The sequence below is a fragment of the Pseudomonas sp. LARHCG127 genome, from assembly GCF_052871455.1.
This window is the reverse complement of the sequence record NZ_JBIXJT010000003.1, coordinates 295,843-353,513: the sequence shown is the minus strand read 5'-3', so window position 1 is coordinate 353,513 and position 57,671 is coordinate 295,843. Positions and strand designations below refer to the sequence as shown.

Here is a 57,671-nt window from a genome sequence, read left to right as displayed (position 1 = left end):
CAGCGGTCGGTTCGTCGAGGATCAACAGCCAGGGCGCCGGGCTGATCGCCTGGGCCAGCAGCACGCGCTGGCGCTGGCCACCGGACAGGCTGCCAAAGGGCTTGGCGCCCATGCCTGCCACGCCGGTACGCGCCAAGGCCTCGGCATGGGTCGCCTTGGCGGATCGGTTCGAGCCCAGGAAGGCCGGCCGGCGTTGGCCGAGCAGGGCCATGAGATCGCTGACCGTCATCGGCACGTTGCGGTCGAGGTCCGGCAATTGCGGGACATAGCCCATGGGTGTCGTCACCTCCCCCTCGAAGCGGACCGTTCCCGTATGCGGCATCTGGCCCAGCAGCGTGCGCACCAGTGACGTCTTGCCGCCGCCGTTGGGGCCGACGAGGCAGTGCAGGGCACCGGCTTCCACCCGAAAACTGACGTCGTCGAGCACTTGCGTACCGCCCAGTTGCAGGCAGATGTTATCGAACACGATGGCGGGACCGCGCATGACCTGTTCCTCTTTCATCGCTGCGTAAACTCAATGGCTTCGGCCAAGGTCTCGAGGTTTTCGCGCATCGCCACCTCGAACTCGTCCGCGCTGTAGGTATCGCCGGTTATGTGCGACAGCGCGAAGACCTTCACGCCGGTCGCGGCTTCAATAGGTTTGGCGAGGTCGAGCGAGAAGTTTTTCTCGGCAAACAGCACCCGCACATTGGCCTTCTTGATCGCATCGACGGTGTTGGCCAACTGGCGCGCGGTCGGCGCGACGCCGTGACGAGGCTCGATCACGGCGCTCACGAACAGGCCGAACTCCTGCATCATGTAGTCGTAGCCGGCATGGGTGGTCGCGCAGCGGAACGCTGACAGATCCAGAGCGGCGAAGCGGGTCATGAAACCGGCCCGTAATGCTCGGATGCGTGCGGCATAGGCGAGGGCGTTGTGTCGATACGTCGCAGCGTTGCCCGGGTCCAGCTCCCCCAACCGGCGAGCGATTTCGAAGACCTGCTGTATCGCTGCGGTGGTGGAGACGAACGTGTGCGGATTGACCACCTTGGCACCGCCCTGGTCACCGCCGATGGGAATCAGGGCCACCGAGGCATTGGCCTGGATGATCGGCAGCGTCGTTCCCCGACCGGCCGCCTTGACGATCTGAGAGGCCCATTCATCGTGGCCGATGCCGTTGACGACCAGAGCATCGAGCGTCATCGCCCGGGTGATGTCGTCCGGCTGCGGCTGATAGTTGTGCGGATTCGCTTGCGCCGGGATGAGCGCCACGACCTCGGCCCGATCACCGACGATATTCGCCACGAAGCTGTAGTAGGGGTGCAAGGTGACGCCGATCTTGAGCTTTTTGCCCAGGGGCACAGTCGGGCTGGCGAGTGCGATGGCGGGGATCAGCATCAGCAGCGCAAGGCAACGGCGCCATATCGCGCGGTGCTTCGGAGAAACGGTCATGGCTGGTTTCCTTTTACGCGTTCGACTTCACTGGCGCCGTCATAAGGGATGACTTGGCGCCAACCTTTGCCGACCAGCGATTCGGGCTTGACGATGCCGGGGTAGGGCGCGTTCGGGTCGGGGTGGACCCAGATCGTCGCCTGGTTGGCCCACATGACGCCGGCATGGGCGTGGCCAATGACGAGCAAGTAGGCGCTCTGGCCGGGCATGCGGCCGGCGGCACCGTAGTAGACCGTGGCGCCCTGGCCCTGGGTGGCTTGCGACACCTCGCTGGTGGCCGGGGCCGGCGCGTCGTCCTCGTGCCCGTCGTCGGAACCGGCATGGGGCAGATGGCCGCCAGGCAGGATCAACTGCCAATGGACTTGGCCGTTGGTCTTCCAGAAGGCGTCGCGGTAGAAGGGGGGCAGCCAAATTTCCTGGGCACGTTCCAGGGTGATCCAACCGCCGGTGTCGTTGTTGTTCCAGATGATTTCTTCCCCGGCAGGTAGCAGGGCGCTGTGGATGGCCTGGTCGACCGCACCCAGCCCATCGAAGGAACGCACTTGCCAGCCCAAGGGTATCGGCGGGCCGGGGTGCTTTGGGCGCAGCAGCACATAGCCTGTCACGCTGGCGATGATTGCCAGGGCCGCCAGCAGCAGGGCCAGCGATTCCCAGCGGCCGGAAGCCGGGCGCACGACCTTGGTCGCGCCGTTGGCGTCAGCGCCGGGCCAGGTTCGCGACAGGCGAGCCATCAGACAAACCCGATCCAGCGCCCGAGGCCGATCACGCACGCCCACAGCGCCAACGAGCAGAAACCTGCCACGCGGGCCTGGCCGGGGGGCGGCAGGATCGTGTCCCATTCGTCGATCCGCCGATAGGCGCCCAGGTGGAAGATTGCCATGTTGAGGCCCGCCAGCAGCAACAGGCCCATCTTCCACCAGAACACGCTGTTCTGCGCATAGGTGGTGGCATTGGAGGCAAACATGAGCAGGCCGGTGATCACACAGGCTGCGAAGGCAACCCAGGTGTAGGGCAACAATTCCTGGATCAGCCGGAGCGCGCTTCGACGATGGGAGGCGATGCCGAGCAGGCGCAAGTCGACGACGGCGATGGTCCCGAACACAAGGGCGATGCCGATCACATGCACCGACTCCAGGTTTGGAAAAATCGAGCCCGACTCTCTGATCCGGGCCGCGACCGTGGTGTCCTCGAGGGCTTGCAATATCGATTGGATGTCCATGGCGAATACCTGAAAAAAACATTGAAAACGCTGGGATCAGTAGGCAATCCAGCGACCGCAGAAGATCACGACGCACCACAGGACAATCGACAGCCAGGCCAAAACCCTGATGGGCGGCTTTTCGTCGTCGCTTGGTGCGGGGTCGACAGTGCGCAGCAACGGACGCCGGACCAACCAGGTCAGCGTGAACACGGCGATGACCAGAAACATCTTCAGCCAGAACGTTGTGTTGACTAGCACGCGGTCGGGCTCGCCAATGACCATGACCAATCCGCTGAGGAGCAGGACGATGAGGGCGGCGCGCATCCACGGGTAGTAGCGGCGCACAACGCCACCCATGGGCTCATCGGTGGCGAATACGCCGGCGAGCCTGAGGTCGGAGATGACCGCGGCGCCGAAGATCACCGCGATGGCGACGATATGAACGCTCTGGACAGTGGGCACGACCCAGAACATGTCCCTGATGGCTGTGCTTAGCGGTGACGCGTAGATCCAGGCGATGATGAGTTCTGATGACATCTGCTTTGCTTCCGCGTTGGGTTAGAAGTCTTGAGGTTTCGCGATCGGACGCAGGCCCGTTGCATCTTCCGGAAGGAGAAAGCCTTGCTTGATCGAGAGATCCTTGGCGTCTTCGAACGCCTGTTCGTAGCGGCTGAAACTTCCATAGCGCTGGCCAAGCACGTCCTTGGAATAGGGCACCTTGGTGTCGTAGATCAGGCCGCAGCCGGTCTCCTGGTCCGTGAGGTAGGTCGCACTGGGCACCTGGACCCACGGCGGGCGCACACCCCCTTGCAGGTTGCCGGTGGCGGGGTCGCGTACGGCGACGTTGCCCTCGCGCACGACTCGCGGGGCCTTCGGCATGGCTTTGCCTTCGCGCACCCATTGGTCCATGCCATCGAGGAGGGCCGAGACGACCAGTTCCGCCGGCTCGTCGTACAGCGTCCGGCACCGTGGATCGTCGCCTTTGCCGACGTCGGCAGCGAACAGTTCGGTATGTTCCGTGCCGAGGTCGGCCAGCCGCAGATGGGGCATGCCGGTCACTTCGTAATAGCGAAGCTGCGGACTGTCGGTGTCCGGCGGCAGGTCGATGCCTTCGATGACGTCATGCATCAGTTCGGATTGGCTGTAGACGGTCACGAACGGCACGCCATCGGGCATTTGCCGAGGCAGCCGGATGACGTCGCCGCCCACCTCGCCATAGGCCATGCGTCCCGTCATGTAGGCATCGATCAACGGCCGAGCGTCGGGCATGCGCCATTGCTGGTGCCGGCCCTGGTCGAGGTAGTCCATCCAGACCTGCGCGGTCACCGCCCAGCTGTTGACGTAGACGCGTTGCACATTCAGGCCTGCCAACGGGCCCTGCGCGGCATTGGTTTTGAGCAGCAACGCCAGCTGCGCCGCGATCCCTTGTGACTGGGGCACGAACGGGTCGGGGCCTTCGCCACGGGTGAACCGCTGCGGGTCGTAGTAGGTACCCAGCGGCGCATAGCGGGCATAGTCGAAGCGGCGCATGAACTCGAAGTTCACGATCTGTCCGTACTGGGCAATTTGCTCCGCTTCGGCGGCCGGGGTGTCCGAGATGAACTTGGGATCGACGGCCGGCTTGTTCATGTTCAACGTGTAGCCCACGTACGCGTAGCCACGTCGCAGCAAGTAGTCGCGGGTCAGGATCCATCCGGCGCCACGTTCGCCAAACCAACTGAACGGCTCGATCACCACGGTGCCGTTGAACCGCGCCGGGTCCGCCGGTTTACGTACCAGGATGCGCGTGGTGTAGGGCGCCTCGAAGAGGGTTTTGCCTGCGGCGGTAATCGCCGGGGCGACGCCTTGCAGGTAAAACTCCTCCTCGACGTAGCCGTACTTGTCGAGATCGCTGTGTTCCGTGCCTGGCCGTTTCGCCGACGACAGCGGTGGCTCGCTGGAAGGTGGCATGGCAATGGCCGTGGGCATGCGCGGCACCTCGGCAAACGCGTTCGAGCCAAGGATCAGCGACAGCAGGACGCCGGGCAGCGTCGGCCGCAGGAGGCTGGTGGTCATCGGTCGTTCCATCCGGTCATCTCCAAAGGAGCAAAATCAGTCTGGTTTGGGGGCGCTGCGCACCCCAGCGGGAGCAAGCTCCCTCGCCACGGTTTTGTGTGTGGCTGGGCGGTGTGGAGCAATCCGATTCCATGATGTTGCCCTCTCACTGGTGGTAAACATCGCCTCTTGTGGCTGGGCGGTGTGGAGTAATCAGTTCCATGATGTTGCCCACTCATTCGTGGCAAACACCGCCCTTTGTGGTGAGGGAGCTTGCTCCCGCTGGGCTGCGCAGCAGCCCCAACACTGGCCTCGCGGCAGGGCTTCACTCACGGCTGAGGGACGCCTTGCCCTCGCTGTCGATCACGATCTGGTTGTTCTCGCAAACGTATTCTTGAATGGCGTAGTTGGAGCGCTTGTAGTCGAAGGTGAAGCGATACGGGGTGTTGAGCATTTGCGGATCCTCGATCATCACCTGGTTTTCCAGGTGGTCCGGGCCCTTTAGCCTGATGCGCTCGGTGATCGTCATCGCCTCACTGTGGGGAACGTCATAAAACGTCACGTCGGTTCGCACACGTTGCGTCTCCACCACGAGGGTGTCGCCCTCCCAATGGCCGCGGGAATGACCCTGGTACTTGGGGTCGAGCTTCTCTTTGGGCGGCATGGCTTGGTCCAGGAGAATCCGGCGCACCTGCTGGAGGTACTCGCCGAGGACAATCACCTGCTTGTCATCGTGAATGATCTGGATCGGAAACAGCGCCGCCATCATCGTCGGCATGCCTTCGGGCAGGCACCGGGAACTTGTCGTGGCCAAGGGCGTGCCGGCTTCGTTCGCGGCGGCTTGTTTCTTTTTCAGCGCGGCGTATTCGCGGGCATAGGGTTCCTTCAGGTCCATCGGGCCGCCTGGGTGCACCGGATCGTCCGGGTTCTCACCGAACCAGTCGTCCGGGGTTCTTTCCCAGGTGCCACTGATGTCCGGGCGAGTGTTGTTCTGGGTTTTCGAGGTGGCTGCGTTGCACACCCCGGCGACCGTCACGAGGACGACGCCGAGGAAGATCGTTGTTGCGCTCAAGGTTCGTGTCGGTTTCATTGAAACGTCTCCACGCTGCTGGCTGGCTTGTTCGGTTTGGTTCCGTGGTCATCAGGCGAGGGAGTTCCCCTATCCGCCGCCCGTGAGCACGACGTCACCGATCCTGATCTCCACGAGCAGTCCGCCCGGGTCACCGTTTTTCAGCGGCCTGAAGGACACCTCGGCGCTCTCGCCGGCCTTGATCGAGTCTGCGCTCCAGCCCGCACGCTGCAACGCGTTGACGCTGCCCGTCTCGATCTTGAAACGCTGGGCCGGTGGGCCGGGCGTATCGAGGTAAATCGTGATGTGCGGATTGGTCCAGGCAAAGCGCTCGACCACGCCCTTGACCGTGACCGTCTTGGTCTGGTCGAACAGCGCGAATGAATGGTGGGCAGTGGCCAGGGACGGCAGGGCACTGCAGGCGACGATGGTCAGCAGGCAAAGCCCCTGACGTAACAGCGGTATTGGGGTCATGACGGGTGCCTCGTTCTTATGCGTTCTTATGGCCCCAGCATAGGGCGCACGCACGGGCAGGCCGTAGCCCAAAACGGCAACCGTTCAAGCCTCTGGACATGTTTTTCAGCGGGGAGAAATAGCGCCAAGGAAATGGGTGGCCAACCCCGTGCACATGCTGATTTGGGCTACCGCATGGGCGAGCCGAATCGGAACACTCATGACTCGCCTCATAAATATAAAAACAGGAGAGACGTCATGCGCACCCCCCGTTACGCTCCATTGCTTTCGCTGGTTGCCGTCTGCGCGTTCGAGCCGCAGGCACAGGGCTACGAGTTGTACAACGACAACGAAGGTGGGACCGTCCTTAACGCCGAGTTTTGGGCGGGATTTGGCTGGTTCGGCAGTAGCAAGAACTACCTCGGCGACCCGCAGCGGGAGCCCGGCACCATGCGATGGCAGGAAGGGTTCGCCAAATATGGTCTCAGCGGCACGACGGATCAGATCGCCGCCGGCTCGATCTACGGCGGGTTCAGCCTGATCAGTACGGGGTCATGGGGCGACGGCGACGCAGGAGCGATCACCGCCGGAAACGAAAGAGAAACCGCAGTGGAAGATGCCTACCTGGGCTGGAAGTCAGGTGACCTGATTCCGGCGTTGGGCACGGACGGCGTTGATTTTTCTTTTGGCCGACAGATCGTGACGGTGGACGGCTTTCTGATCACCGATGATGGGTTCGCCCCGGGGAACGCTTTCAACCCCATCGAGGGCGTAGCGGATGGCCGGTTCAATCGCGGCGGTGCCTTTTACCTCGGCCCGCGGTTGGCGTTCGGGAATACGGCAGTCTTGAAGCTGGGCGGCACGCAGGGCCTGCATGGCAGCTTGATCTGGTTGAAGTCGGATAATCCCGGGCAGTCCAAGACCGAAGTGGCGGCCGCCACCGTCGACTACACGACGCCCATCGGCTCGATCGGTTCAACGTACGTGCGTGGCCTGGATGTCGAAGAGCGATACGTCTTTGGCGATCGGGGTGAACGCAAGGGCATGGACATCTACAGCATTCGTGGCCAGGGCAATGCCGGCATCGAGAACGCCGATTTCGCGTTCGAAGTGGCGCGCCAGGAAAAACGCTCGGGGTCGCAGCGGGCGATGTTCTTCGACGCGGGCTACACCTTCGCCGATGCCAAATGGCAACCGACGGTGAGCTATCGCTATACCCGCTATTCCGAGGGCTGGGACTTCCTGTTCCAAGGCGGTTTTCGCAAACGCTACCAAGGTGAAGTCGCGGTGAATTACGCCGGTTCAGTGACTTCGAACATGCAGATCCATGATGTGTTGCTCTCGGTCATGCCGACCGACAAGTTGACGCTTAACGCGATGGCCTTCGACTACCACCAGCTTTCCCGGCGTGGGGAGCAGGACTTCAGCGCACGTGAGGTCGACTTCTTCCTGGACTGGATGGTGACGGACAACATCACGCTCTCGCCCCTCATCGGCTTCTACAAGCCCGAGAAGTGGCTCGGCAACGGTGGCAACCAGAGTGGGAGCGCATCGACGAATACCTACTTCCAGCTCATCGCCTGGGTGAGCTTCTGAGCGGCCATCCACGCCGCCAAACATCCTCAGCACTACCAACGTGTAGAAAAAGACGCAGGTCATGCCTATGAAAACGCTCCCCCTTGTTCACGCAGTAATCGCGCTGCTGGCTATCCTGGCCGCATCCGCGAATCCCTTGTTCGCCATCGCCGCAACGCCCCCCGCAACGTCCAGCGCGGCCAAGCCGAAAGCCGGACTGCCCGACCTCAGCGGTCTGTGGATGCCAGTGGGGAGCTCCGTAGACCCCCTCGTCAACAGCACCGGTGCCGATAACCCCGATACCAATGTCGGCCCTCCGTTCGGCACCACGCCGGAACTCAAGGGGGTCTATCTCGAGAGCGCCAGGAAACGCGCTGAAGCGCTCGCCAAAGTGGGCAGTGAATTCAAGACGTCGTGCAAGGTGCTGGGCATGCCAACGAACATGGTCGGGCCTTACGCCGTAGAGATCATACAGACGCCGACACAAATAAATTGGGCGCAAGAGTTCCTGCGCGAGACGCGGCGCATTTACCTCGATGGGCGCGCCCACCCCAATCCCGAGGAAGCGCCCTCGACGTTCGAGGGCCATTCGGTCGCACGCTGGGAGGAAAATGTGTTGGTCGTCGAGACGACCCATATCCGGCAGGAGACCACGTTGGGTGAGTATGGGCATGCCGACGACGCGCTCGGCCACGGTCCGCGCATGATTATCAAAGAGCGGATCTTCATCAATGACGAAGGCTTGCTGCAGGTGGACGGCAGGGTCGAAGACCCGGATGCGCTGGTCAAGCCATGGCAGTGGGCGCCGCTGACTTTCCGCCGTGCGCCCAAGGGGGTCGAGTTCATGGAGTTTGTCTGCGAGGACAGCAATAACGAGTCGATCGATCCGGTGACGGGCGCGGAAATCACGACGATTCCCGAGCGTCGCAACCTGAACCAAGCGAACAACAAAAATCAAGGAGACACGAAGTGAATCTCAAATCCATGCTGTTCGGCTTGGCGCTCCTGGGTTCGGCAGCACCGGCTGCGCTTGCCCACCACTCCTACTCAGCCTTCGACATGTCGAAGCTCGTCGCGATTGCCGGCACAGTCAGTGAGGTGCAGTTTAGAAATCCTCACGTTTGGTTATTCATCGATGTACTGGCCGGGGACAAGACTGAGACCTGGGCGATCGAGGCCGGCGGCCCGAATATCCTGATGCGTCAGGGCTGGATGGCCAATACGCTCAAGCCGGGCGATAAGGTCGACCTGCAACTCGCGCCGATGAGGGACGAGACGAAGACAGGTGGCGCCCTCCAGGCGCTACGGTTGCCCAATGGGAAAACCATCGGGACGTGGAAATGAAGCCCATGGGCGAGGTTTGGTCGCCCAGGCTGTCCGTGGCGGCGTCGCTTGTGCTGACGATGGCCGCGCCCGTCGGCGCGCAAACGCCCTCCATGCCGCAATTCTCTTTGGTGCCGCCCAGCGGCCGGTTGCCTCTCGCGTCTGCGTCAAGGCACGGCACGGAGTATGTCGACCTCGAGGGGGGCGGGTATGTGGAGGAGGAATACTACTTGCTGGGGCTCGCGCCGGCGATCACCGCTTCTGGCGAACAGGTGTTCGACGCGCCCTACGTGACGCGCTTCCTTATCAGCAAACCCAAGGACCCTGGACGCTTCAACGGCACGGTTGTGCTGGAGCCGTTCAGTTGGATGGGCGAGCGCGGCGCGGGCTGGATCTTCACCCGCAACTACCTGATGCGCAAGGGCTACGCATTTGTCGGCTATACGCTCAGCATCAATCGACCGGCTAACGATCCCAAGACGCTGGATTGGGATCCTGAGCCCCGCAACCTGAATCTGGACTTCATGCGACGCTACGACTACAAGCGCTACGCACCGCTCGGCAGCTACTACGACAGCGATCGGTTTCGACGCGGCAGCGGTCCCGATCAGTACCCGCCCCAGGCGCAGGGCATTGCGGCGCAATTGGCCTTGCTGCTCAAGTCAAACCACGGTCCCACCCAGGGGCTCGACGTCAAGCGTATCTATGTCAACACCTGGGCAATCAATGGGCAGCTCTGGCTCGATTACCTCGATCAGGGCCGGCATCAGCAGTGGCGCATGCCGGACGGTAAACCGCTGATCGACGCCTATATGACCGGGCACATTGTGTATGGCGACCTGGGTGGCGAGGTGCTCAGGGTTCCGCGCAAGCTCCCTGAGGATGCGCCTTTCGTGACGGTCTACAGCCAGGCCGAGGTGGTCCACGATGCCCGCCAGGAGATCGCGCTCCCGCCAGATACCGACCAACCGAAGTTGCGTTATTACGAGGTCACGGGCATGCCCCATCTGCGCCTCGCCGATCAGGGTACCGAGGGGACAGAGCCGCACCCGGCCGACGGCGACAAGCGCAACGATCCGCGCTGCCAGTTTCTGTATGACGAGCCGGTGGAGACGGTTGTGTCCGCGATCCTTGACGCGATGGATCGCTGGGTGCGTGGCGGCACGCCGATGCCCAAGGCCGAGCGGGTCGCTCGTGAGGGGAAGGGCGTTGCCCGCGACCCGCAGACGGGCAACATGCTGGGCGGTGTGCGTCCGCCGTGGATCAAGGTGCCAAGCGCCACCTACCTGACCGACCAGGAGACCGGCTGCGGTTCGGCCTACGACACGAAGGTGCCCTATTCCGCGCAGCAGATGAAGGCGTTGTATGGCAGTCATGCCAATTATGCGAGTCGTTTCGAAGCCGCCAAACAACAGGCGATCAAGGAGGGCTATTTGCTGCCGGAGGATGCGGTGCTCGTCAAGCCAGTCGCTTCACCGGCGGACTTTACCGGACCTCTGCGGTCCGAGCCATAAGTGAAGGCGTTGGCGTTTTTCGCCAACGCCTCAATCAAGTCACAGCATGCGGCGCAGGACATCGTTTCGAGGGTCGCGGTCATAAAACCGGTGCTTGAGGGCGCCGGCGACGTGCACCAGGATCAGGCCGAGCAGGGTATAGGCGAGCACTTTGTGCAGCCACTGGAAGACGACGAACCAGTCGTCATTCTTGCCCAGCAGCTCCGGAAGGTTCACCCCAAAGAAAAACACGCCGTCGCTCATCGTGTAGGTGCTCGACATCGAGTAGCCCATCAACGGCACGATCACCAGTAGTGCGTACAGCGTGCGGTGCGCAAGTCGCGAGGAAACCCGCTCATAGCGCGCCAGCGTCTCCGGCGGTTGCGGCAGCCTGGCCGTTTTCACCCTCAGGGCGATCTGGACCAGGACCACCAGGAATGCCAGCACCCCAAAGGATTTGTGCCACGGGTAGTAGAGCTCATATTTGCTCGCCACTTCGTCATCGAGCCCCGTCATGTGCCAGCCCGCCCAGAGGAGGCCGGCGATGAGCACGGCGCGCACCCAGTGCAAAATCCGCAGGGACGTCGGATACCGATCAATTATTGTTTGATTTGCCGGATTCATCGCGGTCTCTCCATCCATCATCAAGGCATCGAAATGCGCAGTTGAACGGCCACCCTCTACGGCACAGCGGCTTGGAAGGTGGCCGGGTCAATGCGGGTTATTTTGAGCTGGGCAGCAGTACGGTAATGACCTTTTCCTCGGTGTAGGCCAGCGCGCCGCTGAATCCGCCTTCTCGGCCGATGCCGCTGGCCTTGACGCCGCCCCAGGGCAGGTTGGCGTCCAGTGGGCTCCAGCAGTTGATGCCTACGGCACCGGCCTTGATTGCCGCCGCGACGCGGTGCGCTCGCGCCAGGTCGCTGGTCCAGACCGTGGCCGCGAGGCCGTAGGAGGAGTCGTTGGCCAAGGCAATCGCCTCATCCTCGCTGTCGAACGTGATCACCGTGCCGACGGGGCCGAAGATCTCATCCCGGGCGATCGCCATGTCATTGCGGGCGTTGGCGAAGATTGTCGGCCGGACAAACCAGCCTTGTTCAGGGGTCGATACACCGCCGGCCAGCAGGGTCGCACCTTGGTCGATGCCCAATTGGATGTAACGGTTGACGCGATCCAATTGCGCTTTCTTGGCCACCGGCCCCATCTGCACGCCCGGTTGGCGAGGGTCGCCCACCTTGACGGCGCGCGCGGCATCGGCCAGCGCGGCGGCGAAGCGATCGGCGAGATTGCGTTGGACCAGGATGCGTGAGCCGGCCGCGCAGACCTGGCCCTGGTTGGCGAACAGGCCGAGGGTGCAGCCGAACAGCGCATCGTCGAAGGAGGCATCGTCGAAGACGATCTGCGGGCTCTTGCCGCCCAGCTCCAGGGCCACGCGCTTGAACAGCACGCCGGCGGTGCGCTGGATCTCGCGGCCGGCTTCAGGGCTGCCGGTGAAGCTGATCTTGTCGACATGTGGGTGTTCGCACAGGGCACGACCCACCTCGTTGCCGTAGCCGGTCACGACGTTGATCACGCCGTCAGGGAAACCCGCTTCCTGGGCCAGCGTCGCCAGGTGCAAGGCCGACTGGGGTGTCTCTTCCGACGGTTTGATGACCACGGTGCAGCCCGCCGCCAGCAGAGCGGCGAGCTTCCAGACGGTGATCATCAGCGGTGAATTCCAGGGAACGATGGCGCCGACCACCCCCACGGGTTCCCGCACCGTGTATGAAAGGGACTGGGTGCCGAAGTAGCCGCCGGAGGGAATGGTCCGTCCCTCGAGCTGGTTGGCCCAGCCGGCGGAGGCGCGCAGGTTGGCGACCGCATTGGGCACGTCCAGCCGGCGTGGCTCGATCGGCGAGCGACCGATGGCGTCGGCGTCCATATCGGCCAGCACGTCGGTGTCGCGCTCCACCAGATCCGCCAGTTTCGATAGCAGTCGAGCGCGCTGGGCGCCGTCAAGCTGGCTCCAGGCGCCACGTTCGAGCTGGTTGCGTGCGGCCGCCACGGCACGGTCGACGTCTTCAGCGGTGCCTTGGGCGCAGCTGCCGTAGACTTGTTCTGTGACCGGGTTGACCAGGTTGATGCGGCGCCCGTCGGAGGCTTCGAAGGACGTACCGGCGATGAAGTGTTTTAAGTGCTTAGTCATTTTTGGAGTCCATGGGGTGATGGGCAGCGTCGAGACATCTCACGCCTCGAGGGCGTCCAGGGCGTCGCCGAAGATGTCCAGTGCCTTGAAGAACAGCGCCCGTGAAATCGTCAGCGAAGGCATGACCCGCATCACGTTGCTGTAGCGCCCGCAGGGAATCATCAGCACGCCGTGGCTGAGCAGGTAACCCATGAGCTGGCCGATCTTTTCCGGTGCCAGTGGCGCCTTGGTGGTCGGGTCCGAGACCAGCTCGATGCCGATCATCAGGCCGCGACCGCGTACCTCGCCGACCAGCGGGCTGCCGAAGCCACGGATACGTTCCTGCGCTTCCAGCCCCAGTGTGTGGGCGCGGTTGAGCAGATCGAGCTCCGGGTCCTGGAGGATGCTGATGTTGGTCAATGCCACTGCCGCGGACAACGAGTTGGCGGCGAAGGTGTTGGGCATCGATCCGTCAGGAATCGCCGCCGCCAGGTCCGAACGCATGATCAGGCCGGCCATGGGCAAGTCGCTGCCGATGCCCTTGCCGAACGTGAGCATGTCGGGCTTCACGCCGGAATGCTCGACCGCCCACATCTTGCCGGTACGCCCCGCACCGGACTGCACTTCATCGACGATCAGCAGTGCGCCGCTGCGGTCGCAGGCCTTGCGCAGCAGTTGCAGGAATTCTGGCGAGGGGGGCACGTAGCCACCTTCGCCTTGCACCGGCTCCACGATCACGGCAGCCACGTCGTCGGCGGCGGTGTAGGGGGTGTTCAGCAGGTAATCCACGTACTCACCGGCGATCTGCTCGGCGCTTTTGTGGGTGGTGTCGAAGGGGAAGCGATAGGCATAAGGGTAGGGCGCGTGAATGACGCCACCCATCTGGGCACCGTAGCCCTTGCGGTAAGCCGTGCCTGTGGTGAGCGCGCCGGACGCGTTCCACACACCGTGGTAGCCACCGTGGAAGGCGATGATCTGGTGCCGCCCGGTGACGCGCTTGGCGAACTTGATGGCCGCCTCCAGCGCATCGCTACCGCTTTGGGTGAAAAACGTGATGCAGTCGCCGCGCAAGCCGTCGGGTGCGATCTCGGAGAGCTTGGCGGCCAATTCGGTGCGCCGGGTGCTGTTGACTTCCAGGGCGTGCATCAGCACTTCGGACTGTTCGCGAATGGCCTGCACCACCTTCGGATGGCAGCGACCCACGCTGCTGACGCCCACGCCTGCGGACAGGTCGATGTAGGTATTGCCGTCGGCGTCCTTGAAGGTCGCGCCGAACGCCCGGTCCATGGCCACCGGCATGCGTCCGCCGCCGCGGGCCATCGACTCGGTACGCGCCGACAGCGCCAGGGCCTCGGTGGTCTTGGGGCCGGGGATGGTAGAGGTTATCCGCGGGGCATCCGCGAAATGGAGGGATTCAAGTTTGGCTTCACTCATGACGGTCTCTCAGGATGTCGGTTTCAGTGTCTCGATCATCCTCGTGGCCCGATCCTGGCCGGTAGCCCGAATCGGCACATTGGGAGGCTGCGGCGTACCTTCCTTTCGAAGATCTGGCGTTCCTGAAAGAAAATTTGCAGAATTCTCTTAATGTGAGAATATCGATCGTGAAGGCGATCTAAAAACAAGAATATTGGCCGAGGCTTTCGTCATCATGAAAAACCTGAACATCAGCCACTTCCACGACATCCATGTCCACGCCGCCACCGTCCAGGAGTGGAGCCAGGACTACAATCAGCTGACCGCTGGTTCGGCTGAGAGCTCACTGATCCAGTTGACGACGCCGCGTTGCCACGTCTTTCGCGAGCAGATCAACCAGCGTGTCGTGCAGCACGGCGTGGCTCCTCGGGGCAAGATGTGCTTCGCCGTACCGATCACCGTCCCGGGTACGATCCGGATGCAGGGGCGGGAAGTGGACGACAGCAGCCTGTTCTTTCTTCATGGTGGCGAGGAATTCATGTTCCACATGCCGATGGGCATGGAGCTGCTGGCGATCACCTTCGAGCGTGAGTTGTTCGAGCAAGCGTTGGCGCAAACCGCGTCGGCCAAGGAAATCGCTCAGTTGCTACGCCAGCCGGTGATCAGGCTTTCCACCCAACGCTACGCCGAGGCTCGCCGTCGAATGCTGGCGGCGTTCTCCCAGGCGCTCTTGAGCGAAGAACTCGACAACGCACAAGACCGGGAAATGGCACTGGAGCAGACCATGCTCGACGAATTGCTCCAGTTGATGACCGACCCCGCCTGCGACAAGCACCAGCGCGCGCCCAGCTCCACGCGCAGTTACATTGTCGAAAAATGTCACCGCCTGGCGACCGCGCAATCGAACAACGTGCCCAGCGTGGATGAGTTGTGCCAGCGACTCCAGGTGAGTCGCCGTACCGTGCAGAACAGCTTCCGTTCGGTGACCGAGACGACGCCGGTCAATTACCTGCGCTCCGTAAGGCTCAACGGCGTGCGCCGAACCTTGATGTCCACCCCAGCGGCGCATCTCTCCATTGGCGATGCCGCGGCCCAGTGGGGCTTCTTTCACCTCAGCCATTTTGCGGCCGAGTACCAGGCGCTGTTCGCGGAGTTGCCCTCCCAGACCACGCGCGCTGCCATCGGCGGTTGTGCGCTTGCTTGAGCATTGGCCTGCACAAGGACGTAGAAAAGATGAATAGCCTTCGCCGCCTGCTCAGGGTCTTCGACTTGTTTCGCCCTGAGCGGCCGGTCATCGATGTGGACGTCATTTGCCGGGAGCTCGGATACACGCCTGCCACCGCCTATCGTTATCTGCGCGAACTCGGCGACGCGGGTTTCTTGAAGCGATTACCGCGGGGCTATGCGCTCGGCCCACGTATCGTCACGCTGGAGCATCAGATGACCCACTACGATCCATTGCTGGCCTGCAGCCGGGGCCTGGTCGACAAACTGGTGGCCGACACCGGCCTGGATGCGCTGGTCAGTGAATGGCATGGTGACTCGGTGGTCAATGTGCTGATCCAGCGGGGCTCCGACGCCGGCCCGGAGGGGGGCGACCGGGGACGGCCGATCGATCTTTTTCACAGCGCGACCGCTCGGGTCGTATTGGCCTATTTGCTGCCGCGCCAGATTCGCCGCATCTACGACTTCCACGCCAATCCCGCGCAAGTGCTGCATCAGGAACTGGAGTGGAAGCCGTTCACCAAAGGGCTGCTCGCCATCCGCAAACAGGGCTATTGCATCAGCGAAAGCGAGCTGCACCCGGGACGCAGTGGCGTCGCGGCACCGATCTTCGACGAAAAACGCCGAGTCCTCGGGAGCATGACCCTGGTGGGGCGCAGCGAGCGGTTCCGAGCGTTTCAGCAGGACTACCTGTGCGACTTGGTCACCGGCGCGGCGTCGCAACTGACGGCGCGTATTGCCCAGCAGTGAAGTGAGAGGGGCCACACGCCCTCATGTCTGTCAGTTAAGCGAAACAAAGGCGGGCAATAACCCTGTGGCGAGGGAGCTTGCTCCCGCTGGGTCGCGAAGCGTCCCTGTTTCTGGGGCTGCTACGCAGCCCCGCGGGAGCAAGCGCCCGCGCCACGGTTTGTGTTTGTGGGCGGGGGGGGTCGCCCCGGGGGGGGCCCCTCGGCCCGTTTTGTGGGGGCCCCCCCCCCCCCCCCGGGCCCCCACCCCCCCCCGCCACGGTTTGTGTGTCTGTCCGTGGTATCCACTTAACTAACTGGCATTAGCCCCACGCCAGGCTTTTTTGAGGCGAGCGCGGCGATTACCGATTTGGGCTAATGGGGCGTCAGGGAGAGGCATAGGATCGAATCCAGCGTGCAACAAGAACAATAACGCTATCGGGTGACGGTGAGCATTTGACAGCACCGATCCTACAGCGCCTGCCTCATACAATAAGGTCAAGAAAACATGAGTGTACCTCTCCCGGTCAATAGCTCCACGGAGCTCAAGCGTGGGGCCTTGGGTGTCGGCTTCATCATCTTCTTCGTGGTGTCGGCGGCGAGCCCCTTGAGTGTCATCGCCGGCGGCTTCCCCATTGGCATCATGCTGGGCAACGGCGCCGGCACACCGGCGTTGCTGATCCTGGCCTTGCTGGTGTTGCTGGCATTTTCGGTGGGCTACACCACCATGTCCCGGCATGTGACCAACGCCGGCGGTTTCTACGCGTTCACCTCCCGCGGTTTGGGTGGCTTGGCCGGTGGCGCAGCGGGAGTGTTGGCGATGTTTGCCTACAACATTCTCCAGGTCGGCCTGTACGGCATGTTCGGGGGCGTGGTCAGCGGCACGATGGCCAGCGTCTTTGGCCTGGATTTGCCATGGTGGACCTATTCACTCCTGGCGATGGCGAGCATCGCGATCCTCGGCTATCGCAAGATCGACCTGTCGGCCCGGGTGCTGTCGGTGATCGTGATCGCCGAATACCTGGCGATCCTGCTCCTGGATTTTGCGATCCTGAGGACCGGTGGCGACAGCGGCATCAACCTCGACGCGTTCGATCGCAGTCACGTGTTCAGCGGTACGCCGTCCATCGGCTTGCTGTTCTGCTTCGCGGCGTTCATCGGCTTCGAGGCCACCACCATCTACGGTGAAGAAGCCAAGAACCCGGAGCGGACGATCCCGATTGCCACCTATTGTTCGGTATTGTTGATCGGTGGTTTCTACGCGCTGTCGGTCTGGTCGATGGTCATCGGTGTTGGGGCGGACAAGATCGTGTCCACGCTCCAGGCCTTGCAGGACCCGACGACGTTTATCTATGGCATGTCCGACCACTTTGTCGGTCCGCACCTGACCCAGGTCATCCGCGTGCTGTTCATGGTCAGCATCTACGCCGGGCTGCTGGCGTTCCACAACGCCGCGGCCCGTTACTTCTACGCCATCGGACGTGACGGTTTGCTGCCCAGCCGCTTGGGCACTACCCACCGCGTCCACCAGAGCCCGCACATGGGCTCGGCGTTGCAGAGCCTGATCTCCGCCGTGGTGGTACTGATTTTCGCCGCCATGGATGCCGACCCGATCCTGCAACTGTTCGCCTGGCTGTCCAACCTGGCGACGTTGTGCGTGATTCTGCTGATGGCGCTGACTTCCGCCGCGGTCTGGGTCTTTGCCCAGCGCCACCCCGAACTCAAGCTGGGAATATGGCGTGGGCGGATTTTTCCTGGTTTCTCTTGCGTGGCCCTGTTGGCGGTCCTGTTTATCGCGGTGGTGCATTTCGATGTGCTGACAGGTGCGAGCAAGGCTTTGTCATATGGCCTCTGCGCGATCATTCCGGCGGCGTTGCTGGTGGGTGTGTTCCTGGCGGCGCGACTGCGCAAGGTGGAGCCGCAGCGGTATTGGGTGTTGGGGAGCCATAAGCTCTAGGCGTCTGCACCGTATCGATGGCGCAAGCTCCGCTGAGCACTTACGGATGCATCTCCGTCACGGACATGGTGAATACCAACTTGGATCTGCCAGCGTTGGAGTAGGAATGGGGAACATCGGTCTTGGCCACTGCCGAGCTCCCCGCAGGGATGACCAACTCCGTTTCCCCAACCACGCATTTGAGCGTGCCTTTCTCCACATGAAAAAGTTCAAGCGTGCCTTGAGGGTGCCCAGGTGACGCGAAGGCCTCGCCTGGATGCATTTCCCAGCGCCACAGCTCGATCATATTGGGGCCGGACGTTCCTGCCAGAAGTCGCGCCGTCCCCCCCTGGTCCCCGGTCCAGAGCGTGGGAATGTCCTGGCTGTCGATGATATGGGCAGAGGGGGCTTCGGTCACATTGACGATGTCTGCAACGGACAAACCCAGCGCGGCTGCGATTTTGCACAGGATGCCAATGCTGGGGTTCGCCGTACATTTTTCAATTTCGACGACCATTCCTTTGCTCACCCCTGAACGCCGGGATAGCTCATCCAAGGTGATCTTCTGTGCCTTGCGTGCCTGTTTGAGCGTGCGCGCGACGGCCAGGCTGACGGCTTGAGCATCAGCACCCGGGGTCGTCGACAGGCTGGTATTCATGGTCATTGATGAGGGTCATGCCGAGAAGAAAATGTGCCGGGATTCTCGGTCTATACCGATAGGCCCGTCAATCGACCCATTCGTTATAGTGGGTGATGCTGGTCATTATATTGACTTTGTTGGTCGGCGCTGGATAGCATGAAATGACATTTGGATTCCTGGAGGTTCTTGATGCTGTCCGTACTGCCGTTAATCGATCGAGCCGTTGCAGAGCTGGTCCCGGGATTCAGGGCTCTGAGTATTGTGGTGCAAGCTGCGCCGCTGACCCATCCTGAGGTCGCTCAGGCCGCGCTGGACCGGGCTTGCAAGGCAGTGCGGGAGGGTGGGCCAGGCTGGGGCGAAGCACATTTGGCCGCATGGGCCGATACATTCCGAAAGTTTGGAGCCAAGCCGCAGCGCACGCCTTGTTCAGCCGAGGCGTTGCGTAAACGGGTGTTGCGCGACGGCAGCTTGCCCAGCCTGGATCCCATCGTCGATCTCTATAACGCCATCAGTCTTGAGTACGCCATCCCTGTTGGCGGGGAAAACATCGAAGCCTATGTGGGCTCCCCACGGTTGGTAGTCGCCGATGGCACCGAGCCCTTCGACACCCTGAAAGAAGGGGCTCCTGCTGTCGAATATCCAGACGCCGGCGAAGTGGTCTGGCGCGACGACAAAGGTGTGACCTGCCGTCGCTGGAACTGGCGGCAAGGTGTCAGGACCCGTCTCGATGCGGATGCGAAGTGCATGTGGTTCATTCTGGAAAGTTTGCCGGCGATGCCGCTTGAAGCCTTGACGGAAGCGGGGGACAAACTGATCGAAGGTCTGCAACGAATGATGCCTGGCGTCCAGATCGAGAGTTCGTTGATAGGGACTGGGGCTAAATAGTCGACAGATAATCCTGGGCAAGTGAGCAGGCAAGTAAGCTAGGCTGTTCGCACGACAGGCCGTCGGTATTCGACGGCCTGAAAACAAAGGCGCTATCAATGTCGAAGCATTTGCTGTTGGGCTGGACCCGTTCCTTGTGCGTGCTTGCTGCCTTGAGCGGCGCGGCCACCATGGCAGTTGCTGCCTCGCCTGAACAAACCGCTACGGCGGCATCGGACACGCAATCGGTGTCCCTGGCAGGCGGCAAGCTGAAGTTCGTGCTCAACGGCGTCGAGACCCGTATCTTGAACAGCGAGAACGGCGGCACGATGTACTTCGATCCGAAAAGCGAGCGGGCCATCATCGTTACCGAAGGTCTGGCACCGACTGCGGGTACCACCCCGGACGCTGCGTTTCGCCTTGCCGTGGATACCGTGAAGGAAAAGCAGCAGGCCGCGTCATCCAACTTTCGCATGACTAGCGAGAAAATCATTCAGGTGAACGGCTTGAAGATGCACCGCCTGGACGGCACCGACGATTTCAACGGCCTGCAACTACTGATGGCTTCGTTGATGACGATGAACGATCAGAAGATCACCATCATCGAAGTGATGTCCAGCGTAAACGACCCGGCCGGCCATACCGCTGCGTTGAAGAACATTCTGGGCGAGTGAACCCCATCTCCTGATTCCTTGCGCTGCATTCTAAATCTGAGGCTACGTGCGCAGCGTTTTGCGAGGGGGCGCGAAAGCCGTGGGCTTTGATGTACTGGAACTCTATTGCAGGCTATCGGGATCGCCGAAAACATTTTGACTGGCTTTAGGACGGTGGTTTCAGGTCGCGAAATTTTTAGCGTGCCCCCATTTTTGCCCCCAACGCTAACCAGGCTCGGGCGGAAGGCAAGATTTCACCAAGCATACGGTTCTTAACTGCCCCAATAGTTCTCTCTGCTTTTGGCTTTTATGGATGATAAATCCATTAAATTGTGGCTGGACCTAGAAATTAATCGATAAGACACAGGTTTGGGGAATTAAGTCCCTTGATAGGGGGGGGCGTTAATTCTATAATTTTGGGGGTTAACTGGCACAGAATGGTCTTGGTGCACACTATGTTGGATTTAAGCTTCAGCAAGCCGAGCGAGGTCGTCAAGCGCCTCTGCGATCGCTTGCGTACAGAGCGCTTGGCGCTGGACATGACACAGGCCGACTTGGCCGGACGTGCCGGCATCGGCACAAACACAGTGTCCAACCTTGAAGCAGGGCGCAATGTCGGATTCGAGAACGTCGTTCGTGTGGCGATGGCTCTTGGTCGAACCAAGGAACTTGAAGGCCTGTTCCTGCCAAAGCTGGACAGCATCGAGGATATTCGGCGCTACGAAAACAGCGCCAATCGTCTTCGTACAAAGAGGAAGTCCGGCAATGCTTGAGGAGGTGAACGTCTTCTACGAGGGCTGGGGTGAGCGATGGCAATGGGGCACGCTCGTCTCCACGACTGCCCTGACCGGTCGCCCGCTGATCGTATTCCAGTACAGCAATGAAGCCAGGCAAAGGGGCTTGGAACTGTCCTCCTACACGCTCCCGTTGGAGGGGGCTCAGTTGCGCCAAGATTTTCCAGACCACCAACTGTACTTGCCAGGGCCTGTTTACGACTCCTTGCCCGATGGGTGGGGCATGTTGCTGATGGACCGTATGTTCAGGCGGCGCGGGCTCACCACGGCGCGCATCGGCTCACTGGAGCGGCTGGCCTACATCGGTTGCAATGCAATGGGGGCCATGACGTTTGAGCCCGTGGCACCAGAAGGGCAGGAGTCTGAAGTCCATATCCCCCTGGAGCAGCTTGCCGCCGAAGTGCAGGAAGTGCTCCATGGAGACGGTGGCGAGTTCCTGCAGACGTTGCTGCTGGTGGGTGGCTCGCCTCAAGGTGCAAGGCCTAAGGCCCTCGTCTATCGCGATCCAGAAACTGGCCGTTTTACCACTGCCGTTACGGCGGGCTTTGAAGCTTGGATGGTCAAGTTCCCGGCGAAAGAAGAGCATGCCGAGGTGTGTGCTATCGAAATGGTCTACGCCGAGTGCCTGCGCATGTGCGGCATCAAGACCCCTGAGACGCAGTACTTCAGTCTGCCTAATGGGTTGGCTGCGTTTGCCAGTAAGCGATTTGACCGTCGGGATGGTCTGCGCGTACCCATGCAAAGCCTCGCGGCCTTTACGGGGGCAAATTACCGGTCTCCGGGGGTGTTGGACTACGTCAACTTCTTGCGGGCAACACAGATGTGTACTAACGACGTGCGAGAGATGGCGGTGGCCTTCGAACGTGCCGTCTTCAATGTTGCGTTCAACAACCGAGACGATCATCCCAAAAACTTTGCCTACATCATGTCGCAAGACGGCCAGTGGAGATTGTCGCCGGCTTACGACGTGACCTTCTGCGAGGGGCCGAGTGGATATCACCAGATGGATGTGATGGGGGAAGCGCTGTCGATTTCTCGCACGCAAATGCTTCGGCTTGCCGAGGAAGCCGAGGTCCCCCCGGACGTTGCCGGCAGAATGATTGACGGCATTTGCGATGTGGCGAGCCGGTTTGCAAGCATCGCCGAAAACCTATACCCACAGGTTATTACTCGAGACACCTTGCGCACGATCCAAGGCCGCATCGATCAGAACGTAGCTCGGTTACACCGCGGTCATGCGGGCAGCGGTCGCCGTTGAAGATCGGGAGGAGCGGGCGACTCTCATGATCGATGCTGCCGTGTGCTTTAAGCACTTAGGGCCCTGTGCCGCCGAAGACGTGGGTGTTGCCGGGCAACCTTTTTAACCATCCAAAGCATGCCCTCAGATGCCCCCAATGTAGAAATCCACTGGAAGTGAATGGATCTCCATGGTCTATGAAAAGGCATAAATGAGCAGCTAAACAGCCTGCCCGACGAAACCTAAAGACTCTCAGGGTCGCCGAAAAACATCTGAATCCGCGACCGCAACCAGCGCTCCCCCGGATCGTTGTCCTGGGACCCGCGCCAGGCCATGTGCAGTTCGAAGCTGCGTACTGGTATGGGCGGGTCTTCGGCGCGTACGCCACCGGCGGCGGTCAGTGCGTCGGCGGTGTAGTCGGGCACGGTGGCGATGATGTCGGTGCCCGACAGCAGCGTGCTCAAGCCGTTGAACTGCGGCACGGCCAACACGACATGGCGCTTGCGGTCGAGTTTCGCCAATTCCTCATCAATGAAACCGCTCAAGTCCCCTGCGAAGGAGACCAGGGCGTGGGGGCGGGCGCAGAATTCGTCCAGGGTCAGTCGCCCCGGTGCGGTGTCGGCCCGCAGCACTTTGGGCATGCTGCGCCGCAAGACCTTGCGCTTGGCGTTGGCCGGCAGGTCGTCGGTGTAGCTGACGCCGATGGAAATTTCACCGGATGCCAGCAAGCCTGGCATCAGGATGTAGTTGACCCGGCGCACCACCAGCACAATGCCTGGCGCTTCGGCCCGCAGGCGCTTGAGCAGCATCGGCAGCAGGGCGAATTCGGCGTCGTCCGACAGGCCGATGCGAAACACCGAGGTGCTGGTGGCCGGGTCGAACTCCGCAGCGCGGCTCACCGCCGTGGAAATCGAATCCAGGGCTGGGGAGAGCAGGGCGAAGATCTCGACCGCCCGGGCCGAAGGCTCCATGCTGCGGCCGGTGCGCACGAACAGCGGGTCATCGAACAGGCTGCGCAGGCGCGACAGCGCTGCGCTGATGGCCGGCTGGCCGAGAAACAGCTTCTCGGCCGCGCGGGTCACGCTGCGTTCATGCATCAGTGTTTCGAACACGATCAACAGGTTCAGGTCGACACGCCGCAGGTCATTACGATTCATCTGGGGTCCTGGCAGGTTCAGCAAGCTTGACGTCGGCGGCCATATGGGAACAATGGCCGGCATGAATCTTACGGGGAAAGGCTGGTACTCTGCATCGGGTAAATGCATTTTCTTAGGGATAAGTCTTACAGGACTGGTTCGGTTTTCTTGCTGCGGAATCAATGACAGGCATGTCGACTATTAATAGCCACTGATGGTCTTGGCTACAAAGCCCGGATAGAGTTCATGGCATTAGAGGTTACTTTGACGAGGTTTGCGATGTCCCGCACGATCCGTTTTCACAAGTTTGGTGGTGCCGAGGTGCTCAAATGCGAAGAGCATGCGGCGGCTCTTCCTGCGCCAGGAGAAGTGCAGGTCCGCGTCGAAGCGATCGGCATCAGTTGGTATGACACCTTGTGGCGCCAGAACCTGGCGTCGTCCCAGGCACGCCTGCCTTCAGGCCTGGGCCATGAGATGGCCGGCGTGGTCACGGCCGTCGGCGACGGCATCGATGACTTGGCCGTGGGCGATAAGGTCGCCAGTTTCCCGGCCGAGAGCCCGAATGATTATCCGGTGTACGGCGAAGTGATCGTGCTGCCGCGCACCGCTCTGACCCGTTATCCCGACGTGCTCAGCCCGATCGAAGCCGCCGTGCATTACACGCCGCTGCTGATCGCCTATTTCGCCTACATGGACCTGGCGCGGGTCAAGCCGGGGCAATTCGCCCTGGTCACCGATGCCAGCCATTGTGCCGGCCCGTCCTTTGTCCAACTGGGCAAGGCCCTGGGGGTGCGGGTGATTGCGGCGACCAAGACGGCGGACGAACGTGAATACCTGCTGTCGCTGGGTGCCGAGAAAGTCATCGTCACCGAAGAGCAGGACTTGCTGATGCAAATCAACAAGCTCACCGACAATCGTGGCGTCGATGTCGTGTTCGATGGCCTTGGCGGGCCGCAGATGTCGCTGTTGGGCGATGTGCTGGCACCCCGTGGCAGCCTGGTGTTGTACGGCTTGCAGGGTGGCAACCAGACACCGTTCCCGGCCTGCGCGGCGTTCCAGAAGAACATTCAGTTCTTCGTGCACTGCATCGGCAATTTCACCGGCAAACCGGAACTGGGCATCCTCCAGGACCAGGTGGCGTTGCAACGCGCATTGCGTGATATCAATCAACTGACCGCCGATCGCGTGCTGTTGCCCCTCAAGACGCGGGTCTTCCCGTTCTCCGAGTTTGTCGAAGCTCACCGGTACATGGGCGAATGCCCTTGCCGCGAGCGCGTTGCCCTTCAGGTCGTCGACCCCGCCTGATACCTGTCTTGCGCAAGAGTCATCGCCCGGGCTCTTGCGCTGCCTTCGGCTTGATCCCCGTCCTTCCTTTCTCCCCCCTGCATCCGCTGGCTGGCGGCGGTGTGTACGTGTCTTGCAGCACCCATCAGTGGCCTGTCCCGGTTCGTCCAGGATCGAAACGGCCGGCAGGTCAACATCTGAACTGGTTTTTGCCCCCAATCTGTATCTTCTAATCGTTATTTAAGTCCTGATAATTGAACGCTTGATTTCCATATCAAGGAAGAAGTCGTGGTGCGGTATAACTTTTTCGAAGGCCTTCATCCTTCAAGGCACATTCAAGGTGCAACGAGCGTTTATTGGAGCGGGGCTATCTATCAAGCCTTTGGAAAACGAGGCGGGGTAGAGGGTCTATTCAAGTTCGGCAAGTTCCTTATTTCGCGTACTCATTATCTGTGGGACGTTGTCGGAAATCTCCTAGGACGTGCCCCTGGCTTGGCGAGGCCCCGTATTTACGCGGTCCGCGGCGGGGGAACCAAGGAGTGTCGGGTGGCTCTCTGCGTATGTATCAAATAATTACGGCAAGCACTGCTTGAGCGTATTGCTAATACTCTTTGAGTACTAGAACGATCCATTCAGATCAACACGTCGCGCGGTCACGTTGGTGCGGGTGCGGCGCCGATAGTTGAATTTCAGGTAAATAGCTATGAGTGCAATTCATGAGCAGGCAATGACTCACGTGTATCAACAGATACTGCAACGCTTGTTGGGTTTTTATTCGCGGGCCGAACGGACTGCGTTGCAGCTTTTGATCCAACGATTGATTGTCGCCGCCGGAGGCATTGACCGGATTGGTGATTATCGGGTGTTGACGGTCCAGAACGGAAGCCGGGAGGGCTTTTACGTGCTGACCGCTTTGCGAGCCGCGCAGCTCAGCATCGCGGGCCGGCATCCGGTGACCTTCGCTTTGCGCGTCGCCACGCCGCGCTTGAGCGAGACCACCCAGGCGACGCTGGAGAACATCCATCGCTGCTACAGCGCGCTGTTTGTCTATGACGATCCCCGGGTCGAATTGCTGATGGCGGATAACCGCGAGGTGTTGCCGTTCAACCACCGGCAGCCCTTGTCGGTGGCGGGGCACGAGGCCAATCGCATGGATCTGCTGGCGTTGGGGCACCTTCGCTCGGTCGACAGCCCCCTTGAAATCGGGGGGGAAGGCTACCTGGCGATGACCGAGTTCTATCGGCACATGGCCCGCTGGGAGCCTGGCGTGGATTCGATGGTCAGCAGCGATACACCGCGCCAGCAAAAACTGTTTATTTCAGGCCTGCGCCGCGCGGCCCGCAAGATCGGCCTGCCGATCGACAACATTGGCTGTTTCGACAGTCTCTTTGCGCACCTCGATACCTTGAACAACGATCTCTACGAACATTTCTACGGTCCCGAGCGCCTCGGCGCATGGAAACCCGAGGGGCATTACGAGGCCTGTCGACGGATGAGCCACATTGGCATCGACGACCTGATCGTCGATCGCCAGGAAGGTACCAATTGGCCGCTGTTCAACGAATTCCTGCGAGTACGGACCGACCACCTCATGCCCTCGGCGATCGAAAACGAATACCTCAGCCCGCTGCTGTCGGCTCATCTGCATGGGCTGCAGGCCTGCTACGTGCAGGGGCGCAGCTACGAAACGGGGTACAGCGACTACGTGCAGCGGGCGATCATGATCATGCATCGCAAGCAGTTGCCGGAACATGCCTGCGAGCAGGCTCGGGCGCTGTTTGGCTCACCTTCGTCGGTTCCCGAACGCCGCGCCTACGCCGCCCTCGAAGCGCAGAAAATCCTCGGGCTCAGTGAAACGCAACTGGTGTGCATGCTGTTCGCCCCGTTCGTGGGGCAGGGCGCGGGCCTGGAACATTTCCTGCGTTGTTGCCACCCTGGCATGCTGGTGGCACTGCCGGACCTGCACAAGGCCATGCAGGGCGCGCCCGTTGCCGATCAGATCGCCCAATGGATGGTCGACGTCAGTGGCCTGCCCGTCGGTGTCCTTGGCAAACTGTACCAAGCGAGCGTGGCATCGTCGGACCAACCGGAAACGGTTCCGGGCGGCGATCTGCAACAGGCCCTCGACGACATCGACACGGCAGAAGCCGGGCAGGCCGCCGATGAGCCGCACGAACACTCGGCAAGGCACTGAGGAACGCGGTTTGATTGACTCGTCTACCTCCCGCCCGATCATGATGCCCGGCGTTGCGACCTGGCCGGCTGCAATCCGCTCTCCTGGCCTGATCCGATGAAAGGTTGCCGGGAGACAGACTTCGCCTACCAGGCGGTTTATCGCTACCTGACCACGCTGATCAACGAAATGGAGGTCGATGCGCGGGTGCGCCTGCCCTCGTTGCGGCAATTGGCCGAGCGTCTGAATGTGTCGATATCCACTATTCAGTACGCGTATTCATTGCTGGAGAAGGAAGGGCGGGTCTATTCGATCGCCAAATCCGGTTATTACGCAATGCCGGCGCCCAGCACGACTACCCTGGACGGCGGCGGCGATCTACTCGAAACCTTGTATGTCAACGCCCGACGGCCAGGCATGCTGGTGCTCAGCGCGGATGAGCCGGCGTCGATGCAGCCATTGGACAGTCCGATGTTGTTGCTCGAGCGCGAGCTGCTGCGCCAGTATCCACGCTCCTCGCAGATGCCTTCGCAACCCTGGGGCGAGCTGGAACTGCGCACCGCGCTGGCGGCCCGCTACACGTCTTCGCCGGCCCGTTGTTGGAATGCCGATGACGTCTACATCGGTGCCGACCTGCGGGGTGTCCTGGAGATCCTGATTGGCGTACTGGCACTTCGGGGCGCCACCGTGCTGATCGAATCGCCTTGTGACTGGGTCGTGTTGCGCCTGCTCCAGGCCGCTGACATCAACCTCATCGAGTTGCCACTGCTGGCCGGCGGGGAAATCGATATCGAGCAGTTGGAACAACTGTTGGAAAGCGAAACGGTACGCCTGGTGATGTTGTCGTCGGTCCTGAACATGCCAACGGGGTCGTTCGTTCCCGAGGAAAACCGTCGTGCCATCGCGCAGTTGCTGGAACGGTACGGCACGTGGGTGCTGGAGAACGACAGTCATACAGACTTGGCGTTCGAGGCCGGGGCGACGCCTTTTCGGGACTTGCTCGACCCGGATCGGCTGATCGTCTATTCCACGTTCGAGAAGACCATCGGCCCAGAGGCGCCGTACGGCTACGTGTTGTCGCGCCAGTTGACCCTGCAACTACAGCGACATTTCCTGCTACGTGCGTTTCGCCTGTCGCCGATTCGCCAGAAAGCCATCGCCCGGCTGTACAGCAACGGTCGGATTGACCAGCATTTGCTGGTGTTGCGGCGCCTGCTGCGCGAAAGCGCGGTTTCGACCACACAACTGCTGCGCGAGCGGCTGGGGGATAGCGTGCAATGGGTGGAACCCCAAGGTGGCGCGACGATCTGGATGCGCTCGACGCGAAGGGTCGACTTGCGGCGGGTGTTTCGTCGGCTCCTGGCCCAGCGAATCGTCATCGCGCCCGGAGAACTGTTCAGCCTTCATGGCCTGTATGGGCAACATATGCGCCTGACCCATACGCTCAATGGGCCACAGGACCTGGACGCGGCACTCTGCGCGTTGACCGACGCCCTGAGGCTCGAGCAATCGTAATCGGCGGCGATGGATCGAACCCGTCGCGCCATGGTCGAACTGTCAGTAAACTGCACCCTATTTCCCGAGCCATTCCACTCAGAGGTTTTGCATGACAGTCAGTCCATTTGCGGGCAAGCCGGCACCGGCAGAGTTGTTGATCGATATCCCGCGACTGGTGACGGCCTACTACACCGGCCGACCCGATGCCTCGGTTGCAACCCAGCGCGTGGCGTTCGGCACCTCCGGCCACCGCGGCAGCTCCTTTGACCTGGGCTTCAACGAGTGGCACGTATTGGCAATCAGCCAGGCGATCTGCCTGTACCGCGAAGCCCAGGGTATCAACGGACCGTTGTTCGTCGGTATCGACACTCACGCGCTGTCGACCCCGGCGGGCGCCAGCGCATTGGAAGTGTTCGCGGCCAACGGTGTGACCGTCATGATCGCCGAGGGGGATGAATACACCCCGACGCCAGCGGTTTCCCACGCCATTCTTTGCTACAACCGTGGCCGCTCGGCGGGCCTGGCGGACGGTATCGTCATCACGCCGTCCCACAACCCGCCGCAAAGCGGTGGCTACAAGTACAACCCTACTAACGGTGGCCCGGCCGATACCCACATCACCAAGTGGATCGAAGCCAAGGCCAACGAACTGCTGGCCAACCAACTCGCCGGCGTCAAGCGCGTCAGTTACGAGCAGGCCCTGAAGGCCGATACCACCCACCGCCATGACTACGTCAACACTTACGTGGCGGACCTGATCAATGTCATCGATTTCGATGCCATCCGCACCGCCGGGCTGCACCTGGGTGTCGACCCGTTGGGTGGCGCGGGCGTGCGCTACTGGCCAGCCATTGCCGAGCATTACCGCCTGGACCTTGAGGTGGTGAATACCCACGTGGATTCCACCTTTCGTTTCATGACCGTCGACTGGGACGGGCAGATCCGCATGGACCCATCCTCCAGCCATGCCATGCAAGGGTTGATTGGCCTGAAGGAGCGTTTCGACGTGGCCTTCGCCTGCGACCCGGACCATGACCGCCATGGCATCGTGACGCCGTCCGGCGGCCTGTTGGCGCCGAACAATTACCTGGCAGTGTCGATCGACTATTTGTTCCAGAATCGCCCGCAATGGCGCGCCGATGCTGGCGTGGGCAAGACGGTGGTCAGCAGCGGCCTGATCGATCGCGTCGCCAAGCGCCTGGGGCGCCGTCTCTATGAAGTGCCGGTGGGCTTCAAATGGTTTGCCGATGGCCTGTTCGATGGCTCCCTGGGCTTTGGCGGTGAAGAAAGTGCCGGTGCTTCGTTCCTGCGCAAGGATGGCGGCGTCTGGAGTACCGACAAGGATGGCCTGATTCCGGCGTTGCTGGCGGCGGAGATGACGGCCCGCACCGGTCGCGATCCGAGCCAGGCCTACCGCGCCTTGACCGACGCGCTGGGCGAACCGTTCTCGGTACGCGTCGATGCCAAGGCCAACCCGCAGCAGAAGGCGCTGTTGAGCAAGCTGTCGCCGGATCAGGTAACGTCTACCGAACTGGCAGGGGAGAAGATCCAGAGCATCCTCAGCCATGCGCCGGGCAATGACCAGGCCATCGGCGGCCTGAAGGTCATGACCGAAAACGGCTGGTTCGCGGCGCGTCCGTCCGGTACTGAAGATATCTACAAGATCTACGCTGAAAGCTTCATTGGCGATGCGCACCTCAAGCAGTTGGTGGCTGAGGCGCAAACGTTGGTGGATGGGGCTATCACTAGCAAGTAATGCCTGTGCAAGTGATGCCTGTGATGTGAACGTGTGGCGAGGGAGCTTGCTCCCGCTCGGTTGCGCAGCGACCGCCAAAAAAGCGGGCCCGCTGCGCCCGAGGCGTCGGACCGGCCCAGCGGGAGCAAGCTCCCTCGCCACAAGAGCAAGAGGCGCAGTGCTGCTAGTGGCGCAGGGGTCAAGCCAGGTCTACGAGCACGATTTCGCTGTCTTCGATCGCGGTCACTCGCAATACCTGTTCAGCTTCGATCGCAACACCGTCTCGAGCTTGTGCGCGTAACCCATTGATTTCTATTAGTCCTGTGGCTGGCACAAGATAAGCTCGTCGCCCGGCGTCCAGCCGATACTCCGCATTTTCACCCGCCTTGAGGTTGGCCGCTACCAACCGCGCGTTGGCGCGAATACGCAGGCTCTGGTCATCGCCGGCCTTGCCACTGGCCAGGGTCACGAAACCTTCGCGCGAGTCCTTGGGAAACGGTTTGGCGCCCCATGACGGTGCCAGGCCTTCTTCGTTGGGAATGATCCATATCTGGAAAATGCGCGTGGCCGTCGATTCCAGGTTGTACTCGCTGTGGGCAATCCCGGTGCCCGCGCTCATGACCTGTACGTCGCCAGCCTCCGTACGGCCCTTGTTGCCCAGGTTGTCCTGATGACTGATGGCGCCTTCGCGAACATAGGTGATGATTTCCATGTCCCGGTGCGGATGTTGAGGAAAACCACTGCCGGGGGAAATGACGTCATCGTTCCAGACGCGCAGATTGCCCCAATGCATGCGTTGCGGGTCGTAGTACTCGGCGAACGAAAAATGGTGGTGGGCATCCAGCCAGCCGTGGTTGGCGGCACCCAAGGTGGCGAAGGGCCTGAGTTCGAGCATGTTCGTGTCCTTTTCGCTGAAAAGCGAAAGCGAGGGTTGATGGCGCTATTTTCGCGAAGGAAATCATCGATAAAAAGCGTAAAAAACGTTTCAATCCTATCGTTTATTTAGATATGAAATCACGAGCCAACGTTCACTTCATCACCTAAACCCATGACTTAAAAGCTTTTGGGTGGAACCTGGCGGCAAATACAGACACCATAGCCGTCATGGTTCTTGAACACCGGAGTCCCACGTGTCGCAACACACTCCCGATCTTCCCCCCGAGCTGTTACCCCTGGCCCAGATGCCGTTGCTCAAGCGCCTGGCCGCTCGATTCTTCGGCCATGGCCTGACGCGCCTGCGTGCCCAGCACCGGGCGTCCTGGTTGCACGGCCAGGCCGATGGCTTTCGCAGCGGCCATACCGCCGGTTTCGACTATGGCTATAAGGAAGGCAGGGCCGAAGGGCTCGAAGAGGGCCGTCAGGTGCTGTTGATCCGCGATTCGCGTAGCACGGAGCACCCGGCCCCCCAGGTGGATGATTTGTTGTTCGACGACTGGCGTCTGCCACTGACCGCCGAGTTGAAGAAACGCATCAAAGCGGACGTTGCTCGATTGCTGCCGGCGCATGCACAACCCAGTGCAGCGCAATGGAAGATGATTTTCAGCGACACACCGTCCACGTCGGTGGTCGCCGGGGCCGGCGCGGGCAAGTCCACGACCCTGGTGCTGCGCATCGTGCTGCTGTCCCACTACTTGGGCTTCGAACTGGATTCGATGACCGTGGTGACGTTTACCCGGGAGTCGCGCAAGAATTTCATTCGAAAGCTGATCGAGGTGTTCGGCCTGTGGGGGCGAACTGTCAGCCTCAAGGAAGCTCGCGATCTGGTTCGAACCTTCCATTCGCGTATCTTGCCCATGGTGCGCAGCTTGCCTGGGTTCGAGCGCCTCCAGGCCTTCGAGACCCTGAGTCATCGCGCCGAAGCGGACGACGCCCAAGACAATCCTTTTGACCTGCGCATCAATGATGTCCAGCGCCAGCAACTCAACGCCTGTTATTACAGCCTTTACCAGCGGGACGCGCGTTTCCGTGAGCTGATCCAGCCGTTGTCCCGCCATGCCCTGCAGCTCAAGGAACTGGAGCGCGATCACCCGGATGTGCAAAAACGGGTGGCCGTCACCGAGCTGGCGGCCCAGCGCGACGAAGAATTGTGCGACGCCGTCGAAGATCTATGGTTTCGCGCCGGTGCCTGGCCAATCAAGGGAATCGAGCCAAAGCGACAGACTTTTGAAATCAACGGTTCTCGATTCCATTGTCACGGCTACGCACCGTCACTCGATGCCTGGGTGATGCTGGGCTTCGATCCGCGGGAAGACGCCCGGCTCAGTCGTCCGGGGGCCAAGTTGAGTATCCGCGCGGAGTGGGCGGTAAAGCGTACCTTGTTTCAAGCTTTCTGCCGTAAGCCACTGATTTGGCTGGAAAGTTATGAGGCAACAAAGCGCGTGGTGGCCACAATGGCCGGCGATGCCAGCGCCGGGCCCGGGTTCGACTATAAGGTCAAGGGCGAGCTGGGTTCGGCGCCATTGCTGGACTGTTTTGTCGCGGCGGCAGGCTTTATCGAGAACCTGGGGCTTGACGTCCCGGATGCCGTGGGCCGGATGTCCTTCGCCCAAGATGACCCTGATCGGTATTTTTTCGAGGCGTTGAGTCGCTATTGGCGAGCCTTCGAAGACCATTTACTCGATCAATCGCCACCGATCATGACCTACAACCGCATGTTCGCGTTGTTCAGCGAACATTCGCCGGAAAACTTCAAGTTGCTGGGGGATGCCTTGCTCAGGCCGCTTTCGCATCTGATGATCGACGAATTCCAGGACGTGTCGCCGCAGATCGTCTCCTGGCTTCGCGCCAGTCTCCGTGAGGTCCGTAGCCGTGGCCCAGCGCTGCATGTGGGGCGCGGCGCCCAGCGCTCTTCCTTGTTGTGTGTCGGGGACGATTGGCAATCGATCTATGGCTGGCGCGGCAGTTCGCCGAGCTATTTCATGGCGTTCAACAAGCAATTCCCGTCACCGGCGACAACTCGGGTCATGCTCACCGACAACTATCGCAGCCACCAGCACATCATCGACGCGGCCGAGCACATCGTGCGCGCCGCTGCGGCGATCCCTGGTAAAAAGGCCAAGGCCAGCGGCATGCCTCGTTCGCTGAGTCCGGTCAATGTACTGGATCGAGACGATGAAGGACTGGCCCTGCGATTGGAGGAGCATTATCGCAAGGGTGACTCCATCTTGATGCTGTATCGAAAAAGTAGCGATAAGCTATTGATAGAAAAGAATATTCAGTCAGTAGTTAATGTTGATTCTAGCTTGCCTTACGAGGCTCGGCGGCTCAGGCAAATGACTTACCACAGTGCCAAGGGGCTCCAGGCTGATGCAGTGTTCTTGTTGGGTGACTGTCAGCACTTGAGCAGTTCGCCCTACAAAAATCAGGTTTATCGAATGGCTGGGCTGGGGCAGGACGGGGATGCCGAGCCTTACGACACGGCGCAAAAAGATGAAATCTTGCGTTTGGCGTATGTGGGGATTACTCGTGCGGTGCAGCATTGCTACTGGTATGTCGATGGGCAGGATGGGCAAGCGGCCAACGGGCCTAAGGCTTCGGATCGTGTTGCTGCGGATAAGCCTTTTTTTGTTGACCATCGGCGTGTTCGTAAAGGATAGAGTTTGGTGTGTATATCCGTTGCTGCGGTAACGGCTGCTGGCGGTTCCGCTCTTACAGCGGGTCACTTTTGAATAGCCCGGAAGCCGGCCCAGTCAAAAGTAACCAAAACGCTCTTGCCCCACCACTCGGCACCTCGCTAAGGCTCGGTGTGCCCTCACTCCGGCATTGCTCCGTGGGTCGCCGCGAAGGGCCATCCATGGCCCAGCGCGGCTATCCCGGCATCCATGCCGAGGTGCCCACTGCGCAATGCCTGCGTTCGGCCAGCGTGGTTTAACGGGGCGTTCAGATCAAGATCAAGATCAAAAGCAAAGCAAAAGCGGTCGGGGCTGGCATTTATGTGTGCCGCACCACTGCTATCGCGAGCAAGCTCGCTCCCACAAAGGGCCGGGCGGTGAACACAAAACTCATGAACAGCCAATATCCCCTGTGGGAGCGAGCTTGCTCGCGATGAGGCCAGCACATCCAACCTCTTCATTGACTGAGCCACCGCTATCGCGAGCAAGCTTTGCCCCTACAGATCTGATGGGTGTACGACCTGAAGAGCCAGGTCGGCTCTCAGGCCGCCTCGCAATAGTGACCCGCTGTAAAGCGGAACCATAAGCCGCCGTTACCGCAGCAACGGTTATGTACCTCAAAAAAAACGGCGCCTTCCCAAAAAGGGAGGGGCCGCTTGTCTAGCATTAAAAAGAACCAACCCGATCAGGAAGCAAACCGCCGCAACCCAACCGGTGGCACAAAGGCTTCCAGCTCGGCCTCAACCGCCTCGATTATTCGTTCCACATCCGGCGCATTCATCACCGTCGCACAAGGGATCCCTGCAATGGCGATCATCGTCTCGCCACTGGCACGGTCAAACAACCGGGCAACCATGCTGCCCGGCGCATCCATGCTCGCTTCGAATCCCATGGGATGGAAGTGCCAGCGCATCAACTGGCAAGCGTTGGGGAACGTAACCTTGCTGAAAGATCCTTTATTCATGTGTTGCCCGCCTTCTTCAATCGAGCGCTTCCTTTTGCTCATGTCAGGAAGGAAGAGCCATCTTGGCTCTACCAGTGAGAACTAAAAATAGCACCTGAAAATGAAGCTCATGTGGATTTTTTCAGTCCGTTTTGCGATTGGTTCACTTTTTTTGATCTGGATCACGACTTAAACGGCAATGCTCAGAATGCCATCACGCTTGACCGGGGGTCTCCTCAGGTTCGCCCAACCGCTCTGGCACGCGGTATTTCAGGGCGATGATCAGGGCCAGGATCGCCATGCCCAGGGCAACGGCGAAGGTCATGTGCAGACCGTTCGTCACCGCCTCGCGGCTGGCGCGGGTGATGTCATTCGTCGCCGCGGCGGCCGCAAACACCGCACCGAGTACGGAGGCTCCGGTGAAGAAACCCAGGTTGCGTGACAGGTTGAGCAGCCCCGCGACGACGCCCCGCCTTTGGGCCGCTACATCAGCCATGACCGCCGTGTTGTTGGCCGTCTGGAAAAACGCGTAGCCCAGGGTCGTTACTACAATGGCCGGGAGGTAGCCGGCGATGCCAAGGGCGGGGGGGACCAATGACAGCATCAGACAGCCGAGGATCATGGTCGCCAGGCCGGTGAGCCGCATGGGTTGCACGCCGAACCGATCAGCCAGGCGTCCGGCAGGCACCCCGGCCAGCGCCGCGACGCATGGCCCAGCCGCCAGCACGAGCCCGACGAGGGCCGCCGGCAGTCCGAGGGCGATGGACAGGTAAAAAGGCCCGACCAGCAGCGTTGCCATCATGATCGTCGCGACCAGGGCGCTCGTCGCCAGGCCCGAGACCAATGACCTGTCGCGAAATAAAGTCAGCGGAATCAGCGGCGACACGGCCCGGGATTGGGCACGAATGAACAATCCGCCGCCCACGAGCGCGACCAGCAGCAGCGCAATATTCGACTCGCCAAAGGTCCCGCGCCCGGAAGTCATGGCCAAGGCATAGGCGGCGAGCGTCAACGCCAACAACACGGTGCCGGTGATGTCGAAGCGGGCCGTTCCGGCCTTTGGCGGCACCTGCCGCACCGGCAGCGCGTACCAGGCCAGCCCCAAGGTCAACAGGCCAAGGGGGAGGTTGACCAGAAACAAGGCCTGCCAGCCGAACCCGCTGATCAGCAGACCGCCGACGGAGGGACCCAGGGCCGTGCCCACCGCCGACAGCGTGGCCAGCAGGCCCATGGCACTGCCGGTTTTTTCCTGGGCGACCGTTTCGCCAACCAGGGCCAAGGTCAGCGTCATCATGATGGCGGCCCCCAGGCCTTGCAGCGCCCGACCTGCAATCAGCAACCAAAGCGAAGGCGCCAGGCCGCAAAGTACCGAGGCCAAGGTGAACAAGGCGATGCCGACCAAGAGCAGTTTGCGCCGGCCCATCAGGTCGCCCAGGCGGCCGACGCTGACGATCAGCGTGGTCATGGCGAGCAGATAGGCGAGCACCACCCATTGGACGTGCTGGAAAGAGGCATCGAGGGCCTGGGCCAGTGTCGGTAACGCCACCGCGGCCACACTGGCGCCCAGGGAGGCCAGCAGCGTCGAGAGCGCAAGGCTCGCCAAGGCCCAGCGAGGTGAAAAGGACCGGCTCGCGGGTGCGGTTGCCGGCTGGTTTGGTTGCGTGTTGATGGGGTTCATCGTGCCACCTGTCTCCGCGCGCTCAATACGGCGCTGTCACAACGTTACCGCTGGGCATAATATGGCGGAAGACGCAGCACTTGCAGGTTATAGCTGCACAGAGCGCCCTATATCCAATTCGAGATTGCGCCATGTCTTCGCCTGACCTCAATCTGCTTGTCACCCTCGATGTACTGCTCTGCGAAGGCAGCGTGGCCCGGGCCGCCCGGCGGCTGCGGCTCAGCCCGTCGGCCATGAGCCGGGCACTGGCGCGGTTGCGAGAAACCACTGGAGATCCGTTGTTGGTAAGGGCCGGGCGAGGGCTGGTGCCGACACCCCGAGCGCTGGAGTTGCGCGAACAGGTCAGTCTCTTGGTGCAACAGGCCCAGGCGGTGCTGCGTCCAGTGGCGATCCCCGACCTTGGGCGCTTGAATCGGACTTTCACGCTGCGCACCCGTGAGGGCTTCGTGGAAAACTTCGCCATCGACCTGATCGCCCGCATTCACGAACAAGCGCCCGGCGTGCGGCTGCGTTTCGTGGAAAAGACCGACCGGGACAGCACAGCGCTGCGCGAAGGGACCGTGGACCTGGAAACGGCCGTAGTGGACAAGGACACCAGCCCGGAACTGCGAACCCAGGCGTTGTTCAGCGACCGCCTGATCGGGGTGACGCGTGCCGGACACCCGTTGAGCCAGGTGGCGATGAGCGCTACCGGTTATGCAGCGGGCGGGCATATCGGGGTCTCGATGCGCGGCTTGGATCACGGCCTCATCGACCAGGCCCTGGCAGCGTTGGGCCTGTCCCGGGAAATCGTCACCAGCGTGCCAGGTTTTTCCTCGGCGTTGGGGCTGGCCCGGTCCAGCGACTTGATCGCCAGCGTGCCTGAGCGCTACACCACCAGCCTGCGGATCGGCCTGCACAGTTTTACGCTGCCGTTTCCGTTGCCGGAATTCACGATCGCCATGCTCTGGCATCCGCGAATGGACGCCGACCCGGTGCATCGCTGGCTTCGGGGCTGTCTGCGGGAAGTGTGTGCACGTAAACCTTGAGGTGACTTGGTAGGTATTAATTAATAGCACTTCGCTGGCACTTAGTTTGAAAAGTGCGATGCCGTTCGCAAATAGCGAGTTATCGATATTTAATATTTAAATATAGTTTTGTCCGACAATCCGCAGTTTCGGCAGTTGCACACGGAGACTGGCGAGGCCGAAGTCTATTGTTTAGGGGCGTTAAGGGGCAGGGCGTGAAATTGAACGAAAAAAATTGCTAGACGTTTGATTTCCAATTGTGTCAGGTTTCTTACGTCCTCATTGGGCGAGTGATAGGACGATCTCGCCAGAGATCGTCTGTCTGACTAAAACTGTTCCATTTGCAAACAAGGAAGTGTGTTTATGTCGAAAGTCAAAAACAGCGCTATCGATTCTGCCGAGCAACTGTTCTGGGCGCCGCAACTGGCCGCTCCCAGTAATGCGTTCAACCAGATCAATAGTTTCAGTCATCAATACGACCGCGGCGGTAACCTGACCGTCAACGGCAAACCGTCGTACTCCGTCGACGAGGCGGCCACCCAGTTGCTGCGCGACGGCGCGGCTTACCAGGACCGGGACGGCAGCGGCAAGATCGAGCTGACCTACACCTTCCTGACGTCAGCCTCGTCCAGCACCATGAACAAGCATGGAATCAGTGGCTTCAGCCAGTTCAGCGCCCAGCAGAAGGGCCAAGCCGCCCTGGCCATGCAATCCTGGGCGGACGTGGCCAATGTCACCTTCACCGAAAAGGCCAGCGGTGGCGATGGTCACATGACCTTCGGTAACTACAGCGGCGGCCAGGATGGCGCCGCGGCGTTCGCTTATCTGCCGGGGACTGGCGCCGGTTATGACGGGACGTCCTGGTACCTGATCAACAGCAGCTACACCCAGAACAAGAACCCGGACCTGAACAACTACGGCCGCCAGACCCTGACCCACGAAATCGGTCATACCCTCGGCCTGGCCCACCCAGGTGACTACAACGCCGGCGAAGGCAGCCCGACCTACGATGACGCCACCTATGGCCAGGACACCCGTGGCTACAGCCTCATGAGCTACTGGAGCGAAAGCAATACCGACCAGAACTTCAGCAAGGGCGGCGTCGAAGCCTACGCCTCGGGTCCCCTGATGGATGACATCGCAGCTATCCAGAAACTCTACGGTGCCAACACCACGACTCGTACCGGCGATTCGACCTACGGCTTCAATTCCAACACCGGTCGCGATTTCCTCAGTGCGTCTTCGTCGTCGGACAAAGTCGTGTTTTCGGTATGGGATGCGGGCGGCCGTGACACCCTGGATTTCTCTGGCTTTACCCAAAACCAGAAGATCAATCTCAATGACGCCTCGTTCTCCGATGTTGGCGGCATGGTCGGCAACGTGTCCATCGCCCAGGGGGCAACCATCGAGAATGCCATCGGTGGCTCGGGCAGTGACTTGTTGATCGGCAACGCGGTGGCCAACGAGCTCAAGGGCAGCGCCGGCAACGATATCCTTTGGGGCGCCGGTGGTGCGGACAAGCTCTGGGGCGGCTCGGGTTCGGACACCTTCGTGTTCGCTGCCAGTTCCGATTCGCGGCCGGGGGCAACCGACCAGATCCTCGATTTCGTCAGTGGCCTGGACAAGATCGACCTGACCGGTATCACCCAGGGCGCGGGCCTGCATTTCGTCAGCGCCTTCACCGGTGCGGCGGGGGATGCGGTGCTGTCGACATCGGGTGGCAACAGCCTGCTGTCGGTGGACTTCTCCGGGCACGGCGTGGCTGACTTCCTGGTCAGCACCGTTGGCCAGGCGGCGGCCTCGGATATCGTGGCCTGATGTCCCTGTCCCGTGGGGGCCCTGGCTCCTGCGGGACTTCGGCCAGGATCAAGCCAATGCATAGAAAATCGATGCCCTGTAGTGCTCAGGCGACCGCCGGGTTGCTCGCTACGCTGATGATGTTTTGTGGAGAAGTCGCCATGGCGCGCAGCCTGTTGTTAGCAGAACCCTCGCAGTTAGCCGGCCAGTGGCAGGCCGTTTTGTCGAGCCCGCAGGACACCACGCAAAGCCAGGCAATGCAGGACAAACCGTCCAACACCTGCTTGGTCGAACTCAAGGCGGACCAGACCCTCGGAGGGCAAACCGAGTGCCTGGGGCACTGGCTGGGAGATGAACCGGTTCGTTGGTTCACCGAACCCGACGGTCTATCCCTGATTGGCAGGCAAGACTCCAGGACTCACTTGGGGCTGCGCCGGGAACATCATTACCAAATGACCTTGAAGTCCGGTTTGATACTTAGGCTTGAACGAAATAAGTCTCAGAAAGCGGATTAACGAATTTGTACGGTTGGGCAATCAGCGAATCACGCTTGTTCGAACAGGTGTGGATGTCGGTGTGCACTGAATGAACATTTAAAGATTGGTAAGTTGAACTAACGGCCGGTTCGCCGGCAAAGCCAACAGCAAGGAAGATCATGAATAGGGCAAGGAGCGCTGCCGCAGTGCCGCTGTTTAAAGCGCTGGGCGATTATAAAAATATTCTGATCAGTGTCGGTTGTTTTACCGCGCTGATTAACGTCCTGATGCTCGCGCCTTCGATTTATATGCTGCAAGTGTATGACCGCGGGCTGTCATCCCAGAACGAAACCACCCTGGTGATGCTGTCGCTGATGGTGGTGGGCTTCTTCGTGTTCATCGGGCTGCTGGAAATGGTCCGTAGCTTCGTGGTCATCCGCATCGGCAGCCAGTTGGAACGGCGCTTCAACCTCCAGGTGTACCGGGCCGCGTTCGAGCGCAATCTGCGCCAGGGTGAAGGCAACGCCGGGCAATCCCTGGGCGACCTTACGCATATTCGTCAATTTCTTACCGGGCCGGCGTTGTTCGCCTTCTTCGATGCGCCGTGGTTTCCCATTTACTTGCTGGTCATCTACCTGTTCAACGTGTGGCTCGGCGTGTTCGCTTCCGTCGGTACGCTGCTGCTGATCGGCTTGGCGTGCCTGAACGAGGCCATGACCAAAAAAGCCTTGGGGCAGGCCAGCGTCTACTCGCAACAGTCCAGCCAATTGGCCACCAGCCACTTGCATAACGCCGAGACGATCCAGGCCATGGGCATGCTCGGGGCGCTGCGCAGCCGCTGGTTTGCGGTGCATTCGCGCTTTCTCGGCCTGCAAAACCAGGCCAGCGACACCGGTGCGGTGATCAGTTCGCTGAGCAAGACCTTGCGCCTGTGCCTGCAATCCTTGGTGCTGGGCTTGGGCGCGCTGCTGGTGATCAAGGGTGACATGACCGCCGGGATGATGATTGCCGGGTCGATCCTGATGGGACGGGTGCTGAGCCCCATCGACCAGTTGATTGCTGTCTGGAAGCAGTGGAGCGGCGCCAAGCTGGCTTATCGCCGTCTCGATGCGCTGTTGCAGGCGTTTGCGCCCCGGGATGACGGCATGACGCTGCCAGCGCCCAAGGGCCAGGTGAGCTTCGAGCAAGTGAGCGCAGGACCGCCAGGACAACGCAACGCGACGTTGCAGCAGGTCAGCTTCAGCCTGGCCGCCGGTGAGGTGCTCGGCGTGCTGGGGGCGTCCGGTTCCGGCAAGTCGACCCTGGCCCGGGTCTTGGTCGGCGTGTGGCCAACCCTCGCCGGGACGGTGCGCCTCGACGGGGCTGACATCCATCGCTGGAATCGCGAGCAACTCGGCCCGCACATCGGCTATCTGCCCCAGGACATCGAGCTGTTCAGCGGCAGCATCGCCGAGAACATCGCTCGGTTTCGCCAAGCCGATCCGCAGAAAGTCGTCGCTGCCGCGCAACAGGCCGGGGTTCATGAACTGATCCTGCGCCTGCCCCAGGGCTACGACACGGTGCTGGGGGAGGATGGCGGTGGTTTGTCCGGCGGGCAGAAGCAACGGGTCGCCCTGGCGCGGGCGATGTACGACCGGCCGAGCCTGGTGGTGCTCGACGAGCCCAACTCCAACCTCGACACAGTGGGTGAAGCGGCGCTCGCCAGCGCCATTGTGCAGATGAAGGCCCAAGGCACCAGCGTCGTGCTGGTCACCCATCGCTCGTCGGCACTGGCCCAGGCCGACAAGTTGCTGGTGCTCGATGACGGCCGGCTACAAGCCTTCGGCCCGAGCCAGCAAGTGCTGCGGGTCCTGTCCGGCCAGCCGGAGCCACAACGCAGTGCACAAGCCGGCGCGCCCCAGGCGCCCAACGGACTGAGCCTGAGTCGCCAGTACCCAGCCGCCAGCAAACCGAGCGGCGCATGAGCAAGGATCGCGAGATGAATCTCGAACATTCACAGGACGTTGAACGCCCGGAGCGCGATGCCCGTTTCTTCACCCGCATGGGCTGGGCACTGGCGCTCGTGGGCGCGGGCAGTTTTTTCACCTGGGCCAGCCTGGCGCCGTTGGACCAAGGGATTCCCGTACAAGGCACCGTGGTGGTTTCAGGCAAGCGCAAGGCCGTGCAATCGATGAGCAGCGGTGTGGTCAGCCGGATCCTGGTGCGCGAAGGCGAAGCGGTGAAGCAGGGCCAGCCGCTGTTCCGCCTGGACCAGACCCAGGCCGCCGCCGACGTGAAATCGCTGCAGGCGCAGTACCGGATGACCTGGGCCAGCCTGGCGCGCTGGCAAAGCGAGCGGGACAACCTGTTGCAAGTGAGTTTCCCGACCGAACTGAGCCGCGATCCCGATCCACGCCTGGCCCTGGTGCTCGAAGGCCAGCGGCAACTATTCAGCAGTCGCCGTGAAGCGTTCGCCCGGGAACAGGCGGCGTTGCGCGCCAGCATCGAGGGCGCCACGGCGCAACTGGCGGGCATGCGCCGGGCCCGCAGCGACCTGACTGCCCAGGCCGAATCCCTGCGCCTGCAACTGGGCAACCTGCAACCCTTGGCCGACAACGGCTACATCCCGCGCAACCGCCTGCTGGACTATCAGCGCCAGTTGTCGCAAGTGCAGCAGGAACTGGCGCAGAACAGCGGCGAAAGCGGGCGGGTGGAGCAGGGGATCGTCGAGTCGCGGCTGAAGCTGCAGCAGCACAACGAGGAATACCAGAAAGAAGTGCGCAGCCAGTTGGCTGACGCCCAACTCAAGAGCGAAACCCTGCAACAGCAACTGAAGTCCGCCGGGTTCGAGTTGCAACACAGCGAAATCCTCGCCACCGCCGATGGCATCGCCGTGAACCTGGGGGTGCACACCGAAGGCGCGGTGGTGCGCCAGGGCGACACTTTGTTGGAAATCGTGCCCCAGGGCACGCGGCTGGAGGTGGAAGGGCACCTGCCGGTGCACCTGATCGACAAGGTCGGCCCGCATTTACCGGTGGACATCCTGTTTACCGCCTTCAACCAGAACCGCACGCCGCGAGTGCCGGGGGAAGTCAGCCTGATTTCCGCAGACCAGATGCTCGATGAAAAAACCGGCGCGCCGTATTACGTGCTGCGCAGCAGCGTCAGCGACGTGGCCATGGACAAGCTCAACGGCCTGGTGATCAAGCCCGGCATGCCGGCTGAGATGTTCGTGCGCACCGGCGAGCGCTCGTTGCTCAACTACCTGTTCAAACCGCTGCTCGACCGAGCCGGCTCTGCGTTGACCGAAGAATAAGGATGTCCGGCGGTATGAAGCGTTTTTATTGGATGGCCCTGGTGGCCGTTTCCGTGGGCAACAACGCCTGGGCCATGGGGCCGTTCGAATTCTACGAGCAGGCCTTGCGCAATGACCCCGTCTACCTGGGCGCGATCAAGGAGCGCGATGCGGGCCTGGAGAACCGCGCTATTGGCCGTGCCGGGCTGTTGCCGCATTTGGGTTACAGCTACAACAAGGGTCGCAACCAATCCAAGGTCACGTACCTCAATGACCGTGGTGCCAGCCAGCACGACGATCGCAACTACAGCAGCTACGGCTCCAGCCTGACGCTGCAACAACCCTTGCTGGACTATGAGGCGTACGCGGCTTACCGAAAGGGCGTGGCCCAGGCGCTGTTCGCCGACGAAAGCTTTCGGGAAAAGAGCCAGGCGCTGTTGGTGCGGGTACTGAGCCAGTACACCCAGGCTTTGTTCGCCCAGGACCAGATCGACATCGCCCAGGCCAAGAAAAAGGCATTCGAGCAACAGTTCCAGCAGAACGAACAACTGTTTCGCCAGGGTGAAGGCACCCGCACCGACATCCTTGAGGCGCAGGCGCGCTATGAACTGGCAATCGCCGAGGAAATCGAGGCGCGGGACGAGCAGGATGCCGCCTTGCGTGAACTCGGCTCGTTGATTGGCGTCCCGTCCCTGGACATCGGCGACCTGGCGCCCTTGCACGACACCTTCCAGGTCTTTGCCTTGCAACCGGCCAGTTTCGACACTTGGCATGAGCTGGCGGTGAGCAATAACCCCAGCCTGGCGTCCCAACGCCAGGCGGTGGACGTGGCGCGCTTCGAGGTGGAACGCAACCGTGCCGGGCACCTGCCCAAGGTCAATGCCTACGCGACGATGCGCCAGAATGAATCGGAAAGCGGCAACACCTATAACCAGCGCTACGACACCAACACCATCGGCCTGGAAGTCAGCGTGCCGTTGTATGCCGGCGGCGGGGTCTCGGCGTCGACCCGCCAGGCCAGCCGCAACATGGAACAAGCCGAATATGAGCTGGAGGCCAAGACCCGCGAAACGCTGATCGAGCTGCGCCGGCAGTTCAGCGCCTGCGTGTCGGGGGTGAACAAACTGCGGGCCTACCAGAAAGCCCTGAGCTCTGCCGAAGCGCTGGTGGTCTCGACCCGGCAAAGCATCCTTGGCGGCGAGCGGGTCAACCTCGACGCGCTCAACGCCGAGCAGCAGCTCTACACCACCCGCCGCGACCTGACCCAGGCCCGCTACGACTACCTCATGGCCTGGACCAAGCTGCATTACTACGCCGGCACCCTCGGTGCGCAGGATTTGGCGAAGGTGGACGAGGCGTTTGTGTCCCCCGTGGACGCTCGATGACAGCGAGGACGCCTTTGTGGCGAGGGAGCTTGCTCCCGCTCGAGTGCGAAGCGCTCGCAGGCATTTAGGGGCTGCTGCGCAGCCCAGCGGGAGCAAGCTCCCTCGCCACAAAAGCTGGGCAAGCCACAGAAGCTGGGGCAAGCCACAAAAGCCATGGCAGCCACAAAAGCCATGGCAAGCCACAAAGCCAGGAACACCACAGGATTTTTGCAACAACTAAGGATGGTTCGTGATGAAAATCGAAAACAAAAAACAACCCAGACCGACAGGTCGCGTGTATCTGCTCAAGACCCTCAACCGCGCCATGCTCTGCGCACTGGCGACCTTGGGCACGGCCCAGGCGGCGCCTTATGTCGAGGGCGGCAGGGCGGGTGAGCCGGACAGCTGGCGCAGCAGCGAGTTCGACGCCGAATGGGGCCTGGGTGCGATCAACGCGCAGCAGGCCTACGCCGCCGGGTACACCGGCAAGGGCGTCAAGCTGGGGATCTTTGACCAGCCGGTCTATGCGGCGCACCCCGAGTTCTCCGGTACTGACAAGGTCGTGACCTTGGTCACCAGCGGCATCCGCGAATACACCGATCCCTACATCCCGGTGAAAGCCGGCGATTCGTTCCGCTACGACGGCTCGCCGACCGTCGGCTCCGACGGCAAGCTGGGCTCCCATGGCACCCACGTCGGTGGGATCGCCGCCGGCAGTCGCGATGGCGGCCCGATGCACGGCGTGGCGTTCGATGCGCAGATCATCAGCGCCGACAACGGCGACCCGGGCCCCGAGGATGGCATCATCCGGGGCAATGATGGCGCGGTGTACAAGGCGGGCTGGGACGCGTTGATCGCCAGCGGCGCACGGATCATCAACAACAGCTGGGGCATTGGTATCACCGATGGCTTCGACCAGGGCGGTCGCGATCCGGCGTTCCCGCACTTCACCGTGCAGGATGCGCAACTGCAATTCGATCAGATCCAGCCGTTGTTGGGCACCAAGCCCGGCGGTGCCTACGAAGGGGCCATCGCCGCGGCTCGCAGCGGGATCGTGACGATTTTCGCCGCCGGCAACGACTACAACCTCAATAACCCCGATGCCATCGCAGGCCTGGCGTATTTCGTCCCGGACATCGCGCCGAACTGGCTCACCGTGGCGGCGCTGCAAGTCAACCCGGACACCGCCAGCCCCGATCCGTACACCATCAGTACCTTCTCGTCGCGCTGCGGCTACACCGCCAGTTTCTGCGTGTCGGCACCGGGCACCCGGGTCTACAGCGCGGTGATCGGCGGCACCCGTGCCGACGACCTGACCGTGGGCTACGCCAACAAGAGTGGCACCTCCATGGCCGCGCCCCATGTCGCCGGCAGCGTGGCGGTGTTGATGGAGCGTTTCCCCTACATGACCGGTGCCCAGGTCGCCAGCGTGCTGCGCACCACCGCCACCGACATGGGCGCGCCGGGCGTCGATTCGTTGTATGGCTGGGGCATGATCAACCTGGGCAAGGCCATCGACGGCCCATCGATGCTGGTGACCGAACAGGACATTCCCGAGGAGTTTCGCATCGACGGCGCCTACGGTTCAGCTCAGTTCGTGGCGGACCTGCCGGGCATCGGCGCGATCATCGATGCCGGAAAACCCACGGAGCGGGTGTGCAGCGGCATCCAATGTGGCCTGGACGTTTGGCGCAACGACATCGCCGGTCACGGCGGGTTGACCAAGGAAGGCATCGGCACCCTGGTGCTCACCGGTGAAAACACCTACAGCGGGCCGACCCTGGTCAATCAAGGACGATTGGCGATCAATGGTTCTCTGGCATCGGCCGTGACGGTCAACGACGGCGGCATCCTCGGCGGCAACGGCCGCATCGCCAGCCTGACCGCCAACCGCGGCGGCAGCGTGGCGCCGGGCAACTCCATCGGCACCTTGCAGGTGGCCGGCGACGTGACGTTCCAACCCGGTTCGAACTACGCGGTGGAAGTCTCACCCAGTTCCAGCGACCTGATCGTGGCTGGCGGCAAGGCGTCCATTGACGGGGCGACGGTGTCGCTGTCCCTGGAAAACAGCCCGACGCTGCTCACGGCCGGCGAAGTGAAAAGTCTGCTGGGTAGACAGTTCAACATCCTGCAGGCTGCCGGTGGCATTGATGGGCGTTTTGCCGAAGTGTTACCCAACTACGCTTTCCTGGGGGGCGACCTGGCGTACGGCGCCAGCGGGATTCAATTGGCGGTCCAGCGTAACGACGCGTCATTTGCCAGCCTCGGCCTGACGCCCAACCAGCGCTCCGTGGCCACTGCCGCCGAGCAATTGGGCGCGGGCAACGGGCTGTACGAGGCGCTGTTGCTGGCGCCCAATGCCGCTGTGGCACAACAGGCGTTCCAGCAGTTGTCCGGCGAAATCCACCCGGCCATCGGCACGCAATTGATCAACGACAGCCGCCATTTGCGTGACGCCGTGGGCGATCGTCTGCGCCAGGACGCCCTCTACGACGCCGGTACACCGACCGATGCCAGCAGCAATGCCTGGTTCAAGGTGCTGGGCGCTTGGGGCAAGAACGAGGGTGGGCATGATAGCGCCGGCACGACCAGTTCCATCGGCGGCTTGCTGGCCGGTGTCGATGGCCTGATCAGTGAGCAGACGCGACTGGGTTTCGTCACCGGCTACAGCGACAGTTCGCTGGGCATGGGCGACGGCACCCATTCCTCGGCCAAGGCTGACAGCTATCACCTGGGTGTCTATCTGGGTCATGAGATCGACGCGCTGCGCCTGACCGTCGGCGGCGCCCACAGCTGGCACCGCATCGACGTCAAGCGTGACCTGCAATGGGGCGACGTCAGTGGCCGGGAGAAAACCAAGCGTGATGCGCGGACCACCCAACTCTTCACTGAAGCGGCGTATCGCCTCGACGTGCAACCGGTGGCCCTGGAACCGTTCGCCAACCTGGCCTATGTGCACCTGGACAGCGACAGCTTCCACGAGAAAGGCGACAACGCGGCCCTGCACGGGGGTGACGACCGGCGCGATGCCGTGCTTTCGACCCTGGGCGTGCGGGCCAGCCACACCCTGGCGCTGTTGGATCAACGGCAACTGCAACTGTCCGGTTCCCTCGGCTGGCAGCACAACCTGAGCAGCACCTCGTCCGAACAGGATTTGGCCTTTGCCGGCAGCAGCAACACCTTCGCGGTGCAGAGCGTGTCCATGGACCGCAACGCCGCCGTGATCGGCGCCCGTGCCGGGCTCGCCGTTGCCAAGGATGTGCGGGTCAACCTGGACTACAACGGCCTGCTCGGCGCCCGGGATAAAACCCATGGCGTGGGCTTGACCCTGGATTGGCAGTTCTGACCAAGAGAAGGCGTTGAACAGGCACTTCTGCAGAGGGAAGGTCTGAACAGGTCTTCTGTGGCGAGGGAGCTTGCTCCCGCTGGGGTGCGAAGCACCCCCAAACAGGCTGACCGGATCAACCTGGCACACCGCGACAACCGTGTTGGGGCTGCTGCGCAGCCCAGCGGGAGCAAGCTCCCTCGCCACAATGATCCTTCATCAGATGGTTTTAGCATTCCAACAACAAAAAAAGAGAGCAACCACCATGGGTATCTACGACTACAAGAACTTCGGCACTACCGAATCCAAGGCACTGGTCAGCGACGCAATGGCGATCATGCTGTATTCCTACCACAACCTCGACCACGGCTTTGCCGCCGGGTACCAGCACAACGGCTTCGGTGCCGGCCTGCCGGCGACCCTGGTCACCGCGCTGTTGGGGGGCACCGATTCCCAAGGGGTGATTCCTGGCGTGCCGTGGAATCCCGATTCGGAAAAACTCGCCTTGGAAGCCGTTCAGAAAGCTGGTTGGACACCCATCAGCGCCGAGCAACTGGGCTACGCCGGCAAGGTGGATGCTCGTGGGACGTTCTTTGGCGAAAAGGCTGGCTACACCACCGCGCAGGTCGAGATCCTTGGCAAATACGACGCAACGGGGCAGTTGCAGGAAATCGGCGTGTCGTTTCGCGGCACCAGTGGCCCTCGGGAAAACCTGATTGGCGATTCCATTGGCGACGTGATCAACGACCTGATGGCCGCGCTGGGCCCCAAGGATTATGCGAAAAACTACGCCGGCGAAGCCTTTGGCAGCCTGCTGGAGAATGTCGCGAAGTTTGCCCAGGCCCATGGGCTCACGGGCGCGGACGTGCTGGTCAGCGGCCACAGCCTGGGTGGGCTGGCGGTCAACAGCCTGGCGGACTTGAGCTCCCAGCAATGGTCAGGCTTCTATGCCGATGCCAATTACATTGCCTACGCCTCGCCGACCCAGAGCAGTACCGACAAGGTCTTGAACATCGGCTACGAGAACGATCCGGTGTTCCGCGCCCTGGACGGCTCGACGTTCAACCTCGCCTCGGTGGGTGTGCACGATGGGCAACAGGAATCCGCCACCAACAACATCGTCAGTTTCAATGACCACTACGCTTCGGCGGCCTGGAACGTGTTGCCGTTTTCCATCCTCAACATCCCCACCTGGATTTCCCACCTACCCAGCGGCTACAGCGATGGCCTGGGCCGGATCATGGACTCGGCGTTCTACGACCTCACCGAAAAAGACTCCACCCTCATTGTCGCCAACCTGTCGGATCCTGCGCGCGCCAACACCTGGGTGCAGGACCTCAACCGCAACGCTGAAACCCACACCGGTAGCACGTTCATCATCGGCAGCGATAGCAACGACCTGATCCAGGGCGGCCAGGGCAGCGACTACCTGGAAGGGCGCGGCGGCAACGATACGTTCCGCGATGGCGGTGGCTACAACGTGATACTGGGCGGGCAGGGCAGCAACAGTCTGCAGTTGCAGCAGTCGGTGAAGGATTTCAGTTTCGCCCATGACGGCGCCGGGACGCTGTACGTGCGCGATGCCCATGGCGGGATCAGCGTCACCCGCGACATCGGCACCTTGGTCAGTAAGGAGTCCGGATTGTTCTGGGGGCTGCTCAAGGATGAGGTGAACCACAGCGTCACCGCCAACGGCTTGATGGCCGGCGCCAAGCTGACGGCCTATGCGTCATCGGTCAAGGGCAGCGCGGCCAACGACACCCTGGTGGCGGGTGCGAAGGGGGACTGGCTGTTTGGCCTGGACGGCAACGACGTGCTGGTAGGCGGCGCGGGTCACGACACCTTCGTCGGCGGTGCGGGCAATGACCTGATGCAAGCGGGCGGTGGCGGTGACACCTTCCTGTTCAACGGCTCGTTTGGCCAGGACCGGATCACGGGGTATGAGGCGGGGGACAAACTGGTGTTCCTCGGTGTGCCGGGCGCCGGGACAGGTCATGACGACAGCGAGTACCTGTCACAGGTGGGCAATGACACGCTGCTCAAGGTCGGTGACAGTTCCATGACCCTGGTGGGGGTTGGTCTCGATCGGGTTGGCGGCGACGGGATCGTGTTCGCCTGATATCGCTATCGCGAGCAAGCTCGCTCCCACAGGATTTTGGGTGGTCATGAGTTTTGTGTTCACTGCGGCCCATTGTGGGAGCGGGCTTGCTCGCGAAAGCGGTGTGTCAGTTGACGGTGATGTTGGATGTACAGGCCCCTTCGCGAGCAAGCCCGCTCCCACAGTGGCTTATGGGTGTATGCAGCATTTGTGTTCACCACCAGACCTGTGGGAGCGAGCCTGCTCGCGATGGCGGCCTACCAGGCGAATCACTGGAATCAGTCTTCCTTGCGAATGGTGGCCACATCATCGGCGCGGACCCGGACTTGTCTGCCGGAAATATCCTCGAACTCATAGAAACCATCGACGGTGCGGGTGTTGGGGGTGTCCTTGGTCAAATATTGGGTGCCGTTCTGCAAAGTCACCACCGTGGGCGACGCGCAGCCAGCCAGCGCCATAAATGCCACGGCAACCAGGGGCAGGCCCACAAACTTCATGTTCATAACCATAACCTCTCAAATCCAAAGGACACGGAGCAGCTGATTCGACCGCGCCATCATCTTAGTCAACCGCCATTGGTCTCGCTTACCGTAGGAAAGTTCATCGCTAGCTGAAGGATTTCACCTTAAATATAGGAGACCGTTCATCTTTTGCGGTTGCCTGGCTGGTTTACAGCTGTTATCTGTATGCATAACCAGTACCTCGACATCCTTGGCGTTTCTTTCCGTGGCAACCCGTTCTCTCGACGATCCGTTTTACTACCTGAACAACTTCCAGCAAGTGCTGGCGTGGTTGACCCAGCGTTATGCCGATGTGCTCAGCAGCGCAGAGCAGCGCTTCATCAACGATTTCGCGGCGCTACCCCGTGCCTCCCAAGGCTTGCTGGTGCGGATGGTGATGCGCAAAGGGCTACGGTTCCGTCATAACAAGCTCAACTATCCGGAAATCGGCGACATTGGCGTCGCCGTCGAGCCATTGCTGGCGCTGGGTTGGGTCGAGGAACAGGCCCCGGTCGGGCTCGTCGAACTGTTCGAGGTGTTGCTCAAGGTGGAAATCCTCCAGTGCCTGGGCCACCTGATCGAGCACCCCAAGGCCAAAAAGACCGAATGGTTCCAGGCCCTGGAGGATCACTCCAACCCACCTCAACCTTTCCGTGCCTGGTGTCCGCAGCTCGATGATCGGCTGTACAGCCTGACGATCATGGACCTGTGCGACAGGCTGCGCTTGATGTTCTTTGGCAACCTTTACCAGGACTGGTCGGAATTCGTCCTGGCGGACCTGGGCATCTTCACCTACGAAACCGTCGAATTCAGCACCGAGTCACGGGGCTTGCGCAGCCGCGAAGACGTCGATGCCTGCCTGTTCCTGCACGACTGCCAACTGCGCTTCGAAGCCGGCGAGCCCGTGGAAGAGATCGTCGCCCAGGTCAACGACCTGTCCCTGGATAATCCATGGCTGGAACGGCGCCGGGGCAAGTTGTTGTTCCAGATCGGCCAGTACGGCGAGCGCATCGGCGATTTCGCCTTGGCCTTGTGCATCTATCGCGATTGCACCTACCCAGGCGCGCGGCTGCGGAGGGTCCGGGTGCTGGAGCGCATGGGCGAATATGCCTTGGCCCTTGAACTGGGTGAGGCGGCGGCACAGGCACCGCAAAGCGCTGCTGAAACCCAGGCGTTGCTGCGGATCGTGCCTCGCCTGCGGCGCAAGCTGGGCGGCCCGCCAGTGCCACGGACAATCGCCCGGGAAGTGGAGCGCCTGGACTTGCATCTGCCTCGCGTCGACCCAGGCTTATCGGTGGAATACCACGTCCAGGCCCATCTGCACGACGAAACCGCGCCGGTGCATTACGTCGAGAACAGCCTGATCAATTCGCTGTTCGGCCTGTTGTGCTGGCCGGCGATCTTCGCGCCGTTGCCGGGCGCGTTTTTCCATCCGTTCCAGCGCGGGCCGGTCGATCTGCTCAACGAGGACTTCCATGCCCGTCGCGCCGAGTTGTTCGCGGTCTGCCTGGCGGAGTTGGACGACGGTCGCTATCGACAGACCATCGGCCGCCGTTACGCCGAAAAGTGGGGCGTGCAATCGCCGTTCGTGTTCTGGGGCGCGTTGTCCGAACCGTTGCTGGAACAGGCCCTCGATTGCCTGCCGGCCGAACATCTCAAGCACTGGTTCCAGCGCCTGCTGCTGGACATCAAGGCCAACCGCGCCGGTATGCCGGACCTGATTCAGTTCTGGCCGCAGCTCAAGACCTACCGCATGATCGAAGTCAAAGGCCCCGGTGATCGCCTGCAAGACAACCAACTGCGCTGGCTGGAGTTCTGTCATGAGCACCAGATGCCCGTTGCCGTTTGTTATGTGCAATGGGCGGAGTCCGCCATTGCGAGCGAGCTCGCTCCCACAGGCGCTGAGTTGCCACAAATCGAATGTGGGAGCGAGCTTGCTCGCGATGGGGCCGCATGAACCCTGCACCGAGCTACAGCATCGCCGTGCGGGCGCTGTGTGAGTTCACCGCCAAGGTGGGCGACCTGGACCTGCGCTTCACGCCGTCGCCCACGGCCCTGGAAGGCATTGCCGGCCACCGCACCGTCGCTTCGCGGCGCAACGAGGGGTATCAGGCTGAAGTGGCCCTCGAAGGTCATTACCAGACACTGAAAGTCAAAGGCCGGGCCGACGGCTATGACCCGGCCCGCCAGTGCCTTGAAGAAGTGAAGACCTACCGGGGCGACCTGAGCAAACAGCCGGCCAACCACCGCCAGTTGCACTGGGCCCAGGCGAAAATCTATGGCTGGCTGATGTGCCAGAAGCTGCAGTTGCCGCACATCGACGTGGCCCTGGTGTATTTCGACATCGTCAGCGAAAAGGAAACCCGCTTCGCGCAACGCTTCGAGGCACCACAGCTGCAAGCCTTTTTCGAGGAACAATGCGCGGCGTTCCTGGCCTGGGCCGAGCAGGAAATGGCCCATCGACAGGCGCGTAACCTCGGCGCCCAGGCGCTGGTATTTCCCCATGCGGGTTTCAGGCCGGGGCAACGGCACTTGGCCGAATCGGTATTCAAGGCGGTCAGCACCGGCCGCTGCCTGATGGCCCAGGCGCCCACCGGCATCGGCAAGACCGTTGGCACCTTGTTCCCGATGCTCAAGGCCCTGGCGCCGCAGCAATTGGACAAGGTCTACTTCCTCACGGCGAAAACCCCGGGACGCAAGCTGGCCCTGGACGCGGCGCGCGTGATCATCGACAGCGCGCCGTCGATGCCGTTGCGGGTGCTGGAAATGATCGCCCGGGACAAGGCCTGCGAACACCCGGACAAAGCCTGCCATGGCGAATCCTGCCCGCTGGCCCGTGGATTTTATGACCGCCTGCCGGGCGCCCGGGCAGCGGCGAGTCGGGTCGCCATGCTCGATCAGGCGGCGTTGCGCGAGATTGCCCTGGCCAACGAGGTATGCCCGTATTACCTGAGCCAGGAAATGGCCCGTTGGACCGACGTGGTAGTCGCCGACTACAACTATTACTTCGACTTCAGTGCCTTGCTCTTTGGCCTGGCCCAGGCCAATAACTGGACCGTCGCGACCCTGGTGGACGAGGCGCATAACCTGGTGGAGCGCGGACGGCAGATGTACAGCGCGACCCTCGACCAGGCCACGTTGAGCAGTGTGCGCAAGACCGCCCCCGAAGCGCTGAAGAAATCCCTGGAACGGGTCAATCGTCAGTGGAACGCTTTGCATGCGCCCCAGGTGGCGGCCTACCAGGCCTATGAAAAACTTCCGGAAAAACTGCTCCAGGCCCTGGCCACCTGCACCACGGCGATTGGCGATTACCTCAACGATCACCCCCAGGGCCTGGACAGCGCACTGCAGGCGTTCTACTTCGACGCCTTGCAGTTTGGTCGGGTGGCGGAGACTTTCGACGAGCACTTCCTGTTCGACATCCACAAGCGTGAGCTCGGCCGCCAGCGCAGCCTGTCGACGCTGTGCCTGCGCAATGTGGTGCCGGCCGCATTCCTGCGACCCAGGCTGACGGCGGCCCGCAGCACCGTGCTGTTCTCGGCGACCCTGAGCCCTCGGCATTACTACGCGGATTTGCTGGGGACGCCGGGCGACACGGTGTGGATCGACGTGGAGTCGCCGTTCAAGGCCGAGCAGTTGGACGTACAGGTTGTCAGCCGTATTTCCACCCGGTTTGCCCATCGCCAGGCGTCCCTGGAGCCGATCGTCACGTTGATGGCCCGCCAGTTCAGCGAGCGCCCGGGCAACTACCTGGCTTTTTTCAGCAGCTTCGATTACCTGCAGCAAGTGGCCGGGCTGTTTGCCGAGCGATACCCACGGATCGACCTCTGGACGCAATCGCGGGGCATGGGCGAAGCCCCTCGGCAGGCATTTCTCGAACGCTTCATGGAGCACAGCCAGGGCATTGGTTTTGCGGTGCTGGGCGGGGCGTTCGGGGAGGGCATCGACTTGCCGGGCTCACGCCTGATCGGCGCCTTCATTGCCACCTTGGGGCTGGCGCAGTTCAACCCGGTCAATGAGCAGATGAAACAGCGCATGGCGGCGATTTTTGGCGACGGCTACGATTACACCTACCTGTATCCGGGATTGCAAAAAGTCGTACAGGCGGCCGGCCGGGTCATCCGTACCCAGCAGGATCGCGGGGTAGTGATGCTGATCGACGATCGGTTTGGCGAGGCCAGGGTGCAGCAACTGTTGCCGCGTTGGTGGTCGGTCACCCCGGAAACACAGTGTGCACCCTGTGGGAGCGAGCTTGCTCGCGATAGCGGTCTGTCAGTGACATGAAGACTGGCTGATAAACCGCCATCGCGAGCAAGCTCGCTCCCACAGGGAACTGAGTAGGATTCGGGTTTGTGAGCTGTCTGGAGAGCTGCTGATCACTCAATCATTTTTCCTGACGCCAGACTTGCTCCATAATCCGCAAAAAATCCACACGGATGCCCCGGCCAGATGCTCGAGAATGACCCAAAGACCCCGCTCATCAACGAGGAACAGCGCTTTCGCTTGCTCATCGATGCGGTGGTCGACTATGCCATCTACATGACCGACCCTTCGGGCATCATCACCAGCTGGAACTCCGGTGCCAGGCGTTTCAAGGGCTACGAGGAAGCCGAAATCCTTGGCCAGCATTTCTCCCGGTTCTACACCGACCAGGACCGCGCCGCCGGCCTGCCGCAACGGGCGCTGGACACGGCCGTGCGCGAGGGGCGTTTCGAAGGCGAGGGCTGGCGGGTGCGCAAGGACGGCACGCTGTTCTGGTCCCATGTGGTGATCGATCCGATCATCGACAGCCAGAGTGGCATCTTGCTCGGCTTCGCCAAGATCACTCGCGACCTGACCGACCGCAAGATGGCCGAGGAAACCCTCAAGCAAAGCGAGCAGCAATTTCGCCTGCTGGTGCAAAGCGTCACTGATTACGCCATCTACATGCTCGACCCGGAAGGCCAGGTCACCAACTGGAACCAGGGGGCACAGCGGATCAAGGGCTATCTGCCGGTGGAGGCTATCGGCCGGCATTTCTCGATGTTCTACACCCCCGAGGACCGCGATGCCGGCGAACCGCAGCGGGCGTTGAGCATCGCTGCCAGCGAAGGACGCTTCGAGAAAAAAGGCTGGCGGATGCGCAAGGACGGCACGCGCTTCATGGCCCACGTGGTCATCGATGCGATTCGCAGCGACACCGGCACGCTGTTGGGTTTCGCCAAGATCACCCGCGACATCACCGATGCCACCCAGGCCCAGCAGGCTCTTGAACAGGCCCGCGAGGCGTTGTTTCAATCCCAGAAATTGCAAGCCATCGGCCAGCTCACCGGGGGGATTGCCCATGATTTCAATAACCTGTTGACGGTGATCCTTGGCAATCTGGAAATCGTGCGCAAGCGCATGCCCAGCGAGCCGAAACTCACCCAATTGCTGGAAAACGCGACCCAGGGCGCGCTGCGCGGGGTTTCGCTGACCCAACGCATGCTGGCGTTTGCCCGTCGGCAGAAACTGACCTACGAATCGGTCGAGCTGTCGGCTCTGGTGCAGGGCATCAGCGGATTGCTGCAAAGCTCCCTGGGCCCGTCGATCCACATCCAGGCCCGTTTCGACGAGGCGCTGTCGCCGGTGCTGGCGGATGTCAACCAATTGGAACTGGCGATTCTCAACCTGGCGACCAATGCCCGGGACGCCATGCCCCATGGCGGCCAGATCATCATCGCCGCCGATGAGCGGCAAGGGGCTGATGCCGCGCCGGACAAGCCGATGGCCCCCGGGCGCTACATTTGCCTGACGATAACCGATGAGGGCGAGGGCATGGACGAAGCCACGCTGGCTTCGGCTGTGGATCCGTTCTTCACCACCAAGGGCGTCGGCAAGGGCACCGGCCTCGGCTTGTCGATGGTGCATGGCTTGGCGGAGCAGTTGGGTGGCCGCCTGACGCTCAAGAGCCAGAAAGGTGTCGGTACCACCGCCGAACTGTGGTTGCCAGTGGCCGGCGATTCGGCCCCTGGTAAAGCGGCGATCGAGGAAGCGGCGCCGCCGGTCCATGAATTGAAAGTGCTGGTGGTCGACGATGACAGCCTGGTGCTGACCAGCACGCGCCTGTTGATCGAAGACCTGGGGCACCGAGTCCTTTGCGCGCCGTCGGGGGCCCAGGCGCTGGAACTGTATGAGCGCAACCTGGACATCGACCTGGTGATCACCGACATGGCCATGCCGCAGATGGACGGCGCGCAGTTGGCGAAAGTGTTGCGCGACCGCCAACCGAGCCTGCCCATCATCCTGGCCACCGGTTATGCCGAACGCCTGGAAGGTTTCGCCGCGCAACTGCCTCGGTTGATCAAGCCGTTCAAGCAGATTGACCTGATGCAGATCATTGGGCAGACGATGAAATAGCCAGGAAGGTAGTTGTCTCCTGTGGCGAGGGAGCTTGCTCCCGCTGGGCTGCGAAGCGGCCCCAAAAGCAGGCGAGCGCTACGCGCCCGAGCGGGAGCAAGTTCCCTCGCCACAAGAGCAGCCGCCTTCGCCTATTCAGTGTTTTTCTTGAACCCACGCAAATTCATCGCACACAGGCAAAACTGCAACACGATCAGTGCATACGCATCCGTATGCAAACCCCAGATCACCCACAAAATATTGCTCGCGATAAAACAACTGAAGCCCGCCACCCGACGTCGGGGTTGGCGTGAGCCGATCAGCCAGGCGGCCAGCACCGTCACGAGCATCGCTGGCCATTGCACCCATCCAAGATAATCCACGCAAACCGTCCTCTTGCCCTTACGCATTAGAGACCTTTGCCGTTGGGCAGCGTTTCCTCGGATTTCGCCGCACCTGTGGTCCATTGGCTTGAACTTGCCGCGCGCCGGGCTCTTCTAACGAGTCCGAATCATCACCGAGGCACAGCCTGCGCAATGCCCAGAATACTCACCGGGCCAACCCCGGAAGAAGAACTGACGGAACACAACGCCAAACTGTTCGGCTCGCCCAAGGAACGGCTGGATTTCTACCGCCGGGAGATCCAATACGAAACCAGCATCCTGGCCAACCGAACCGATGCTTACCTGGCCGCCCAATCCTTCCTGGTGATCGCCTTCGCCTCGTGCATGGCCAACCTGAACCCGGAGTGGGGCAAGTTGTTCACGCTGATCGTGCCGCCATTCCTGGCCTTGCTGGGGTTCTTGAGTTCGCTCAACGCCTGGCCGGGCATCAAGGCGGCCTACGAGATCATCGATCACTGGCATTTCAAGCAGAGCGAACTATTGCGCGCCGAGCCCCTGATGGGCCTGGCCTATGACGAATCGCCCTTGTTCAGCGAGCGCGAATCGACCCACAAGGGGTACCGCAAGTCATTGCTGTTCTCGCTGCGTACACCGTGGATCTTCGCCACGTTCTGGGTGTTGCTGGGGGCGTATTCGGTTTATATCCAAGTAAGCGATCCTGGCGGTTGAAACACACTCTTTGAAGTCGGGCATCAGTGTGGCGAGGGAGCTTGCTCCCGCTCGGTTGCACAGCGACCGCAACGCTTGGGGCCGCTTCGCCGGCCCCCGGGGGCCAGCTCCCGCGCC

At 61.6% G+C, this 57,671-nt stretch carries 46 protein-coding genes (1 of these 46 running past the window's edge); 28 read left to right on the top strand and 18 right to left on the bottom strand.

Annotated elements, in window-relative coordinates; genetic code table 11:
* The 8 genes from ACIPQ1_RS07345 to ACIPQ1_RS07310 all read right to left on the bottom strand — a co-directional run.
* Positions 1 to 484, bottom strand: partial view of a metal ABC transporter ATP-binding protein gene (locus ACIPQ1_RS07345; protein ID WP_411384745.1) — the 5' portion only. 197 nt of this gene lie to the left of the window's left edge; 484 of the gene's 681 nt are visible here — the first part of the coding sequence; the start codon lies at positions 482 to 484; its stop codon lies off the left edge, out of view.
* Positions 485 to 498: 14 nt separating this feature from the next.
* Entirely contained in the window at positions 499 to 1,431 is a 933-nt protein-coding gene (locus tag ACIPQ1_RS07340) for a metal ABC transporter solute-binding protein, Zn/Mn family (RefSeq protein WP_411384744.1), read from the bottom strand.
* Positions 1,428 to 2,162: a DUF6162 family protein gene (locus ACIPQ1_RS07335; protein WP_411384743.1), complete on the bottom strand. Its 735-nt coding sequence runs from the start codon at positions 2,160 to 2,162 to the stop codon at positions 1,428 to 1,430. The genes ACIPQ1_RS07340 and ACIPQ1_RS07335 overlap by 4 nt, the downstream gene beginning before the upstream one ends.
* On the bottom strand, positions 2,162 to 2,650 hold the full coding sequence (locus ACIPQ1_RS07330; RefSeq protein ID WP_207966907.1) for a DUF2214 family protein: 489 nt from the start codon (positions 2,648 to 2,650) through the stop codon (positions 2,162 to 2,164). Before ACIPQ1_RS07330 ends, ACIPQ1_RS07335 begins: the two co-directional genes overlap by 1 nt.
* A gap of 36 nt (positions 2,651 to 2,686) precedes the next feature.
* Positions 2,687 to 3,169 carry a DUF6644 family protein gene (locus ACIPQ1_RS07325; protein WP_411384742.1) on the bottom strand — a complete coding sequence of 161 codons (483 nt, stop codon included), beginning with the start codon at positions 3,167 to 3,169 and terminating at the stop codon, positions 2,687 to 2,689.
* 21 nt (positions 3,170 to 3,190) lie between these two features.
* Positions 3,191 to 4,687 (bottom strand): alpha/beta hydrolase domain-containing protein, encoded by a 1,497-nt coding sequence (locus ACIPQ1_RS07320; protein WP_446533858.1) that lies wholly within the window; start codon positions 4,685 to 4,687, stop codon positions 3,191 to 3,193.
* Between the two features lie 304 nt (positions 4,688 to 4,991).
* Complete coding sequence (locus ACIPQ1_RS07315; protein ID WP_411384740.1) at positions 4,992 to 5,756, bottom strand: hypothetical protein; 765 nt, start codon at positions 5,754 to 5,756, stop codon at positions 4,992 to 4,994.
* Positions 5,757 to 5,825: 69 nt separating this feature from the next.
* Positions 5,826 to 6,209, bottom strand: a complete 384-nt coding sequence (locus ACIPQ1_RS07310; protein ID WP_411384739.1) for a DUF6152 family protein — start codon at positions 6,207 to 6,209, stop codon at positions 5,826 to 5,828.
* Positions 6,210 to 6,446: 237 nt separating this feature from the next.
* Here ACIPQ1_RS07310 and ACIPQ1_RS07305 point away from each other — a divergent pair, with 237 nt between their 5' ends.
* From ACIPQ1_RS07305 to ACIPQ1_RS07290, 4 genes are all read left to right on the top strand, one after another.
* Complete coding sequence (locus ACIPQ1_RS07305) at positions 6,447 to 7,784, top strand: hypothetical protein (protein ID WP_411384738.1); 1,338 nt, start codon at positions 6,447 to 6,449, stop codon at positions 7,782 to 7,784.
* Positions 7,785 to 7,845: 61 nt separating this feature from the next.
* Positions 7,846 to 8,736, top strand: coding sequence for a hypothetical protein (locus ACIPQ1_RS07300; RefSeq protein WP_411384737.1), 891 nt, complete (start codon positions 7,846 to 7,848; stop codon positions 8,734 to 8,736).
* Positions 8,733 to 9,107 (top strand): DUF6152 family protein, encoded by a 375-nt coding sequence (locus ACIPQ1_RS07295; protein WP_411384736.1) that lies wholly within the window; start codon positions 8,733 to 8,735, stop codon positions 9,105 to 9,107. The genes ACIPQ1_RS07300 and ACIPQ1_RS07295 overlap by 4 nt, the downstream gene beginning before the upstream one ends.
* Positions 9,108 to 9,112: 5 nt before the next feature.
* The gene (locus ACIPQ1_RS07290; protein WP_446533857.1) at positions 9,113 to 10,600 is read left to right on the top strand and encodes an alpha/beta hydrolase domain-containing protein; all 1,488 of its coding nucleotides are present in this window, start codon (positions 9,113 to 9,115) and stop codon (positions 10,598 to 10,600) included.
* Positions 10,601 to 10,639: 39 nt separating this feature from the next.
* Here ACIPQ1_RS07290 and ACIPQ1_RS07285 read toward each other — a convergent pair whose 3' ends face one another.
* The 3 genes from ACIPQ1_RS07285 to ACIPQ1_RS07275 form a co-directional block, all read right to left on the bottom strand.
* Positions 10,640 to 11,203 carry a cytochrome b gene (locus ACIPQ1_RS07285; RefSeq protein ID WP_186706733.1) on the bottom strand — a complete coding sequence of 188 codons (564 nt, stop codon included), beginning with the start codon at positions 11,201 to 11,203 and terminating at the stop codon, positions 10,640 to 10,642.
* A 97-nt stretch (positions 11,204 to 11,300) separates the two neighbouring features.
* Entirely contained in the window at positions 11,301 to 12,761 is a 1,461-nt protein-coding gene (locus tag ACIPQ1_RS07280; protein WP_411384734.1) for an aldehyde dehydrogenase family protein, read from the bottom strand.
* A gap of 39 nt (positions 12,762 to 12,800) precedes the next feature.
* On the bottom strand, positions 12,801 to 14,174 hold the full coding sequence (locus ACIPQ1_RS07275; protein WP_186706735.1) for an aspartate aminotransferase family protein: 1,374 nt from the start codon (positions 14,172 to 14,174) through the stop codon (positions 12,801 to 12,803).
* Positions 14,175 to 14,388: 214 nt separating this feature from the next.
* On the opposite strand from ACIPQ1_RS07275, the gene ACIPQ1_RS07270 reads away from it, so the two are divergent.
* The 3 genes from ACIPQ1_RS07270 (at position 14,389) to ACIPQ1_RS07260 (ending at position 18,059) form a co-directional block, all read left to right on the top strand.
* Positions 14,389 to 15,357, top strand: a complete 969-nt coding sequence (locus tag ACIPQ1_RS07270) for a helix-turn-helix domain-containing protein (RefSeq protein WP_250965291.1) — start codon at positions 14,389 to 14,391, stop codon at positions 15,355 to 15,357.
* Positions 15,358 to 15,386: 29 nt separating this feature from the next.
* Entirely contained in the window at positions 15,387 to 16,127 is a 741-nt protein-coding gene (locus ACIPQ1_RS07265; protein WP_250965290.1) for an IclR family transcriptional regulator, read from the top strand.
* Between the two features lie 483 nt (positions 16,128 to 16,610).
* The gene (locus ACIPQ1_RS07260; protein ID WP_446533856.1) at positions 16,611 to 18,059 is read left to right on the top strand and encodes an APC family permease; all 1,449 of its coding nucleotides are present in this window, start codon (positions 16,611 to 16,613) and stop codon (positions 18,057 to 18,059) included.
* Between the two features lie 40 nt (positions 18,060 to 18,099).
* Here the strand turns inward: ACIPQ1_RS07260 and ACIPQ1_RS07255 are convergent, their stop codons facing one another.
* The gene (locus ACIPQ1_RS07255; RefSeq protein WP_250965288.1) at positions 18,100 to 18,702 is read right to left on the bottom strand and encodes a helix-turn-helix domain-containing protein; all 603 of its coding nucleotides are present in this window, start codon (positions 18,700 to 18,702) and stop codon (positions 18,100 to 18,102) included.
* A gap of 165 nt (positions 18,703 to 18,867) precedes the next feature.
* On the opposite strand from ACIPQ1_RS07255, the gene ACIPQ1_RS07250 reads away from it, so the two are divergent.
* From ACIPQ1_RS07250 to ACIPQ1_RS07235, 4 genes are all read left to right on the top strand, one after another.
* On the top strand, positions 18,868 to 19,563 hold the full coding sequence (locus ACIPQ1_RS07250; protein WP_446533855.1) for a B3/B4 domain-containing protein: 696 nt from the start codon (positions 18,868 to 18,870) through the stop codon (positions 19,561 to 19,563).
* 98 nt (positions 19,564 to 19,661) lie between these two features.
* Positions 19,662 to 20,216: a hypothetical protein gene (locus ACIPQ1_RS07245; RefSeq protein WP_250965286.1), complete on the top strand. Its 555-nt coding sequence runs from the start codon at positions 19,662 to 19,664 to the stop codon at positions 20,214 to 20,216.
* A 434-nt stretch (positions 20,217 to 20,650) separates the two neighbouring features.
* Positions 20,651 to 20,968, top strand: a complete 318-nt coding sequence (locus ACIPQ1_RS07240) for a helix-turn-helix domain-containing protein (RefSeq protein ID WP_008053646.1) — start codon at positions 20,651 to 20,653, stop codon at positions 20,966 to 20,968.
* Entirely contained in the window at positions 20,961 to 22,247 is a 1,287-nt protein-coding gene (locus ACIPQ1_RS07235) for a type II toxin-antitoxin system HipA family toxin (RefSeq protein ID WP_250965285.1), read from the top strand. The genes ACIPQ1_RS07240 and ACIPQ1_RS07235 overlap by 8 nt, the downstream gene beginning before the upstream one ends.
* Before the next feature lie 221 nt (positions 22,248 to 22,468).
* Here the strand turns inward: ACIPQ1_RS07235 and ACIPQ1_RS07230 are convergent, their stop codons facing one another.
* Complete coding sequence (locus ACIPQ1_RS07230) at positions 22,469 to 23,383, bottom strand: LysR family transcriptional regulator (RefSeq protein WP_014338228.1); 915 nt, start codon at positions 23,381 to 23,383, stop codon at positions 22,469 to 22,471.
* Between the two features lie 258 nt (positions 23,384 to 23,641).
* On the opposite strand from ACIPQ1_RS07230, the gene ACIPQ1_RS07225 reads away from it, so the two are divergent.
* The 4 genes from ACIPQ1_RS07225 (at position 23,642) to pgm (ending at position 30,072) form a co-directional block, all read left to right on the top strand.
* Positions 23,642 to 24,667, top strand: a complete 1,026-nt coding sequence (locus ACIPQ1_RS07225; RefSeq protein WP_053119386.1) for a zinc-dependent alcohol dehydrogenase family protein — start codon at positions 23,642 to 23,644, stop codon at positions 24,665 to 24,667.
* Between the two features lie 682 nt (positions 24,668 to 25,349).
* Positions 25,350 to 26,840, top strand: coding sequence for a hypothetical protein (locus ACIPQ1_RS07220; RefSeq protein WP_446533854.1), 1,491 nt, complete (start codon positions 25,350 to 25,352; stop codon positions 26,838 to 26,840).
* Between the two features lie 96 nt (positions 26,841 to 26,936).
* The gene (locus tag ACIPQ1_RS07215) at positions 26,937 to 28,334 is read left to right on the top strand and encodes an aminotransferase-like domain-containing protein (protein WP_446533853.1); all 1,398 of its coding nucleotides are present in this window, start codon (positions 26,937 to 26,939) and stop codon (positions 28,332 to 28,334) included.
* A gap of 91 nt (positions 28,335 to 28,425) precedes the next feature.
* Positions 28,426 to 30,072 carry a phosphoglucomutase (alpha-D-glucose-1,6-bisphosphate-dependent) gene (gene pgm, locus ACIPQ1_RS07210; RefSeq protein WP_446533852.1) on the top strand — a complete coding sequence of 549 codons (1,647 nt, stop codon included), beginning with the start codon at positions 28,426 to 28,428 and terminating at the stop codon, positions 30,070 to 30,072.
* Between the two features lie 178 nt (positions 30,073 to 30,250).
* Here pgm and ACIPQ1_RS07205 read toward each other — a convergent pair whose 3' ends face one another.
* Positions 30,251 to 30,946: a pirin family protein gene (locus ACIPQ1_RS07205; protein ID WP_446533851.1), complete on the bottom strand. Its 696-nt coding sequence runs from the start codon at positions 30,944 to 30,946 to the stop codon at positions 30,251 to 30,253.
* 235 nt (positions 30,947 to 31,181) lie between these two features.
* On the opposite strand from ACIPQ1_RS07205, the gene ACIPQ1_RS07200 reads away from it, so the two are divergent.
* The gene (locus ACIPQ1_RS07200) at positions 31,182 to 33,647 is read left to right on the top strand and encodes a UvrD-helicase domain-containing protein (protein ID WP_411384724.1); all 2,466 of its coding nucleotides are present in this window, start codon (positions 31,182 to 31,184) and stop codon (positions 33,645 to 33,647) included.
* A 700-nt stretch (positions 33,648 to 34,347) separates the two neighbouring features.
* Here ACIPQ1_RS07200 and ACIPQ1_RS07195 read toward each other — a convergent pair.
* Together ACIPQ1_RS07195 and ACIPQ1_RS07190 are read right to left on the bottom strand one after the other, a co-directional pair.
* A complete protein-coding gene (locus ACIPQ1_RS07195) occupies positions 34,348 to 34,626 on the bottom strand; it encodes a DUF1652 domain-containing protein (RefSeq protein ID WP_003201764.1) in 279 nt (92 codons plus the stop codon).
* A gap of 193 nt (positions 34,627 to 34,819) precedes the next feature.
* Positions 34,820 to 36,283, bottom strand: coding sequence for an MFS transporter (locus ACIPQ1_RS07190; protein ID WP_446533850.1), 1,464 nt, complete (start codon positions 36,281 to 36,283; stop codon positions 34,820 to 34,822).
* A 131-nt stretch (positions 36,284 to 36,414) separates the two neighbouring features.
* On the opposite strand from ACIPQ1_RS07190, the gene ACIPQ1_RS07185 reads away from it, so the two are divergent.
* From ACIPQ1_RS07185 to ACIPQ1_RS07150, 8 genes are all read left to right on the top strand, one after another.
* The gene (locus tag ACIPQ1_RS07185; protein WP_411384722.1) at positions 36,415 to 37,311 is read left to right on the top strand and encodes a LysR family transcriptional regulator; all 897 of its coding nucleotides are present in this window, start codon (positions 36,415 to 36,417) and stop codon (positions 37,309 to 37,311) included.
* A 342-nt stretch (positions 37,312 to 37,653) separates the two neighbouring features.
* Positions 37,654 to 39,108: a serralysin family metalloprotease gene (locus ACIPQ1_RS07180; RefSeq protein WP_411384721.1), complete on the top strand. Its 1,455-nt coding sequence runs from the start codon at positions 37,654 to 37,656 to the stop codon at positions 39,106 to 39,108.
* 71 nt (positions 39,109 to 39,179) lie between these two features.
* Positions 39,180 to 39,602, top strand: a complete 423-nt coding sequence (locus ACIPQ1_RS07175) for an AprI/Inh family metalloprotease inhibitor (RefSeq protein WP_411387515.1) — start codon at positions 39,180 to 39,182, stop codon at positions 39,600 to 39,602.
* A 140-nt stretch (positions 39,603 to 39,742) separates the two neighbouring features.
* Complete coding sequence (locus tag ACIPQ1_RS07170; protein WP_446533849.1) at positions 39,743 to 41,527, top strand: type I secretion system permease/ATPase; 1,785 nt, start codon at positions 39,743 to 39,745, stop codon at positions 41,525 to 41,527.
* Complete coding sequence (locus ACIPQ1_RS07165; RefSeq protein ID WP_446533848.1) at positions 41,524 to 42,858, top strand: HlyD family type I secretion periplasmic adaptor subunit; 1,335 nt, start codon at positions 41,524 to 41,526, stop codon at positions 42,856 to 42,858. The genes ACIPQ1_RS07170 and ACIPQ1_RS07165 overlap by 4 nt, the downstream gene beginning before the upstream one ends.
* Before the next feature lie 14 nt (positions 42,859 to 42,872).
* A complete protein-coding gene (locus ACIPQ1_RS07160; protein WP_446533847.1) occupies positions 42,873 to 44,222 on the top strand; it encodes a TolC family outer membrane protein in 1,350 nt (449 codons plus the stop codon).
* A gap of 304 nt (positions 44,223 to 44,526) precedes the next feature.
* Positions 44,527 to 47,547, top strand: coding sequence for an autotransporter domain-containing protein (locus ACIPQ1_RS07155; protein ID WP_446533916.1), 3,021 nt, complete (start codon positions 44,527 to 44,529; stop codon positions 47,545 to 47,547).
* Positions 47,548 to 47,791: 244 nt separating this feature from the next.
* Complete coding sequence (locus ACIPQ1_RS07150) at positions 47,792 to 49,645, top strand: polyurethane esterase (protein ID WP_446533846.1); 1,854 nt, start codon at positions 47,792 to 47,794, stop codon at positions 49,643 to 49,645.
* Positions 49,646 to 49,902: 257 nt separating this feature from the next.
* Here ACIPQ1_RS07150 and ACIPQ1_RS07145 read toward each other — a convergent pair whose 3' ends face one another.
* Positions 49,903 to 50,127, bottom strand: a complete 225-nt coding sequence (locus ACIPQ1_RS07145) for a YgdI/YgdR family lipoprotein (protein WP_186706770.1) — start codon at positions 50,125 to 50,127, stop codon at positions 49,903 to 49,905.
* Between the two features lie 223 nt (positions 50,128 to 50,350).
* On the opposite strand from ACIPQ1_RS07145, the gene ACIPQ1_RS07140 reads away from it, so the two are divergent.
* The 3 genes from ACIPQ1_RS07140 (at position 50,351) to ACIPQ1_RS07130 (ending at position 56,502) form a co-directional block, all read left to right on the top strand.
* Entirely contained in the window at positions 50,351 to 52,081 is a 1,731-nt protein-coding gene (locus ACIPQ1_RS07140) for a VRR-NUC domain-containing protein (RefSeq protein WP_446533845.1), read from the top strand.
* On the top strand, positions 52,078 to 54,408 hold the full coding sequence (locus tag ACIPQ1_RS07135; protein ID WP_446533844.1) for an ATP-dependent DNA helicase: 2,331 nt from the start codon (positions 52,078 to 52,080) through the stop codon (positions 54,406 to 54,408). The genes ACIPQ1_RS07140 and ACIPQ1_RS07135 overlap by 4 nt, the downstream gene beginning before the upstream one ends.
* A 165-nt stretch (positions 54,409 to 54,573) precedes the next feature.
* Complete coding sequence (locus ACIPQ1_RS07130) at positions 54,574 to 56,502, top strand: hybrid sensor histidine kinase/response regulator (protein ID WP_250966042.1); 1,929 nt, start codon at positions 54,574 to 54,576, stop codon at positions 56,500 to 56,502.
* A 131-nt stretch (positions 56,503 to 56,633) separates the two neighbouring features.
* On the opposite strand, the gene ACIPQ1_RS07125 is transcribed toward ACIPQ1_RS07130, so the two are convergent.
* Complete coding sequence (locus ACIPQ1_RS07125; protein ID WP_186706776.1) at positions 56,634 to 56,864, bottom strand: hypothetical protein; 231 nt, start codon at positions 56,862 to 56,864, stop codon at positions 56,634 to 56,636.
* Between the two features lie 153 nt (positions 56,865 to 57,017).
* On the opposite strand from ACIPQ1_RS07125, the gene ACIPQ1_RS07120 reads away from it, so the two are divergent.
* On the top strand, positions 57,018 to 57,554 hold the full coding sequence (locus ACIPQ1_RS07120) for a hypothetical protein (RefSeq protein ID WP_411384714.1): 537 nt from the start codon (positions 57,018 to 57,020) through the stop codon (positions 57,552 to 57,554).
* Positions 57,555 to 57,671 lie beyond the last annotated feature (117 nt).

What these genes read in the sequence shown, in the direction of transcription:
- ACIPQ1_RS07240 (WP_008053646.1), top strand. Translation starts at nt 20,651, where the DNA reads ATGTTGGATTTAAGCTTCAGCAAGCCGAGCGAGGTCGTCAAGCGCCTC.
- ACIPQ1_RS07190 (WP_446533850.1), bottom strand. Translation starts at nt 36,283, where the DNA reads ATGAACCCCATCAACACGCAACCAAACCAGCCGGCAACCGCACCCGCG.
- ACIPQ1_RS07225 (WP_053119386.1), top strand. Translation starts at nt 23,642, where the DNA reads ATGTCCCGCACGATCCGTTTTCACAAGTTTGGTGGTGCCGAGGTGCTC.
- ACIPQ1_RS07150 (WP_446533846.1), top strand. Translation starts at nt 47,792, where the DNA reads ATGGGTATCTACGACTACAAGAACTTCGGCACTACCGAATCCAAGGCA.
- ACIPQ1_RS07310 (WP_411384739.1), bottom strand. Translation starts at nt 6,209, where the DNA reads ATGACCCCAATACCGCTGTTACGTCAGGGGCTTTGCCTGCTGACCATC.
- ACIPQ1_RS07330 (WP_207966907.1), bottom strand. Translation starts at nt 2,650, where the DNA reads ATGGACATCCAATCGATATTGCAAGCCCTCGAGGACACCACGGTCGCG.
- ACIPQ1_RS07230 (WP_014338228.1), bottom strand. Translation starts at nt 23,383, where the DNA reads ATGAATCGTAATGACCTGCGGCGTGTCGACCTGAACCTGTTGATCGTG.
- ACIPQ1_RS07185 (WP_411384722.1), top strand. Translation starts at nt 36,415, where the DNA reads ATGTCTTCGCCTGACCTCAATCTGCTTGTCACCCTCGATGTACTGCTC.
- ACIPQ1_RS07135 (WP_446533844.1), top strand. Translation starts at nt 52,078, where the DNA reads ATGAACCCTGCACCGAGCTACAGCATCGCCGTGCGGGCGCTGTGTGAG.
- ACIPQ1_RS07180 (WP_411384721.1), top strand. Translation starts at nt 37,654, where the DNA reads ATGTCGAAAGTCAAAAACAGCGCTATCGATTCTGCCGAGCAACTGTTC.
- ACIPQ1_RS07170 (WP_446533849.1), top strand. Translation starts at nt 39,743, where the DNA reads ATGAATAGGGCAAGGAGCGCTGCCGCAGTGCCGCTGTTTAAAGCGCTG.
- ACIPQ1_RS07120 (WP_411384714.1), top strand. Translation starts at nt 57,018, where the DNA reads ATGCCCAGAATACTCACCGGGCCAACCCCGGAAGAAGAACTGACGGAA.
- ACIPQ1_RS07205 (WP_446533851.1), bottom strand. Translation starts at nt 30,946, where the DNA reads ATGCTCGAACTCAGGCCCTTCGCCACCTTGGGTGCCGCCAACCACGGC.
- pgm (WP_446533852.1), top strand. Translation starts at nt 28,426, where the DNA reads ATGACAGTCAGTCCATTTGCGGGCAAGCCGGCACCGGCAGAGTTGTTG.
- ACIPQ1_RS07335 (WP_411384743.1), bottom strand. Translation starts at nt 2,162, where the DNA reads ATGGCTCGCCTGTCGCGAACCTGGCCCGGCGCTGACGCCAACGGCGCG.
- ACIPQ1_RS07250 (WP_446533855.1), top strand. Translation starts at nt 18,868, where the DNA reads ATGCTGTCCGTACTGCCGTTAATCGATCGAGCCGTTGCAGAGCTGGTC.
- ACIPQ1_RS07155 (WP_446533916.1), top strand. Translation starts at nt 44,527, where the DNA reads ATGCTCTGCGCACTGGCGACCTTGGGCACGGCCCAGGCGGCGCCTTAT.
- ACIPQ1_RS07165 (WP_446533848.1), top strand. Translation starts at nt 41,524, where the DNA reads ATGAGCAAGGATCGCGAGATGAATCTCGAACATTCACAGGACGTTGAA.
- ACIPQ1_RS07280 (WP_411384734.1), bottom strand. Translation starts at nt 12,761, where the DNA reads ATGACTAAGCACTTAAAACACTTCATCGCCGGTACGTCCTTCGAAGCC.
- ACIPQ1_RS07145 (WP_186706770.1), bottom strand. Translation starts at nt 50,127, where the DNA reads ATGAACATGAAGTTTGTGGGCCTGCCCCTGGTTGCCGTGGCATTTATG.
- ACIPQ1_RS07260 (WP_446533856.1), top strand. Translation starts at nt 16,611, where the DNA reads ATGAGTGTACCTCTCCCGGTCAATAGCTCCACGGAGCTCAAGCGTGGG.
- ACIPQ1_RS07215 (WP_446533853.1), top strand. Translation starts at nt 26,937, where the DNA reads ATGAAAGGTTGCCGGGAGACAGACTTCGCCTACCAGGCGGTTTATCGC.
- ACIPQ1_RS07245 (WP_250965286.1), top strand. Translation starts at nt 19,662, where the DNA reads ATGTCGAAGCATTTGCTGTTGGGCTGGACCCGTTCCTTGTGCGTGCTT.
- ACIPQ1_RS07300 (WP_411384737.1), top strand. Translation starts at nt 7,846, where the DNA reads ATGCCTATGAAAACGCTCCCCCTTGTTCACGCAGTAATCGCGCTGCTG.
- ACIPQ1_RS07285 (WP_186706733.1), bottom strand. Translation starts at nt 11,203, where the DNA reads ATGAATCCGGCAAATCAAACAATAATTGATCGGTATCCGACGTCCCTG.
- ACIPQ1_RS07270 (WP_250965291.1), top strand. Translation starts at nt 14,389, where the DNA reads ATGAAAAACCTGAACATCAGCCACTTCCACGACATCCATGTCCACGCC.
- ACIPQ1_RS07265 (WP_250965290.1), top strand. Translation starts at nt 15,387, where the DNA reads ATGAATAGCCTTCGCCGCCTGCTCAGGGTCTTCGACTTGTTTCGCCCT.
- ACIPQ1_RS07320 (WP_446533858.1), bottom strand. Translation starts at nt 4,687, where the DNA reads ATGACCACCAGCCTCCTGCGGCCGACGCTGCCCGGCGTCCTGCTGTCG.
- ACIPQ1_RS07290 (WP_446533857.1), top strand. Translation starts at nt 9,113, where the DNA reads ATGGGCGAGGTTTGGTCGCCCAGGCTGTCCGTGGCGGCGTCGCTTGTG.
- ACIPQ1_RS07220 (WP_446533854.1), top strand. Translation starts at nt 25,350, where the DNA reads ATGAGTGCAATTCATGAGCAGGCAATGACTCACGTGTATCAACAGATA.
- ACIPQ1_RS07175 (WP_411387515.1), top strand. Translation starts at nt 39,180, where the DNA reads ATGCCCTGTAGTGCTCAGGCGACCGCCGGGTTGCTCGCTACGCTGATG.
- ACIPQ1_RS07275 (WP_186706735.1), bottom strand. Translation starts at nt 14,174, where the DNA reads ATGAGTGAAGCCAAACTTGAATCCCTCCATTTCGCGGATGCCCCGCGG.
- ACIPQ1_RS07130 (WP_250966042.1), top strand. Translation starts at nt 54,574, where the DNA reads ATGCTCGAGAATGACCCAAAGACCCCGCTCATCAACGAGGAACAGCGC.
- ACIPQ1_RS07340 (WP_411384744.1), bottom strand. Translation starts at nt 1,431, where the DNA reads ATGACCGTTTCTCCGAAGCACCGCGCGATATGGCGCCGTTGCCTTGCG.
- ACIPQ1_RS07305 (WP_411384738.1), top strand. Translation starts at nt 6,447, where the DNA reads ATGCGCACCCCCCGTTACGCTCCATTGCTTTCGCTGGTTGCCGTCTGC.
- ACIPQ1_RS07315 (WP_411384740.1), bottom strand. Translation starts at nt 5,756, where the DNA reads ATGAAACCGACACGAACCTTGAGCGCAACAACGATCTTCCTCGGCGTC.
- ACIPQ1_RS07235 (WP_250965285.1), top strand. Translation starts at nt 20,961, where the DNA reads ATGCTTGAGGAGGTGAACGTCTTCTACGAGGGCTGGGGTGAGCGATGG.
- ACIPQ1_RS07195 (WP_003201764.1), bottom strand. Translation starts at nt 34,626, where the DNA reads ATGAATAAAGGATCTTTCAGCAAGGTTACGTTCCCCAACGCTTGCCAG.
- ACIPQ1_RS07160 (WP_446533847.1), top strand. Translation starts at nt 42,873, where the DNA reads ATGAAGCGTTTTTATTGGATGGCCCTGGTGGCCGTTTCCGTGGGCAAC.
- ACIPQ1_RS07255 (WP_250965288.1), bottom strand. Translation starts at nt 18,702, where the DNA reads ATGACCATGAATACCAGCCTGTCGACGACCCCGGGTGCTGATGCTCAA.
- ACIPQ1_RS07325 (WP_411384742.1), bottom strand. Translation starts at nt 3,169, where the DNA reads ATGTCATCAGAACTCATCATCGCCTGGATCTACGCGTCACCGCTAAGC.